The 57,671-nt window shown below is 40.4% G+C and carries 46 protein-coding genes and 2 pseudogenes; 26 read left to right on the top strand and 22 right to left on the bottom strand.

The annotated features are described in order from the left end of the window. Nucleotides 1-336: 336 nt before the first annotated feature. Complete coding sequence (locus V7L01_RS16170; RefSeq protein WP_335036374.1) at nt 337-1,245, top strand: S66 peptidase family protein; 909 nt, start codon at nt 337-339, stop codon at nt 1,243-1,245. A gap of 27 nt (nt 1,246-1,272) precedes the next feature. Here V7L01_RS16170 and V7L01_RS16165 read toward each other — a convergent pair whose 3' ends face one another. Further along, nucleotides 1,273-2,052 carry a class I SAM-dependent methyltransferase gene (locus tag V7L01_RS16165; RefSeq protein WP_335036372.1) on the bottom strand — a complete coding sequence of 260 codons (780 nt, stop codon included), beginning with the start codon at nt 2,050-2,052 and terminating at the stop codon, nt 1,273-1,275. A gap of 407 nt (nt 2,053-2,459) precedes the next feature. Here V7L01_RS16165 and V7L01_RS16160 point away from each other — a divergent pair, with 407 nt between their 5' ends. The 4 genes from V7L01_RS16160 (at nt 2,460) to V7L01_RS16145 (ending at nt 6,686) form a co-directional block, all read left to right on the top strand. Next, nucleotides 2,460-3,566, top strand: a complete 1,107-nt coding sequence (locus tag V7L01_RS16160) for a methyltransferase domain-containing protein (protein ID WP_335036370.1) — start codon at nt 2,460-2,462, stop codon at nt 3,564-3,566. A gap of 32 nt (nt 3,567-3,598) precedes the next feature. Next, complete coding sequence (locus V7L01_RS16155; protein WP_335036369.1) at nt 3,599-4,567, top strand: glycosyltransferase; 969 nt, start codon at nt 3,599-3,601, stop codon at nt 4,565-4,567. Between the two features lie 127 nt (nt 4,568-4,694). After that, nucleotides 4,695-5,348: a glycosyltransferase family 2 protein gene (locus V7L01_RS16150; protein WP_335036367.1), complete on the top strand. Its 654-nt coding sequence runs from the start codon at nt 4,695-4,697 to the stop codon at nt 5,346-5,348. An 18-nt stretch (nt 5,349-5,366) separates the two neighbouring features. Further along, entirely contained in the window at nt 5,367-6,686 is a 1,320-nt protein-coding gene (locus V7L01_RS16145) for an ABC transporter substrate-binding protein (protein WP_335036365.1), read from the top strand. A gap of 89 nt (nt 6,687-6,775) precedes the next feature. Here V7L01_RS16145 and V7L01_RS16140 read toward each other — a convergent pair whose 3' ends face one another. Then, nucleotides 6,776-7,513 carry a hypothetical protein gene (locus tag V7L01_RS16140; RefSeq protein WP_335036363.1) on the bottom strand — a complete coding sequence of 246 codons (738 nt, stop codon included), beginning with the start codon at nt 7,511-7,513 and terminating at the stop codon, nt 6,776-6,778. Nucleotides 7,514-8,151: 638 nt separating this feature from the next. Here V7L01_RS16140 and V7L01_RS16135 point away from each other — a divergent pair. The 5 genes from V7L01_RS16135 (at nt 8,152) to V7L01_RS16115 (ending at nt 14,961) form a co-directional block, all read left to right on the top strand. Continuing rightward, nucleotides 8,152-8,835, top strand: a complete 684-nt coding sequence (locus V7L01_RS16135) for an Npun_F0296 family exosortase-dependent surface protein (protein WP_335036361.1) — start codon at nt 8,152-8,154, stop codon at nt 8,833-8,835. 359 nt (nt 8,836-9,194) lie between these two features. Then, entirely contained in the window at nt 9,195-10,256 is a 1,062-nt protein-coding gene (gene hemE / locus V7L01_RS16130) for a uroporphyrinogen decarboxylase (RefSeq protein ID WP_335036359.1), read from the top strand. Nucleotides 10,257-10,430: 174 nt separating this feature from the next. Further along, a complete protein-coding gene (locus V7L01_RS16125) occupies nt 10,431-11,387 on the top strand; it encodes an NAD-dependent epimerase/dehydratase family protein (RefSeq protein ID WP_335036358.1) in 957 nt (318 codons plus the stop codon). A 234-nt stretch (nt 11,388-11,621) separates the two neighbouring features. Beyond that, nucleotides 11,622-13,220 (top strand): B12-binding domain-containing radical SAM protein, encoded by a 1,599-nt coding sequence (locus tag V7L01_RS16120; protein WP_335036356.1) that lies wholly within the window; start codon nt 11,622-11,624, stop codon nt 13,218-13,220. A 907-nt stretch (nt 13,221-14,127) separates the two neighbouring features. After that, complete coding sequence (locus tag V7L01_RS16115) at nt 14,128-14,961, top strand: DUF4114 domain-containing protein (protein WP_335036354.1); 834 nt, start codon at nt 14,128-14,130, stop codon at nt 14,959-14,961. Between the two features lie 120 nt (nt 14,962-15,081). On the opposite strand, the gene V7L01_RS16110 is transcribed toward V7L01_RS16115, so the two are convergent. Together V7L01_RS16110 and V7L01_RS16105 are read right to left on the bottom strand one after the other, a co-directional pair. Continuing rightward, a complete protein-coding gene (locus V7L01_RS16110) occupies nt 15,082-16,350 on the bottom strand; it encodes a tetratricopeptide repeat protein (protein ID WP_335036353.1) in 1,269 nt (422 codons plus the stop codon). Between the two features lie 455 nt (nt 16,351-16,805). Continuing rightward, entirely contained in the window at nt 16,806-17,474 is a 669-nt protein-coding gene (locus V7L01_RS16105) for a 2OG-Fe dioxygenase family protein (protein ID WP_335036352.1), read from the bottom strand. Nucleotides 17,475-17,841: 367 nt separating this feature from the next. Here V7L01_RS16105 and sfsA point away from each other — a divergent pair, with 367 nt between their 5' ends. Beyond that, the gene (sfsA, locus tag V7L01_RS16100) at nt 17,842-18,567 is read left to right on the top strand and encodes a DNA/RNA nuclease SfsA (RefSeq protein WP_335036351.1); all 726 of its coding nucleotides are present in this window, start codon (nt 17,842-17,844) and stop codon (nt 18,565-18,567) included. A gap of 267 nt (nt 18,568-18,834) precedes the next feature. Here sfsA and V7L01_RS16095 read toward each other — a convergent pair whose 3' ends face one another. From V7L01_RS16095 to V7L01_RS16085, 3 genes are all read right to left on the bottom strand, one after another. After that, nucleotides 18,835-19,236: a fasciclin domain-containing protein gene (locus tag V7L01_RS16095; RefSeq protein ID WP_335036350.1), complete on the bottom strand. Its 402-nt coding sequence runs from the start codon at nt 19,234-19,236 to the stop codon at nt 18,835-18,837. A 690-nt stretch (nt 19,237-19,926) separates the two neighbouring features. Continuing rightward, nucleotides 19,927-20,514 carry an MBL fold metallo-hydrolase gene (locus V7L01_RS16090; RefSeq protein WP_335036349.1) on the bottom strand — a complete coding sequence of 196 codons (588 nt, stop codon included), beginning with the start codon at nt 20,512-20,514 and terminating at the stop codon, nt 19,927-19,929. Continuing rightward, nucleotides 20,489-20,956: an FAD/NAD(P)-binding protein gene (locus V7L01_RS16085; protein ID WP_335036347.1), complete on the bottom strand. Its 468-nt coding sequence runs from the start codon at nt 20,954-20,956 to the stop codon at nt 20,489-20,491. Before V7L01_RS16085 ends, V7L01_RS16090 begins: the two co-directional genes overlap by 26 nt. Before the next feature lie 688 nt (nt 20,957-21,644). On the opposite strand from V7L01_RS16085, the gene V7L01_RS16080 reads away from it, so the two are divergent. From V7L01_RS16080 to V7L01_RS16070, 3 genes are all read left to right on the top strand, one after another. Then, a complete protein-coding gene (locus tag V7L01_RS16080; RefSeq protein ID WP_335036345.1) occupies nt 21,645-22,055 on the top strand; it encodes a 2TM domain-containing protein in 411 nt (136 codons plus the stop codon). Between the two features lie 437 nt (nt 22,056-22,492). Continuing rightward, complete coding sequence (locus V7L01_RS16075; protein ID WP_273769398.1) at nt 22,493-22,816, top strand: phasin family protein; 324 nt, start codon at nt 22,493-22,495, stop codon at nt 22,814-22,816. Nucleotides 22,817-22,894: 78 nt separating this feature from the next. Next, nucleotides 22,895-23,419, top strand: coding sequence for an FKBP-type peptidyl-prolyl cis-trans isomerase (locus tag V7L01_RS16070; protein WP_335036343.1), 525 nt, complete (start codon nt 22,895-22,897; stop codon nt 23,417-23,419). Between the two features lie 163 nt (nt 23,420-23,582). Here the strand turns inward: V7L01_RS16070 and V7L01_RS16065 are convergent, their stop codons facing one another. From V7L01_RS16065 to gloB, 4 genes are all read right to left on the bottom strand, one after another. Next, nucleotides 23,583-24,101 (bottom strand): alpha-ketoglutarate-dependent dioxygenase AlkB, encoded by a 519-nt coding sequence (locus V7L01_RS16065; protein ID WP_335036342.1) that lies wholly within the window; start codon nt 24,099-24,101, stop codon nt 23,583-23,585. A 25-nt stretch (nt 24,102-24,126) separates the two neighbouring features. Beyond that, on the bottom strand, nt 24,127-26,958 hold the full coding sequence (dnaB, locus tag V7L01_RS16060; protein ID WP_335036340.1) for a replicative DNA helicase: 2,832 nt from the start codon (nt 26,956-26,958) through the stop codon (nt 24,127-24,129). A 138-nt stretch (nt 26,959-27,096) separates the two neighbouring features. Further along, a complete protein-coding gene (gene rplI, locus V7L01_RS16055) occupies nt 27,097-27,555 on the bottom strand; it encodes a 50S ribosomal protein L9 (protein ID WP_322674026.1) in 459 nt (152 codons plus the stop codon). A 190-nt stretch (nt 27,556-27,745) separates the two neighbouring features. Then, nucleotides 27,746-28,519, bottom strand: a complete 774-nt coding sequence (gloB, locus tag V7L01_RS16050; RefSeq protein WP_335036338.1) for a hydroxyacylglutathione hydrolase — start codon at nt 28,517-28,519, stop codon at nt 27,746-27,748. A gap of 408 nt (nt 28,520-28,927) precedes the next feature. Here gloB and V7L01_RS16045 point away from each other — a divergent pair, with 408 nt between their 5' ends. The 8 genes from V7L01_RS16045 (at nt 28,928) to V7L01_RS16010 (ending at nt 38,599) form a co-directional block, all read left to right on the top strand. Beyond that, nucleotides 28,928-29,770 carry a hypothetical protein gene (locus V7L01_RS16045; protein ID WP_335036336.1) on the top strand — a complete coding sequence of 281 codons (843 nt, stop codon included), beginning with the start codon at nt 28,928-28,930 and terminating at the stop codon, nt 29,768-29,770. Between the two features lie 17 nt (nt 29,771-29,787). After that, on the top strand, nt 29,788-30,951 hold the full coding sequence (locus tag V7L01_RS16040; protein ID WP_335036334.1) for a glycosyltransferase family 4 protein: 1,164 nt from the start codon (nt 29,788-29,790) through the stop codon (nt 30,949-30,951). A gap of 231 nt (nt 30,952-31,182) precedes the next feature. Next, nucleotides 31,183-33,432, top strand: coding sequence for an ATP-binding cassette domain-containing protein (locus V7L01_RS16035; RefSeq protein ID WP_335036332.1), 2,250 nt, complete (start codon nt 31,183-31,185; stop codon nt 33,430-33,432). A 4-nt stretch (nt 33,433-33,436) separates the two neighbouring features. Further along, the gene (locus V7L01_RS16030; protein ID WP_335036330.1) at nt 33,437-34,648 is read left to right on the top strand and encodes a glycosyltransferase; all 1,212 of its coding nucleotides are present in this window, start codon (nt 33,437-33,439) and stop codon (nt 34,646-34,648) included. 62 nt (nt 34,649-34,710) lie between these two features. Next, the gene (locus tag V7L01_RS16025) at nt 34,711-35,667 is read left to right on the top strand and encodes a glycosyltransferase family 10 domain-containing protein (protein WP_335036328.1); all 957 of its coding nucleotides are present in this window, start codon (nt 34,711-34,713) and stop codon (nt 35,665-35,667) included. A 6-nt stretch (nt 35,668-35,673) separates the two neighbouring features. Further along, on the top strand, nt 35,674-36,654 hold the full coding sequence (locus tag V7L01_RS16020) for an Npun_R2821/Npun_R2822 family protein (RefSeq protein WP_335036326.1): 981 nt from the start codon (nt 35,674-35,676) through the stop codon (nt 36,652-36,654). A 3-nt stretch (nt 36,655-36,657) separates the two neighbouring features. Further along, a complete protein-coding gene (locus V7L01_RS16015) occupies nt 36,658-37,548 on the top strand; it encodes an Npun_R2821/Npun_R2822 family protein (RefSeq protein WP_335036324.1) in 891 nt (296 codons plus the stop codon). Nucleotides 37,549-37,564: 16 nt separating this feature from the next. Then, nucleotides 37,565-38,599: an Npun_R2821/Npun_R2822 family protein gene (locus V7L01_RS16010; protein ID WP_335036322.1), complete on the top strand. Its 1,035-nt coding sequence runs from the start codon at nt 37,565-37,567 to the stop codon at nt 38,597-38,599. 51 nt (nt 38,600-38,650) lie between these two features. Here the strand turns inward: V7L01_RS16010 and V7L01_RS16005 are convergent, their stop codons facing one another. From V7L01_RS16005 to V7L01_RS15990, 4 genes are all read right to left on the bottom strand, one after another. After that, the gene (locus V7L01_RS16005; protein ID WP_335036320.1) at nt 38,651-39,532 is read right to left on the bottom strand and encodes a hypothetical protein; all 882 of its coding nucleotides are present in this window, start codon (nt 39,530-39,532) and stop codon (nt 38,651-38,653) included. Between the two features lie 276 nt (nt 39,533-39,808). After that, nucleotides 39,809-40,183, bottom strand: a complete 375-nt coding sequence (locus V7L01_RS16000; protein ID WP_292822832.1) for a hypothetical protein — start codon at nt 40,181-40,183, stop codon at nt 39,809-39,811. Between the two features lie 29 nt (nt 40,184-40,212). Beyond that, a complete protein-coding gene (locus tag V7L01_RS15995; protein WP_335036318.1) occupies nt 40,213-41,937 on the bottom strand; it encodes an ABC1 kinase family protein in 1,725 nt (574 codons plus the stop codon). A gap of 771 nt (nt 41,938-42,708) precedes the next feature. Continuing rightward, the gene (locus V7L01_RS15990; RefSeq protein ID WP_335036316.1) at nt 42,709-45,321 is read right to left on the bottom strand and encodes a M1 family metallopeptidase; all 2,613 of its coding nucleotides are present in this window, start codon (nt 45,319-45,321) and stop codon (nt 42,709-42,711) included. A 555-nt stretch (nt 45,322-45,876) separates the two neighbouring features. On the opposite strand from V7L01_RS15990, the gene V7L01_RS15985 reads away from it, so the two are divergent. The 4 genes and pseudogenes from V7L01_RS15985 to V7L01_RS15970 all read left to right on the top strand — a co-directional run bounded on the left by V7L01_RS15985 (nt 45,877) and on the right by V7L01_RS15970 (nt 50,299). Next, nucleotides 45,877-47,559, top strand: coding sequence for a DUF3352 domain-containing protein (locus V7L01_RS15985; protein WP_335036314.1), 1,683 nt, complete (start codon nt 45,877-45,879; stop codon nt 47,557-47,559). A gap of 217 nt (nt 47,560-47,776) precedes the next feature. Continuing rightward, nucleotides 47,777-48,697 (top strand): class I SAM-dependent methyltransferase, encoded by a 921-nt coding sequence (locus tag V7L01_RS15980; RefSeq protein WP_335036311.1) that lies wholly within the window; start codon nt 47,777-47,779, stop codon nt 48,695-48,697. Beyond that, complete coding sequence (locus V7L01_RS15975; RefSeq protein WP_335036309.1) at nt 48,690-49,658, top strand: PrsW family intramembrane metalloprotease; 969 nt, start codon at nt 48,690-48,692, stop codon at nt 49,656-49,658. Before V7L01_RS15980 ends, V7L01_RS15975 begins: the two co-directional genes overlap by 8 nt. 32 nt (nt 49,659-49,690) lie before the next feature. Further along, nucleotides 49,691-50,299, top strand: a pseudogene (locus V7L01_RS15970) (Uma2 family endonuclease). Between the two features lie 107 nt (nt 50,300-50,406). On the opposite strand, the gene V7L01_RS15965 reads toward V7L01_RS15970, so the two are convergent. From V7L01_RS15965 to V7L01_RS15935, 7 genes and pseudogenes are all read right to left on the bottom strand, one after another. Further along, nucleotides 50,407-51,279, bottom strand: coding sequence for a 6-carboxytetrahydropterin synthase (locus V7L01_RS15965; RefSeq protein WP_335036307.1), 873 nt, complete (start codon nt 51,277-51,279; stop codon nt 50,407-50,409). A 163-nt stretch (nt 51,280-51,442) separates the two neighbouring features. Then, nucleotides 51,443-52,144: a J domain-containing protein gene (locus V7L01_RS15960; protein ID WP_335036305.1), complete on the bottom strand. Its 702-nt coding sequence runs from the start codon at nt 52,142-52,144 to the stop codon at nt 51,443-51,445. Nucleotides 52,145-52,159: 15 nt separating this feature from the next. Further along, nucleotides 52,160-53,122 (bottom strand): cysteine synthase A, encoded by a 963-nt coding sequence (gene cysK, locus V7L01_RS15955; protein WP_335036303.1) that lies wholly within the window; start codon nt 53,120-53,122, stop codon nt 52,160-52,162. Between the two features lie 232 nt (nt 53,123-53,354). Then, entirely contained in the window at nt 53,355-53,792 is a 438-nt protein-coding gene (locus V7L01_RS15950; RefSeq protein ID WP_335036301.1) for an RrF2 family transcriptional regulator, read from the bottom strand. 383 nt (nt 53,793-54,175) lie between these two features. Further along, nucleotides 54,176-55,906, bottom strand: a complete 1,731-nt coding sequence (locus V7L01_RS15945) for an iron uptake porin (protein WP_335036299.1) — start codon at nt 55,904-55,906, stop codon at nt 54,176-54,178. 580 nt (nt 55,907-56,486) lie between these two features. Continuing rightward, entirely contained in the window at nt 56,487-56,768 is a 282-nt protein-coding gene (locus V7L01_RS15940; protein WP_335036297.1) for a 4a-hydroxytetrahydrobiopterin dehydratase, read from the bottom strand. A gap of 780 nt (nt 56,769-57,548) precedes the next feature. Then, a pseudogene (locus V7L01_RS15935) lies at nt 57,549-57,671 on the bottom strand (photosystem II D2 protein (photosystem q(a) protein)); the annotation flags it as partial.

Here is a 57,671-nt window from a genome sequence, read left to right as displayed (position 1 = left end):
TGAAGATTACCAAGCACAAGGAAAAGCACTACCAGAGCCTTTGACTGCTAATGTTTCCTTTCAGTTTGTGCAATCCTCACCGTAATTATAGTAGTCTGTCAAATACATTTTGATGGATAAAGGAACGAACCGCAAAGGACGCAAAGAGCGCTAAGTAAGAAGAAAAATTGACAGATTTACTTACCCATCAATTAGTTCTTGACAGACTAATAAGAACACTCGGTAATTTCAAAATAATTCAATAAAATTTGATCCTAGTTCTAAGGTATAGTCTTTATTTTTAACCCCTTGTACAGACGCGATTCATCGCGTCTCCCCTCACCCCTAAATATTTTCATGCCATCCCCAATCTTACCACCGCCCCTAAAACCTGGAGACTTACTGAGAGTAATTGCCCCTAGTGGTGCTTTGCGAGAATTTGAGGCATTTGAACGGGGTTTAGAAATTTGGCGATCGCGTGGTTATCGGGTAGAAGTCAGCCCACAGATAGATGACAGATGGGGTTATTTAGCTGGTACAGACGAAACCCGCCGTCAGCAACTAGCAGCAGCATGGCAAGATCCTGATTGTCGTGGTATCCTTTGCGCCAGAGGCGGTTTTGGCGGCACCCGTATCTTAGAAGATTGGATTTGGCCAAACTCAGCGGTTCCCAAGTGGCTCATAGGCTTTTCTGATATCACAGCTTTATTATGGAGTCTTTATACAGCAGGGATTTCCGGCGTTCACGGCCCTGTGCTGACGACCTTAATGGATGAGTCAGATTGGTCAATTGAGCGATTATTCGATTGGGTAGAAGGTCGCCATCTCGCCCCTCTCAAAGGTTGCGGTTGGGGTGGTGGTGTAGTTAGTGGTACTTTGTTGCCAGGTAATCTCACTGTGGCTACTCACATTTTGGGTACGCCAATCTTGCCACATCTAGATGGTGTAATTCTGGCGTTGGAAGATGTTACAGAAGCACCTTATCGCATTGATAGAATGCTGACGCAGTGGCGTTTGAGCGGTGCTTTGTCACAAGTCTGCGGTATTGCCTTAGGGGGTTTTACTCGCTGTGAAGCGCCACCAACTGTGCCTAGCTTTAGTGTAGAAGAAGTATTGCGCGATCGCTTGGGCGATTTGGGGATTCCTGTTGTTTCTGACTTACCTTTTGGTCATGATAGCCCCAATGCGGCATTACCAGTGGGTGTAGAGGTAACTTTAGATGGGGATGCAGGGATATTAGCGATCGCGCATCCACGATTAAGTTAAAATTCAGATCCGCTTCTGGTTAAATAGTCATAATCCACTCACAGAATAACCTTCTAAATGCTTTGGTAAGTTCCAATTAACTTTCAGGTCTGGCTGATGTTTTACTGGCTCAACATTCCCGCGCCAAGCAGCACCCATAATTTGCATCGTTTGGTAAATGATTGTATTCCAACCTTTTTCCTTTAAGTAGTCTAAGCCTTGTGCTACATCAGGGGAAGTTAAATCATGGAATAAAATTAAAGCATCCGCCTCTGCCAATGGTTCGCAAATAATCGTATCATTGAGCGGAGCCGATCCTTCATGATCCCCATCAATAAAAATCAATGACCACTTGCGTTGTAATTGTTTAGCTAACTCCTCTACCTTTTGTGGGCTATAACCGGCTACTAAATTAACTGAGTCCAGAACGCCAGCAAGTCGTAAGGAACTACTCACACTTCCATAAACATCTTCTCTGGCTAAAACAGGATCGATTACATCTAATTCCACTCCACCTAATGCCAGGTGACAGGCAGACCAACCCCGCAAACAACCAATTTCTAAAGCTTTTTTTCCAGCAAATTTGAGTGCCGTATTATATAAAATATGTGTCTCATCTCGATTGAGGAACCCGATAAACGGCTCATCTTTATCTACATACCAGTTATGGGGAATCTCTCGACGTAAATAAGACCAATAACAATTATTGAGGTCTCCAATAATCATATTGGGGAAAGATGAATCAGGATGAACTATCTCAAATTTAGGTGAAATATAGTCCCAACTAGACAATGAGATATTTGGAACAACTTCATTAGTCTTTGTCATTATTTCTTTTTCTCCAAAGATCCATTATGTACTAGTTTTGTTAGCTTTACCAATTAAATTACTTAATTCAGGATTAACATTAACACACTATGGTTAAATAGTTAATACTGAGATTAGCCAAATCCCCAAGCTAAGTTAATCGCCCCTAGTGTTGCCCTACGAGAATTTGAGGCATCTAGGCGCGGGTGGAAAGAAAGGCGATCGCCAATTTACAGTGTATAAATTAGCTGTAGTATTTTTTTGGGTCTTTTACTAAATGTGAATCACCGCCAAGCCGTACTAGCTTGACTGTAGAAAAAGGGAAAATCTTTTTTGTATAAACTGCATCTGTCGTTAGAGATAAATTCCAAAATAGCTTATAATGCCTAAACCATCCTCTTCTTAAAATTTTTTGAGTGATTAATTGTATGCCAAAAAAGTATGTACCTAACGCATTTTTGAAAGTTGAAGACTCACAGGTATATGCAATTTTTGCTTGGAGCCAGCGAACAGCAGAAATTATTCCAGCAAAATCGTGGCTAACAATACTAGAAATATTTATTCACGAACATTCATTAGAGAATGCTTACCAAATCTTTCAAAAAGTTAAATCAGCTTCTATAGCAGATAAGGTCATTCAAGAACTAGATAAATATGAACAGCTTCTTCAAGATGCAATAGTTTTTTTAGCAGATGGCAGTCTGACAATTTTTGGTAAAGGCTTTCGGAGTTTCATCGAAAAGGAAATGCAATTTGAACTTGCTGCATTAAGTAGAGAAACTTACCAAGTCTTGCCACAATTATTTTCCCAATATAAATTAGAAGATGACCTAGAATCTATTGAGAATATAGAAGATTTTCGGAAATTAGTAGAATACCTAGAAAATCTTGGTTTCTTATCTCCTGCTACAGGTTCAATAGATTGGGGTGATTTGAAAAAAACAGTTCCAATTTGTCAAGCATTTGGATTGACAAGAGGTAAACCCGTAGATAGATACTATCTCAGCAAATTTATTGAGGAAGTTCAAACCCAAATCGGTGGCAATATCTTGGAAATAGGAGGAACACCAAAAGATAAGGATTTTTATCAAATTAATCCAGGCACATCATATCAGATTCTTAACTTAGAAGCAGGCCCAGGAGTAGATATTGTTGGGGATGTTCACGATGTATCTGTTATCAAACCAGAATCTTTTGATTCAGTAATAATTTTTAATGTTTTAGAACACTGTTATGCTCCCTGGATAGCAGTAGAAAACATCCACACTTGGCTAAAACCCGGTGGAAAATGTTTTGCGATGGTACCAAGTGCTATTAGAGTTCATGCTACTCCTGTTGATTATTGGCGACCTTTACCTGATGCTTTCGCCTGGATATTTAGAAATTTCTCGCAACAGAAGTTATATGTCTATGGCAATCCTACCACTGTAATAGCTAGCTATCATGGAATAGCCGTAGAAGAATTGACATCTGAAGAATTAGACGGTTATCATCCAGATTATCCCGTTGCAACTTGTATTCTGGCTGAGAAGTAAATCTAAATATGTGAGGAAAAATTAAATAATTTATGAAAATTGCTCTTGTCGCTTGGGGTTATATCCCTGAGCCTCCTTTATCGCATTCTGTTTTAACTGTGATAAATGAATACAAAAATTTTTTAGAGAAGATTGGGCATCAAGTTGATATCTTAAACGAGAAAGATGTTAACGAAATCATAAAATATATTAATAATAATAATTATGATTTTGTGCATTTACACGCCTACAGTTTTGTGAGCGAATTTAATCGAAATCTTAAACAGAAGTATTGTTTTACTTGTCATGATGGTTATTTGTTTAAAACAGAGAAATGGAATGAAGAATTTAGAGAAGCATATCAACATTATTTCAATGCACCGGGGATAATTGCCCTTTCTCATTTAACAAAAGATTTTCTTCTAAAATCAGGGTATTCTGGATATATCTCAGTGCAAGCGAACGGTATTGATACCCAGAAAGTAAATTTTCAAGCTCAAGGAAATAATAAAGCTATTTGTTTAGGTTGGATTCAACCAAGAAAGCAGCAGAAATTATTGGCAAAAATCATCGATGGAAACATTGCAATAGACTTTGTTGGCCCTTTGGACGATCCTGATTTTGTAGAAGGAACAACAACAAAACATTTAGGTGTATGGAGTTTAGAACAAGTTTATTCTCGTCTCACAGATTATAGCTGTTTAGTTTTAATTAGTGAAGGAGAAGTTGCACCACTAGTAGTATTAGAAGCAATGGCAGCAGGTTTATGTATCGTTGTTTCCGAATCTGCTAGCGCCAATTTACATCACAAAGATTTTATTAGAGTTTTGCCAGATAATATTTTAGTTAATGCCACACCAGAAGCTCATAAAATTGTGAATGATACAATTAGCGAAATGATTGACAAAAACCAATATTGTCGCCCAAATATTCTAGAATACGTTCGACAAAACTTTGATATTAGCCGTCTGGTTTATAATTACAATGACATTATGCATGAATTTATAAAGATATACACTTAATGAATAATTTATCAGAGTGTTAACAACTTTTTTATAAATATACTTTAGTGCCTTTCTACCAAGATAATCGAAAATTCATCTTTTATAAGTTGAATTTTGGTGTGAGCAATACAAGGATGATTTAACGATGGAAACTGTAAATTTTGATTTTAATTATGAAATATCAATTATTCTCTGTACCTACAATCGGGCAAAATATCTAAACAATTGCATTGATAGTGTTATTGCTCAAACTTTTAAAGATTGGGAACTGATTATAGTTGATGACGGGAGTCAAGATAATACTTTTGAAATTGTAAATCCTTATATTCAACAATTTCAAAATATCCGGTATTTAAAACATCAAAACAGAAAGCTATGGTATGCTAAGAATGCCGGCATCAGGGCATGTTTTGGCAAATACATAACATTTTTGGATAGTGATGATGCTTACAAAGTCAATCACCTGGATACGCGAATTGAATATATGAGAGCTAATCCAGAAATTGACTTAATTGAAGGTGGATTCGCAACAGAAGAAGAGATTTGGGTTGCAGATTATTTTCAACCAGGTCAAAAAATTAATCTTCGAGAATGTGTTTTAGGCCCAACGTTTTTTGGTAAGAGACAGGTATTTTTCGGGGTGAAAGGCTTTAATAATATCGCCTATGGAGAGGATACAGACTTTTGGTATCGCGCAGCAAAAATCTTCAAAACCGAAAAAGTAACTGAACCCCAAACATATATTTACACAAGAGCAGAAACCAGTATTACCAAAAGTGTTTTGGAGAATATTTCTTAATCTGATTAACTACTTGGTATGAAGATTATATTTTTTCTATCTCAAATAAGTCATTATTTTCGCCGGGTTATTGCTTCTATTTGGCAGATGTTACTTCTAGGAATCATCTTAAGCTCGTTCCTAATATTTTTATCTGGTTGTCAAGGATTAGCACAGAAGGATGACGGAGTAATTCATTTGACCCTATGGCAAGCAATCAATCCCCCTGCTAATCGGGATGTGTTTGAAAAATTGGTAGATAAATTTAATCAAACTCATACTGATGTCCAGGTAGAATCGGTCTTCTTAGCTCAACCCCACTTGCCAAAAATATTAACAGCGGTTGTGGGTAATGTGCCTCCAGATATCCTGGCATTCTACCCGCAAATTACAGGTCAGTTGGCAGATTTAAGAGCAATTATACCTTTAGAAGATTGGTTAGACAAATTGCCCCTAAAGTCAGAAATCAGCCCTAATTTACTTGAAGAATTGCAATTAGACGGTCACCTTTGGTCAGCCCCATTGTACACCAGCAATATAGGCATTTTTTACAGACCTAAGCTTTTCCAAGCTGCGGGAATTACGCAAATGCCTAAGACTTGGGAAGAATTGAGGGAAGTTGCCAAAAAATTGACCATAGACCGCAATGGCGACAACCGACCAGAACAGTACGGAATTGTATTGCCTTTAGGGAAGGGAGAATGGACTGTTTTTAGCTGGTTTCCTTTTTTATTGAGCGCCGGGGGAGAAGTACTGGCAAATAACCGACCAGATTTAACGAACGCTGGAGCGCTGAAAGCTTTACAATTCTGGCAAGAGCTATTAAAAGATGGTTCAGCAACGCTTTCTTCTCCAGAGCGGGGTTATGAAGAGGATGCTTTTATAGCAGGTCGCGTTGCTATGCAAATTACGGGGCCTTGGACGTATATTACTAAATCTAAAGTTGATTACGACGCATTTCCCATACCTGCAAATGTTGGTCAAGCTACGGTGACAGGTGGTGGAAATTTGTATGTGATGAAGACCACACCAGCCAGAGAGCAAGCCGCACTTAAGTTTTTAGAGTATGTTTTGAGTGAAGAATTCCAAAAAGAATGGAGTATCGGCACCGGTTTTTTACCAGTTAATCTTAAAGCTGCACAAAGTGAAGCTTATCAGCAATTCATTAACCAAAAACCTTGGTTAAAAGTGTTTATGGAACAAATTCCTCTAGCTGGCGCTCGACCGATTATTGCTGGATATAGCCGTCTTTCTGACAGTCTTGGTCGAGCTATCGAGGCTACATTGTTGGGTGAATCTCCCGAAAAAGCTCTTAAAATAGCACAAGAGCGTTTAGAAACTATTTGGGATAGCAATTAATAATTCGTAATTCGTAAAGTTATTTGTTTTCTAGAGCTAAATTTTGTTGCTCTGAAACTAGAATTAATTATAAATTACGAATTATTTGGTCATGTAGAAACTTCAGTTTTGCGTTGTAAATTTCTTTTTAATGTACACAAGCCAATTGCTGGTATGGCTCCTAGAATCACTGCTGTAAGTCCTTGCCCACTCCAATATAATATGGGAGTCCGGTAGGTTTCTGGAATAAAATTTTGCATAAGAAAAAGCAACCAAACCAAAATAGTAATCGAGAAGAAAGAGATTGAGGGTAAAAAATTCCACCACCAATTGCCTGCTGTATATCGCCTCAATACTAGCCATTGGCAAATACCTAGCCAAATTCCAGAAATTATATATGCGATCGCAGACAAAAATCCAAAAATCAAAGTATCTTCAGAAGATGATGAGGCAATGGTTGAAATGTAGTTAATCCAGGCTGTAGAAACACCATTGGCAATCAACCAACCTACACTAGTAGCAAATAGCCACTGCCAACCCGGTAAATATAGGTAAAGAACCAGGGACTGGTCAGCAGCAAAAATCACGGCAAATACAACGTTACTGAGACTTCTGACCAAAATGCTCCATGTTTGTGGTTGGATAGCAACGCTAGGTGAGAGACTTTGGAGGATAATTTTCTCTAAGCCAATACTGGCAACGCCACCTACAACCCATCCGATCAGGGTCATTAAGGTAAACTGAATAAAGAACCTCTGTCGCTGCGATCGCGGAATCAAATACTTTCCTGGATTAGGCTCATTATTAGCAGATGCAAGACGATCGGGACTGTTAGAGTCAGTTTGCATAAGAAGTCAGGGGAGTGAGAGAATAGGGAGATCGCGGAGATAGGGGAGCAGGGGGAAAATAACTAATGCCCAATGCTCAATTAAATATTGATTCTTGTTTTACTCTATTTCTCAATCACCAGTCCCTATTTTCCATTCCCCGCTCGCCACTTCCCCAAGGCGAGAATATTATGTCAATAATAACAGCCTATTCTCAATAGAATTTCATTACCTATTCTTCTTGCTAAAGATTCAGGGATAGCCCATCGTAGACATCTGTTTGAGTCTGGGAAACTAAACCAAACGATAAATGGTGATTTTTTGTTGCTTCTTGACCTTGGTTGCGATCGAGAGTAATTTAGATGGGTTTGTCCTGCCCACTACTTATTGCACAATATCCTTCACTTAATCTTTAAAGATATTTTAGTATATACACCGTATCTTTTCTGAGTTATAAAAATCAAAATAGGATTACAAAGCATGAAGATAAACTTACATCTTCGAGCTTGTCACACCCAACAAACGTCATATATAAAGGCCTAATAATCTTTGTAATTTTCTTTTAATTTGTTGGAGTCAGGAAACCGGTTTTTCATAGCTGGGTTTCAATAAAAGTTCAGTCTTAATTATCTTTGTGTTCTTCAAGGTTTATTACTAGAATGTTGCAAAAAATCTCCTTAGCTTTACTCGGAATAACTGCTGTAGTCATGAGTGCGAATCCAGCTAGTGCCGTAACTCTGCAAGTCAACAGTGGCCCGTTTTCTAGCTACGCTGATGCCAAAACTGTCACCTTTGATGATGGCACAGCACACGATCCTAATGGATTTGTTACTTACTCTAATGTTACTAGTAACATTGTTCAAGGTAGTGTATCTAGTCAATACGCCTCACCTTATGGAGATAACACCAAATTTCTAACAATTGCTCCAGTAGGTAGTAATGTTGCAGGCGACAGTGGTTTCGTCAATATTAACTTCAAAGAAGCTGTTAATTACTTCGGTTTTTATGCAGGTTCATTAGATGATTACAACTTTGTTGACATTTACAAAGGTAATCAGTTAATAAAGACTTTTAGTGGTGCAGATGTGCCAACTGCTATAGCTAATGGTAGTTGGACTAGTACTCAAGCTAATATGTTTGTCAACCTTGTAGCTGATACAGGAGAAACATTTGACCGAGTTGTGATGCGCTCAAATGGTGTTGCCTTTGAAACAGATAACCACGCCTATAGACTAGCCAGCGTTCCTGAACCTAGTGGGATGTTAGGTGTGTTAGCAATAGGTGCTTGTGGTATGATGTCACTCTTCAAACGCTCACAACATAAAGCGATATTGAAAGGATAAATTTATCCAAAACCTAGTTTAAAACCTTTAAGGATGTGTCTCTATGCTATGCGTAGAGACACATTTGTTATTTGTTATGCAGTTTTCCTCATACGTTGCCTTGATGCAGAAGTGACAGGTGTATTTCTACGTGGAACTCAAAGCAATAATTTTATGGGATAAGCCAAAAAAACAATAAATGGTAGGGCTTGCTGGCATTAATACTGTAGTCAAGCCAACTGATAACTCATATTTAAAATATTATAAATATTATTATGCCCTGCTGTTCACCTTTTCCTGAAAACCTGCTGAAAAAGCGTAATCCCAGAATGATAAGCTAAACAGTGGCATAAAAGTTGTGACTTAGGATGAAGTGATAAATGGGTGTTTATTCAACGACTCCTCATCTCTTACGGGCTGCTCGTGGTGAAGTAGTAGATCGTCCCCCTGTATGGATGATGCGACAAGCGGGACGATATATGAAGGCATATCGAGACTTAAGAGAAAAGTATCCTTCGTTTCGCGATCGCTCGGAAATCCCAGAAGTAGCAATTGAAGTTTCCTTGCAACCCTGGAGAGCTTTCCAACCAGACGGAGTAATTTTGTTTTCTGATATTGTCACCCCATTACCTGGTTTGGGCATTGACATGGATATTGCCGAAGGTAAAGGGCCAATCATTCACTCGCCCCTCCGCACTCAAGAACAAATCGATGCTCTGCATCCTTTAGAACCAGAAGCAGCTCTACCATTTATCAAAACAATTTTGCAAGCGCTGCGTTCGGAAGTAGGCGATAAGTCAACGGTGTTGGGCTTTGTGGGTGCGCCGTGGACATTAGCAGCTTATGCAGTGGAAGGAAAAGGTTCTAAAACCTACTCCATCATCAAAAACATGGCATTTTCAGACCCGGTGATACTGCATCAATTATTAGCTAAATTAGCTGATGCGATCGCCATCTATGCCCGCTACCAAATTGACTCTGGCGCTCAAGTTGTGCAAATGTTCGATTCTTGGGCGGGTCAATTGAGTCCTCAAGATTATGACACCTTTGCTCTCCCCTATCAGCAGCGAGTTTTCCAGCAAGTCAAGCAAACCCATCCCGATACACCTTTGATTTTGCTAGTTAGCGGTAGTGCGGGTGTGTTGGAAAGAATGGCACAATCTGGCGCTGATATTGTCAGTGTAGACTGGGCAGTAGATATGGCAGACGCAAGAGCCAGATTGGGCAAGCAAGTCAAAGTTCAAGGAAATCTTGACCCAGGTGTGTTATTTGGCTCTAAACAGTTTATCCGCGATCGCATTCTCGATACGGTTCGCAAAGCTGGTAATTGGGGCCACATTCTCAATCTCGGTCACGGTGTCTTACCAGAAACTCCCGAAGAAAATGTCGCTTTCTTCTTTGAAACAGCAAAGGAATTGAATCTTGCAGGAGTTAAGGGTTAGGAGTTATGAGTTATGAGTTAAGGATTAGGAGTTATCAGTTATCAGTTGTGAGGTACAGAGTTATTTTTAACTCCTTACTTCTAAGTGCTAACTTTATTTTTAACTCCTGATTCGGAACTTTTAACTTTATTCTTAACTCTTTAGTTGTAACTCCTAACGTTTGATAAATTCTCTATGAGCCAGAAACGGATTTTAGTGACTGGTGCAAGTGGTTGTATAGGTCATTATTTAACAGAAGCCTTAATTAAGGAAACAGATTACGAACTGTATCTACTAGTTAGGAACCCAAACAAACTGCAAGTTGATACCAAGGCACGTTCAGGCATCAACGTTTTACAAGGTGATATGCAAAATATTCGCCAGTTTGCCGATTTGCTATCCACAATTGATACGGCGGTACTCACAGCCACAGCTTGGGGTGGCGATGAGACATTTGATATTAATGTTGTCAAGACTATAGAGTTGCTCGAACTGCTAGATCCAGAACGTTGCCATCAGGTGATTTATTTTTCCACAGCTAGCGTTTTGGATCGGTACAATCAACCTTTAAAAGAAGCCGGGGAAATTGGGACAGATTACATTCGTTCCAAATATGACTGCTTACAGAAAAAAGAAACATTAGCGATCGCACCCAAAATTACCACAGTATTTCCGACTGTAGTCTTGGGCGGCGATGCGAATAAACCCTATTCTGCTGTCACATCTGGTATTCCAGAAGTAACGAAATATATCAATTTGATTCGCTTTTTGCAAGCAGATGGCAGTTTTCACTTTATCCACGGACGAGATATTGCCACTGTCGTGCGATATTTAATCGATCGTCCTCTAGAAAACGATCGATCGCGTCGGTTGGTTTTAGGCCAAGCACCATTAACTGCTAATCAAGCAGTGAAACAAGTTTGCGCTTATTTTGGCAAAAAGATTTACTTTCGCATTCCGATATCTATAGCGTTAGCTAATTTATTTATTATTTTGTTCCGCATTCGGATGGCTGCTTGGGATCGGTTTTGCATGAACTATCGGCATTTCACCTATGAAAAATTTATTAATCCTGATAGTTTCGGCTTGCCAAATTATTGTGCAACCATGACTGATGTTTTAAAAATTAGTGGCGTTAAAAGTGTGAAGTAAAGTGTTTGACACTCTTAAAATTGGGGCAAAACATCTCATATCAAATTAAGAATATTTAAGAAATTAGCAAAAGCTCGCGTAACCACAGCCTCTCAGTAGAAAAATGAGGCAATGTTGCCATAAGTATGTATAAATTAATCGAAATGTTAAAATAGAACAACTTTAATAAAAAGTCAATAACTCTTTATTTTCGTTAGAGTGGGATAACAATCAAAGTGTGAGGATTGATACTACATGCGAATCTTGTTAGTGTATCCGATATTTCCCAAAACCTTTTGGTCTTATGAAAAAATCTTGGAGTTAGTCGATCGCAAGGTTTTATTACCACCTCTGGGTTTAGTAACAGTAGCCGCGATTCTGCCCCAAGAATGGGAATTCAAACTGGTCGATCGCAACATCCGCCCAGCAACAGAAGCAGAATGGGCATGGGCAGATGTGGTAATCCTGTCCGCGATGATTGTCCAGAAACAAGATTTACTTGAGCAAATCCAGGAAGCAAAAAAACGTGGCAAGCTAGTCGCAGTTGGCGGCCCCTACCCCACCTCTGTACCTCACGAAGTTGAAAATGTTGGCGCAGATTTTCTAATTCTGGATGAAGGGGAAATCACTCTCCCTATGTTTATTGAGGCAATCAAAAGGGGAGACACATCTGGCACTTTCCGCGCCACAGAAAAACCCGATGTCACAAGCACACCAATACCCCGCTTTGATTTATTAGAATTGGATGCCTATGACATGATGTCGGTGCAGTTTTCGCGCGGGTGTCCTTTCCAGTGCGAATTTTGTGACATTATTGTTCTCTACGGGCGCAAACCACGTACCAAAACCCCAGCACAACTGTTAGCAGAGTTAGATTGCCTCTATGAATTGGGTTGGCGGCGGGGTGTATTCATGGTGGATGACAACTTTATTGGCAACAAGCGAAATGTGAAATTGTTGCTGAAAGAGTTAAAAGTCTGGATGGCAGAACACAAGTATCCTTTCCGATTTGACACCGAAGCTTCAATTGACTTGGCGCAAGACGCAGAAATGTTGGAGTTGATGGTTGAGTCTGGTTTCTCAGCGGTGTTTTTGGGAATTGAAACACCGGATGAGGATAGTTTGCAAATGACCAAAAAGTTTCAAAATACTCGCAGTTCTCTAACTGAGGCAGTGGAAACTATCATCAAAGCTGGATTGCGCCCAATGGCTGGGTTTATTATCGGCTTTGATGGCGAAAAAGCAGGTGCAGGCGATCGCATTGTCCGGTTTGCAGAACAAGCAGCAATTCCCTCTACAACCTTTGCCATGTTACAAGCGTTACCAAATACCGCGCTTTGGCATCGCTTGAAAAAAGAAGGACGATTGCGGGAAAACCAAGATGGCAACATCAACCAAACAACATTGATGAACTTCCTGCCCACCCGTCCTCTGGAAGAACTTGCACGAGAATATATTGAAGCATTTTGTACTTTATACGACCCAGTACAGTACTTGGATCGTACCTATCGCTGCTTCTTGATGATGGGTTTGCCGAGTTGGAAAGCGCCAGCGAAAATGCCAGAGTGGGTGATTGTGAAAGCGCTATTAATTGTAATTTGGCGACAAGGCATCAAACGGGAAACTCGCTGGAAATTCTGGCATCATTTGTTCAGCATTCTCAAGCGTAACCCTGGAGTTATTGAGCATTACATCGCTGCTTGCGCCCACAACGAGCATTTTCTAGAGTATCGCCAAATAGTGCGCGATCAAATTGAAAGTCAGCTAGCTGAATATCTCGCCCAAGGTGCAGAAAAGCCTTATGTGCTAGTGAAGGAAAAAGCGGAGGAAAAAGCTGAAGCGGTAGTCAGTTAAGGGTGGTAATGGGTAATAGGTAATAGTAAATAAATTACTTATTACCCTCACATATTTTTTCTAATTATTCTTCAAAATTAATACTTATGTTTACTTAATATTAGCTATTTGGCTTTTCCAATCCCAGTTATTTGAAAAATTAACTCCCCTACTTTACTCATTAACGAAGTATTAATCTCAAGTTGATAATTCCCCTGTTTTAAAACCTCCGTCACAACTTTTCTGAAATCTGCATTACCTTTTCTTGCACCCAAAGTGATTAATCTTTTTGAGGTTTTGCTTGGCTGGAATTCTTAAAACGTACCGACTCATTATTTAGCAGCTTCTATTTGTTGCATTTGACCTACAGACTGGTATGACCAAGAAGGACGAAGATGACCTACACCAGAAGAATTAGTGCAACAGAAACAACAACACGCCCAACGACTAGCGCAAAGGTTACGGAATTTGGGAATTAACGCAGAGGATAATTAGAAAATTTGGTAATGCCTAACATAAGGCAGTGCTTTGCTTTGCTTCCCATGTAGCAACTGCTGTGCATAGTGGTTTACCTTACCTAAAGTCAGTACGTATTTACGTTCCTCAATGCAAGCTATATGGGTTGAGGTTTTGACCTTTAACTACCAAAATTGCACATCTAGTTTTAATATAAAGTATAAAAATTTCATAAGAATTTCATCATATATAAGTTTAAATTCTAAATGTTAATAACAGTGCATCAAATTATCAGTTAAGGCAAATTTTCCGTATAAATACGTTAAATAAAGAGCTATTTAAATATACAAACAAAAGCCAAAACAAAGATTGACTTTGGCAAATCATAACTGTTAGAAGTTAAGAAGCAACACAGACAGACTGCTCAATACATTACTGTCTAAATTGTTTTCCCTACTTAATGAGTTTTGATATGAAACCTATTTTATTCACTGCCTTAATTGCTGCTACCGCTACCTTAACCGGATTATTCTCCAAAGTAGAAACTGCATCTGCTGCTGATTTTAATTGGGATAGTTCCTGGACTCAACCAACGGTATATAATAAGTCTCAAACTGGTTTTAACGATACTCCTTTTCAACAATTTGTTCAAGCGGAAAGCGTTGCCCTCCCAAACAGCGGACAATTTAAATTAGACCCCACTAAATTAAACCTAAAATACGACCATGATGTCTCTGTTTACTTTATCAATGAGGGCGCAGCTTATAGAAACCAGTTAGCCTTCGATGCCACAGGAACTACTAACAAGTCTGGACTGCTTTTCAATGATATTTCTTGTGAAGGAGATGGCTGTGTTGGTGGCTGGGGTGGTAATGCACTCAAACTGGGTGATGGTGCCAAACTTGGTAATATTACCGCAGGTACTCAACTCGACTTCTGGTTGAGAGCCGATGGTTTGAACCGTGGTAACTCTGCCAATATCTTTGGTACTGACACTGCCTCTAATGCTGACGGACTACAGCACACAGTTGCTTATGCTTACAATAACTACATCCTACTAGCATTCGAGGATTTATACGGTGATTTACACGCTTCAGGTATAGATTCCGCAACCAGTAAGTGGAACGAAAGTTCCGATCGTGACTTTAATGATGTTGTCGTCGTTCTTGATATCGGCGAGGCAAATGTTAGAGAGTTAATTGGTGCTACCGTTCCTGAACCGTCTGTTACTCTGTCAATGTTTGCTATAGGAGCAGTTAGTATGTTTGGATTGCGTCGTCGCCGTCAAACTCGCACTTCTAACTAAACTTTGAAATGTTGTTAATATAAGGTGCTTTTACTTTCATTAGAAAATAAAAAGCGATCGATCGCATTTTCACCCGTACATTTATACGGGTGAATTTCCGTATATAGTGGCATTTATATTTTATCTACCGCGATCGCGCTCTAAATCTTCAATTACTTTTTCCAAATACCACTCGTCTGACATCCCAGGATAGTAATCTCGTTTTTGCTGAATCAATCGTTCGGCAATTTCCCAATATCCCCCAACCATTCGCAAAACTCGCTGACGTAGGAGGTTATATTTTTGCTTTTTTGACTCTGGACTAAATTTTTGGATTTTTTCTAGGCTACTTAAAACTTGTTGATAATTTCCCCAGTCTTCTTGTTCGCAAAAGATTTTCGCCGCCTGTTGATAATCTTCTACGGCGTTTTGCATTTCTTCTAAACAAGTATGGGTAATGCCGCGATTGTAGTAAGCTTGAGGATCATTAGGATTGATTTGCAATGCTTGGGTGTAATCTTGAATTGCACCAAGATAATTGCCCATTGCCCGATAGGCATTACCTCTGGCAATATAAACTAAGGGATCTTCAGGTTGCATCTGGAGTGCTTGGTTAAGATCCGCGATCGCACCTTGACGATCGCCCAATATAGAACGCGCTTTACCTCGGTTGCGATAGACGATGGCATCTTGAAAATTTAATCGCAATGCTTGATTAAAATCTGCGATCGCTTCTCGATAATTCCCCATTTTACAACGCACAACCCCACGACAGCAGTAAGCTTGGGCATCTTGCGGATCGGCTTTTAATATCCAATTTAAATCGGCGAGTGCCTCTTGCGTATCTCCCTTTTCAGCCTTTTCTAATAATTGCGTGAAATAATCATTTGTGGATAAAATTGGCACATTTAGGGAACGCGATTCTCCAACCGCAGGTTTTTCTGGGGATTGTAGCTGTTTAATTCGTTCCAGACAAAGACGACAATTCTCTTTATCCTGTTGCTCTAGATATAACCCAGCAGCTTTTTTAAAGTTAGCGATCGCATCTTGAATAGAACCCTGTTTGCGCCGCACCATCCCCCGCAGATTATAAGCAGCAGCATAATTGAGATTGAGCCGAATAGCGCGTTCTACATCCTCGAGCGCCCCCGGCAAATTTTTCAGCGCCACCCTAGCCAATCCACGACAATAATATGCCTCTACACTCTCAGGATTAAGCTTCAGGGCTTCGGTATAATCAGAAACAGCATTAAGGATTGCACCTGAGTCATAATATGCCAAACCGCGTTGCAAGTAAGCTTCAGTAAAGTAAGGTGTCAGTTCTAAAGCATGGTTAAATTCCTCAATTGCTCCAGCGTAGTCTTTTCGCCTAGCCTTTTCCAATCCTCTATTGTAGAATTCGTCATTCATGGCATTTATTTGGTTGATTGAGTTAGCTGAATTCCAGCAGGTTTACTTTGTAGCCTAACCTATGCACTTACCCTTAATATTCTAAGTATTCAGCGTGGCCTTGTTTCATTTCGTATTTTCAGTGAATAAAAACGAACACACCATCCTAAGCTGTTATAAATGGAATTTACCCAATGGAATATTGTACGCGTCCAGATTTTGGAGTTAGATTTACTACAAATCTACGCTTAAACTTTGATTACTCTTAAATGAGAATAAATTATAACTATCAGAATAGATATATTAATTCAATCTCTACAATATCAGGAAAAAATAAGTAAACTGCTGAGTTTAATCAGCAGCGCTATTTTTTTAATAGTACGGTTACATCTAATTAAAAATAAAAAAACTGGGGAAATGACTACATTCAATTCCCCATATTTCGTAGATTGTAAAACATCTACAGTTAACTAGAATTATCCTGAAAGTAAGCTAGGAGAAGTCAGTACAAAAATATCCCAACTTCCTTGAGCGTCAGTTTGTGGTTTTATAGGATTGGCGAAATGGAAAAACTCATGGTCATTGACCAATAATAGTTCCCCCGGATTTAGAATTTTGCTAAATACAGGTTTTTCTCTTTTGGCAGTATAGAGATGTGTTTCTCCACCTTGAATATTATCTCTATCTACTGAAAAAACACCAATAAAATCAGTCCCATCTTGATGGATACCTTCAGGTGCTGGATTACCCCAATTATCTGGCGAACAATTAATTCTAATTTGATGAACTCCGATTTCAGCTTCGGGATGAAGTTTACAAGAATCGCTAAATGCTAAGACAAGTTTTCTAAAATTATCAAGTTTTATGAGTGCATCATCTAATTCTGCAAACTCTCTTTTTACGTCGCCCACTAATGGATTATACTCCTTACTTTGAAAGAAGTAGCCATGAGGTAATTTGATTAACTCATTTCCAGAAACTGTGAACCGAGATAATCTTCTCGAACGATAGTTGCCTTTGATATAAGGGTCAATAGGCATATTACTAAAAAATGGCTTTAAATCTTCTAGATTTATCGAATTTACCTTTCTTAGAGTAAACAGAAAAGCATATTCTAATTCCGTTGATGCCCACAGTTTTTGCATAGGATTTACCTCCTTGCACTTTGAAATTCTCCCAGATTTATCTTTATGGGAGGCTTATAACACTTAGTATATGCTAATTAATATTAACATGTTGTCAATTTGACTACAAAATTTGACACTTCATGATATAAAGGTGCAAAAAAAACCCAAGTATATAACGAAATGTAAACTTAGCAGATACCTTACAAATTCCTTATTTCACCGTTTTTAGAAAACTAAACATATATCGGTTTTATCGTGCCTACCTACTGATGTGAAGTTACTCAATTTCTGTCAGATGGCGGAGTAGCTGCTGAAAAGATTTGCTGACGGGGGTTTGCTAGAGAAGGAATCAACGTATATTTACTAGCAGCAACAAGGTTTTATAATGATAGATTGGCTTTACCGTTACCCACCTTTGTATCCCGGTATTTTACTCAAGCGTTACAAGCGGTTTTTTGCTGACGTTCAACTTACTTCCGGCGAAATAGTGACAGCACATTGTCCCAATACAGGGCCAATGACTGGAGTATCAACTCCCCAAAGTGCGGTACAGCTTTCCAAAAGTGATAATCTTAACCGCAAATTGGCTTACACTTTAGAACTAATTCAGGTACATGACAACGAACCGACTTGGGTAGGCATAAATACTTTTTTGCCCAATCGGGTGGTAAAGCTAGCTTTGGCGAAACATCTTTTCCCAGAATTGGGCGGCTATAGCCAAATCAAGGGCGAGGTGGTTTATGGACTAGATAAAAAAAGTCGAGTGGATTTTTTCTTGACGGGGAGTGATGAGGAACGCCCGATTTATTTAGAAGTGAAAAATACAACTTTGTCTGAAGGGAGATTAGCCCTATTTCCTGACACGGAGACTACAAGAGGACAAAAGCATTTGCGAGAATTAATGGCACTACTTCCTCTAACTCGTGCGGTGATGCTTTACTTTATCAATCGCGGTGATTGTATCGAGTTTTCCCCTGGCGATCGCACAGATCCTGTATATGGTAAATTATTGCGGGATGCGATCGCTCTCGGTTTAGAAGTCTTACCTTGCCGTTTTGACATTTCCCCCGAAGGTATTCGTTATTTGGGTTTGGCGAAACTAAAAATTTGATTACACCTAATCGTCATTCATTTTTCCAGAATGATTCGCTTGTAGTAAGGGCTTCAGCCCTGCCTTCATGCAACTTAAATGCCGATTAGCTTACACCTAATTAAACATTAAAGATGTTGCAATGCAACGTCTCTAAACGCATAAAACAATAAATCCATCTAGACATTATCTAGATGGATTTATTGGTAATTGGTGTTTATTAAAAAACATCCAACCAGGCTGTAATTAAGAAACGACTATAGATAGCTGGGCTATTCTAACGTTTGCTTATGCAGGAATCAAAACTGTGTCAATCACGTGGATGACACCGTTATCAGCAGCAACATCTGCGGCTGCAACGGTTGCATCATTGATTTTGACGCCATTAGAAGCATCAATCTTTACATCTGAACCTTCAACTGTTTTAGCTGTCTTCAGCTTAACAACGTCAGCAGCCAATACCTTGCCTGAGACAACATGATAGGTCAAGATTTTCTTGAGCTTAGGAATATCTTGAAGTAATGCGTCTACTGTACCTGCTGGAAGCTTATTAAACGCTTCATCAGTAGGTGCGAAGACGGTAAATGGACCTTCACCTTTCAGTGTATCTACTAGACCAGCTGCTTGGATTGCTGCAACTAGTGTCTTGAAAGAACCATTATTAGTAGCAGTGTCAATGATGTTGGCCATGTGCTTTACCTAGTTCTGTGTAACTTGTTACAAATCTAAACTATTTGTTTAATAAAATCTATCTATCGTTAGGCGTATGCCAAATAAAATTTATTATTGATACCATAAATGATTGTCTATAATTTTTATACAAGTGGGAAATTATATATACATTGTTTGCGCGGATGAGTTACAAGCAACCTCCTGGATGCGTAGTTTACCGCCGCAGGCATCGCTGTTAGCTAGTATCAACACAGCATTTTATACCAATAAAAATGGTATAAGAAGAGTTTTCGCTATTTAGGAGTTACCTGAAAAGTTTATTATTATCCTTGCTAAATAAGCAATTTAGAGCTTATTCTGTATTCTTATTCCTTTGCCCTAGCCTTTTGCCAGGAATTTTAACCAAAAATATTGGTATAAGGGTATTTACTTGATATTATCTCATTATCAGACACATTTCACTTATTGTTTGTGTAATCCTACTTGGAAATAATCAACGGCCGATCGCACAATACGGTTCAGTTAAGAAAATTTATCTTTTAAGGCAGCCAGAGGAGGCAGGAGGAGAAATCAGGGTAAGCGCATGTTGTCAATAACAAGACCTCAATCTCAATAAAGTCCAAAATAATCGCATTTAATGCTTACTTATTGAGAATATTTTAGGCTCGTCGTAGACATCGCCTTACCCTTTCCATAGCTCAATAAAGTTCAAATTTGATAGTCCCATGCAACTAAAACTCTGCCACAATTTTGATTTGCAGGCACAGCTTCCAGCATCTTTTTCGGTTGAGGTAAGTTGAGATTCTTCATTAGTTCGATGAACTGGTTGCGGCTGCGACCTGCAAACCGGGGATTCCAGTGCTTTTCTTCGCCAATGGTGGATACTGTCTGCCCTTGGTAGTCGTGACCGGGATATACCAAAGTATCATCCGGTAATGTGAATAGCTTCTGAGTAACGGCATCATACAGCGATCCAGCATCGCCGCTTTGGAAGTCGGTACGACCGCAACCTCCGATGAACAGGGCATCTCCAGTTAATAAGTGAGTGTCGTTGACTAAGTATGCCATGTGGCTGTCAGTGTGGCCAGGAGTAGCGATCGCATCAGCAGACCAAGCATCTTTCACATAACGGTTGTCTAAAACAGCTAGCGGTGCAGGCAGAATTGCTGGGAAATTGCCCAACGCTAACACCGCCTTTTGCACATGCAAACATTGACCGCTGCTCAGGTACACTATTGTGTTGTGAGGTTTAGTCTCGATGGCGATCGCTTCATCCACAATCTTTTCTAGCTGCACATTGGCTGCTGCATTTGCCTGCGCTGCTTGCTTTTAAAGTCGCCTGCACATAGTCCCCATACACCCGACGCGGAACGAAGGTAGATGGAGTTACCTGTTCGTGCCCATTTTCGTGCAGCCAGTTGAGGAAGTGATTTGGTTCATCAGCAAATGCGCTCATCTTACCCGCCGGCACATTCAGCAAGTGACAGTCCACTGGAGTCCCGTAAGCAACCCCTCTACCCACTTCCGAATTACGTTCAATCAACTTGATGGACAATGGCATGGTTGCGTTGCGTAAAAGATTGGCTGCAACCAGAGAACCGCTAAAGCCACCACCAATAATAGCGATCGCAACTGGAGAAACGGTTAGGTTAAAAATGCTGTTGTTCATAGGACTTGTCAGTTGCACTTGCTGCTTTCTACTCATCAATTTACGGCCGATAAACTGAAACTTATGCATGTTTGAAATTGTGAGATGCATGAATTGGCTCAAAAAACCACATAGGCACATGAATAAGTGGGAATTACACTTGAGTACCCAATTTCTCAAATTGAGAGAGTGGGGATCGTTAGATTACACAAACTAAAATCTAGATGAGGAAAGGTTTTGGAACTATTTATCTAAAATTTATGTATCTATTGCATCCAAATCCGATGCAAATACCGTGGTTTTTGATTAATATCAAAAAAGCCTTCAAAAGCGATAATTTTACTTCTAGGATTGTCAATATTTTCTGACAATATTAACAGTCAAATTCCAAATAATGTTTGACTTAATCTCAAAAGAGACTATTTATAAAGTAAATATGAAGTAGGGTGGGTTACGGCTTGGAACTAACGCAGCATGTTATCTGGCAGTGCATTAAGCGCTTCGATCGTGTTCTTCGTGACAAATTAGATCGAGATATCCGCATAACACACCCTACGGTAATTTTATTTTTACTTTATAAATAACCTCTCAAAGCAATATAGAGGTATTGACAAATACAGTAGCCATAAATCGATTGTGAGAAAATAATACGGTTGTGAATGTCACTAAGTATTGGGTGCAAAATGTGGAGACGTTCGCTAACTGAATTGAACGAAGCCGATCGAAAACTTCGTGAAATCAAAAGCGCATTTACACACAAACTTATAAGGTAATTAAAATGACTTACGATTCAGAAGATGTGCAAAAAATCCTTCAAATAGCACTAACTCGTAAACAGGAAGGTGAATTTTCACGAGAACAACTTCTAGAAATGGCATCTGAGTTAGGCATTTCTTCTAATATCTTGGAAACAACTGTACAAAACTGGTTAGCTCAACAAGAAGAGGAACGTTTGCGACACAAATTTAATAGTTTTCGACGCAAAGGCTTTTGGAAACATTTTGTTTCCTTCTTAGCCGTGAATTTATTCCTTATACTCTTAAATTTAATAACTAGTCCTAGTTATTTTTGGGCTATCTTCCCAGTATTAGGATGGGGGTTAGGATTATTTTTTCATTGGTGGAGCGTTTTTCAGACTAAATCAGAGGATTACGAGATAGCCTTTCAGAAATGGCGGGCACAAATTTAACTTCTCCCTAGTTGGAAAAATGGAAACACCAACGCACAGCTATGCAGCCCTACGAGTTGAGAGTAATCTTTCACCCACAAATGGCGAAATTTCCGTACTTAATACTTTGCTGACTCCACTATTGAATAGGATTCTCCCAGTACTTGGATGAATTTGTCTTTAATAGCCTGAAATCTGCTTGGGATAAGGATTACCACTGCTTATGCTCCAGATTTGTCCAACGGATAATGAGGATTTATCCTCTGAACTCACCCCACGGATAAATCCGAGGCAACCTTAAACTTGAGGAGTTTTATAACTAGTTCCTTTGAACCCTGTGTTTCTTAATTTGCCAAAATAGAGCTGTAGGCTAGAATAACTACGCTTTTAGCATAGTTTGATTGCCTACACTCAGGAGCAAGGGTCGGCTGGTTTGAAATAAGTAAGAGGAAGGGAGTATGGACAACAATAACTGGTTGCAACAGCTAATGATGGTGGGTCTTGGCACAACGTCTTTAGTAGCAGAAAAACTGCGGCAAGTCAGCGATGATTTAGTTAAAGACGGTAAGCTCAATCCTGAGCAAGCTAAGGCGGTAATAGATGATATTGCCCAGCAGTTAAAGTCGGAACAGGGAAACTTCGATGTCCAAATGCAACGGCAAATGCGAAACATGATGCAGGATTTGGGGGTGGCTCGCCAGTCGGAAGTGGACGAATTACGGGGTAGAATTGACCGTTTAGAGCGTCAACTGCGTGATTTGGAAAATAAGCTTTGGCGTTAAGATGTCCTTTCTGATTTAAACTAATTGTGTCCTGTTGGTAATGTTTTTGCCAGGATACCTAAGTAAGGAGAACTGATTTTGAAACCAATTTTCCTCAGCGTGGCGTTCATGCTGGTGTGTGTTGTGCTGTTGATTGTGGGGCAAGTAGGCAGTAAACAGAATACTGCCATTGCTGCCGAGTTAACCCAAACGCCGCTAGCGCCCACAGCTTTAACTGAAAATAATACTCTAATTGCGAGCAATACTATGTCTGATGATGCTAATGCCGTTACTACCCCGTCTGGATTAAAGTATGTCGAGTTAAAAGAGGGGACTGGGGCGACTCCTCAATCTGGACAAACGGTTGAAGTTCACTATATCGGCACTCTAGAAAATGGTACTAAGTTTGATAGTTCGCGCGATCGCGGCCAACCCTTCAGCTTTAAAATTGGCGTTGGGCAAGTAATCAAAGGTTGGGACGAAGGACTTAGCACAATGAAAGTAGGCGGTCGTCGTAAGTTAATCATCCCCCCAGAGTTAGGTTATGGCTCTCGTGGTGCTGGTGGTGTGATTCCGCCTAACGCCACTCTGCTGTTTGATGTGGAATTGCTGGGAGTTAAATAAGGGCTGGGGATTGGGGACTGGGGGAATTATTAAAAGAAGTTTCTATTCTCTCTGTTCCCAATGCCTTATCAAATAAATTAGGTATTTCAAAACACAGATGGGACAAAAGTACAGCTATAAAACATCAGATAAAATATCTGTAATTTAGAGCGGACTGCCGCGACTATACCAACAATCTAAATGTCAGACTAATACGCCCGGATGTTTCTGGTTGCTTGAGAATTCCATGCTTCCAATATTTCTGCGTCTTCTGAGGCATAAAAAGTAGAGAACCACTTTTGAGTAAGTAACTATGTTCAATGCTTTTGTCTTGTTTATTTTGAAATGTAATTATTCTTTCAGCCCCTAACGAAATAATAGAGATACCAGTATCATCCATGAGTTCATCAATTGAGTCGGAGTGAAATCCCATTGTTGAGTTACCATTTGTGTAATAATTTACTAAACAGTTGTTTGGTCGAAACCCAAAGTGTTTTTCAAGCCGATCGATAATAGGAATTAACTCATTCAGCATCGGGCATGAGTTGTAATAAATGTTTGAGTAGTTATATGGTGAACCAAAACTAGCGGTTTTTCGTGCCCGTATACGCTCATCCCAGTTAATTATGGATATAAGACTATCAAATAGAAAATGACTATTCGGCAAAAATAGATCGTTAATGAGTAAATCAGGCTCATTCATTGCTCAAATAAATTATTTGAACTCGCTAAATTTTTAAATTTTGAAACTTTGTAAACTGTGGATTAAACAAAAGTTTCGCAGTACCTGTAGGCCCGTTGCGATGTTTAGCTATAATCACTTCTGCAATGCCGCGATCGGGAGTATCGGGAGAGTAATATTCATCGCGGTACAACATTATTACTAAATCCGCGTCCTGTTCAATCGAACCCGATTCTCTCAAATCAGATAACATTGGACGCTTGTTAGTACGTGCTTCCACCCCTCGGCTTAACTGAGATAAGGCAATAACTGGTACAGATAATTCCCGCGCTAAACCTTTGAGTTGACGCGTGATTTTTGACAATTCTTGTACGCGATTATCACCTGCTCCTTCCATCAATTGCAAGTAATCTATTACAATTAATCCTAATTCAGTTCCAACTTCCGCTTGCAGTCTTCTTGCCTGACTACGCATTTGTGTAACTGTAATATTCGGCGTATCATCAATATAAATTGGCATCTCCGAGAGAATACCAATAGCACGGCTTAAAGGTTCCCACTGTGTTTGGCTGAGGCGTCCAGTCCGCAGATAACTACTTTCAATTTGCGCTTCACTAGCTAATAAACGTTGCGTCAGTTGCTCTTTTGACATTTCCAAGCTGAAAAAAGCAACTGGTAATTTATAAGAAGCGGCGATATTATGAGCAAGGTTTAAGCAAAATGCTGTATTGTGTACACAGATATCATTAGCAACAAAATTGTGTGTTTCTGGAATTGTTAAGTCATAAACTTGCTTATTACCCACAAACTCAATAGAAATAATTTCATCCCAATATACATCGCTGGTTGCTAACTGCTGAAGTGGCAAATTCTCTAAAGCTGTAGCTAGTATCCAAAGTCTTTCCCGCCTGAAAGCACGTTTACCAACATGCATATTTGTATAGCCTTGAATACCTGCGCGTCTGGCTAAACTACTCCAAGTTTCATTGCCTTTTGCTACTGCTATTTGTTCCCAAATCTCTACAGGTATCAAGTCACGATTAGTTTGATATCTTTTTTGAGATATTGCTGCTGCAACTTTTTCTATTGCTTCTTCTTTACTGAAGATACCTATTTCTGTGATAAAAGTTTTGATAGATAAGGCATCAGTAATATCTAATTGCCACGCTGGTCTGCGGGTGTTTTTATACTTGACAGACCGTTTTTTTAGTGATGCAATAATGCCAAATCTTAATAAAAGATGTTGAATTTGCCTTGCTAGTTTCTCGCTGACTGTTCCATAGCCTAACTGTGATTGACCGCTAGCAAGTAGTGCAGCCCATCCATCAGTAGCAAACAGACGATTAAGGAATAAGGCTATTTGCGATCGCTCTAATTTAAAAACGATGTTTGGGATAGTTTTATAATGAGCATCTTTGCCCCACAAACCTAATTCTTGTAACCAAAGTGTTAACGAATTTTTTCGATATTTGCTCATGCAAGCAAATCCATGAGTTCCAAATTCTTCTGACTCTAATTGTAAAATCTCGCATAATAGATCAAACGTTTCTAAATTTGGTACACACTCTCCTTGCTTCCAAGCGCAAAGTAAAGTAGGGCTGACTCCAACTAATTGACTTATTTTTTTTCCTGTCAATGACTGCGATTGAATCTTTAGTTTAAAACTTTCAGCAAAAAGCTGTCTTTGAATAGCAATAAATTCTAAATCTCCACGTACACAAAGTGATGGTGTGCGCCTACCTTGAGAATCTTGCCAGCGAATTTTTAAACCAACAAAATCAGCAATTGCTTGGGAAAATTCTGCTTGCAATAACGGATTACTATTTGTAAATCGTGGAGTGCTGTTAGTTAAGCCACCATCGCCAATTAAATATGCTAATAACTTTACTTCGCACTCACGAATAGTTTCTGTACCAAATACATTTATTGTTCGCGGAACAGCAATCCGATCGCCAACTGTCAGATTTTCTAATTTTTGCCAGCCTTTAATAGTCAAATATGGGTGAGTGATTGTAGTTTCAATAGACCTACCTAAGCGAGTTGTTACCCGAAAAACTGGTTTGATACCATCATCTACAAATGCACAGGGTTGAGTAAAGGTAAATTTCCAGTCGTTGTTTAGCGTCAATAATGAGCCATGACGTTGTTTATATAATTCTTCAATTGTGGTAATTGTTCCATCTGCCAAAACTATTTCTGAATCATGGCTGAGGCATTTTCCCATTGATGGGCGGCCTGCGACAATAATCAAATCAGAACGCTGAAAGCCGCTGGTCATCGCATCTAAATCGTAAAATCCACAGGGAATACCAGGTAAAGCGATGCCTTGATTTCTATCTTCAATATCCTGGAAATTATTAATTAGAGTATCAGAAATGTGAACTAAACCCGATTGGGGACGCTCTTGAGTAACTCCGAATACCTTCTGTTCTGCCCGATCTAAAACAATTGGTAACTCTGTTTCTGTCTCATAACCCAAATGGACAATTTCATTGCCAGCTTTAATTAACTGTCGCCGCAGGTATTTTTCCATCACTAACCCTGCTAAGGCGTCGATGTTCACAGCTGACACTGTGCGGTCTACCAGAGTTGCTAATTTATTTCTGCCACCAATGCGGGTAAGGATCTCATTGTCAGTCAGCCAACTTGTGACTGAGAGTAAATCTGTGGGTTTACCTTGGGCGTGGAGCCTCACAGCTGCTTGATAAATATCTTTGTGAGCGCTAATGTAAAAAGCTTCGGGAAGGAGGCGATCGCTAACTCGACTAATCGCTTCTGGATCTAGTAAAATACCACCCAAAATCGCTTCTTCCGCCTCGATATTTTGTGGTGGGAGGCGATCGCTACCATCGCCTTGAAAACTCAGTTCTTCAGCCATAAACGATTTTAGTTTTGATTTGCTAGAGACGCGATTAATCGCGTCTGTACAAGGGAGACGCGATTAATCGCGTCTGTACAAGAGCTAGGAGTTGTTTCCCCCTACTTCCCCTGCTTCCTCTGCTCCCCCTACTGTCTCCTAGCTAGCGACTACTTGAATATCGACTTGCGCCGCTACTTCAGAATGCAGCTTGATTTCGGCTTGATAAGTACCAAGGTGGTTAATATCGGGGATGGTAATACCACGCCGATCGATTTCTTGACCGGTGGCAGCCTTAATCGCATCTACAACATCCTGGGTGGTGATAGTACCGAAAATCGCTTCGTTTTCACCAACTTGCTTGGCAATTGTCAAGCTGCCAACTTTTTCTAAAGATTCTTTTTGCTCAAGAGCTTGTTGTCTGAGTTCTAATTGCCGTTGACGCTCTTGCTCGCGACGGCGTTCTACTTGCTTGAGAATACCAGGAGTGGCATTGGTTGCCAATTTCTGGGGAATCAGATAATTACGAGCGTAGCCAGGAGCTACTTCCACTAAGTCGCCAGATTTTCCCAGCTTGCTGATATCCTGATTTAAAACTAACTGCACGCGTTTCGCCATCGTTTTCCGTTTTTCCTGTAAAATCTGATTAATTTGGGTTTGGGTAAGATAGCTCACAATGTCAATGCTGTATTCCAAGCTTCTTTGCCTATACCCTAAAGCTTACAGATCGTAGCGAAAGGAAGGGTGCGATCGCAACTATTAGCGATAGAAAATTGATGGAGATTGGGGAATGCCCAATCCCCAATCCCTAAAAGTTATTTCTCATTTCCCGTATCCGCGCAAAGGTTTGCACTGCATCGCTACTCTTAACGGTTGATTGTAATGATGGCTGATCCCAACGTAAAAAGGGATTGGTTCGCTTCTCCACTCCCAACAGCGAGGGGATGGTAGCTTCTCCTCGACTACGGTAAGCCTTCACTTCATTGAAGCGCCTTTCTAAATCGGCGTTGTCGCCATCCACAGTTAGGGCAAATTGCAGATTTTTTAAGGTGTATTCGTGGGCACACCAGATGCGTGTATCATCGGGTAGAGAGCGCAGTTTGCTTAAAGAGTCCACCATTTGGGTCGGTGTTCCTTCAAACAAGCGACCGCAACCGCCAGAAAATAGAGTATCGCCGCAAAATAAATCGCCCGTCTCACCAGCTTTTTCGGGGGGAAAGTAGTAAACGATGTGAGCGCGGGTATGTCCGGGAACGAAGATAACTTCAGCTATGCGGTCTGCAAACTCGACGCGATCGCCTTGTTGCAAAAAGACCTGCTGTCCTGGGATTCTACCACGATCCTCGGCTCCTCCGTAAACTATCAGTTGGGGGAATTGTTCGATTAATTGCTTATTACCACCCACATGATCGTTATGGTGGTGCGTGTTGAAAATTGCTACCAACTCAGCTTTTAATTCTGCCAGTTTCTTTAATACTGGTTGAGACTCTGCTGGATCGACAACAGCGGCGATATTTTGTTTGCGATCGTGTAACAAGAATATGTAGTTGTCTGAGAGTGCTTCCAGACGGATTACCTGCATTACCTCTGCCTCCCTTACAACATAAATGTTTGCTATTGAGTAGCGCTCCTACATTCCAACGAATAATAGTGCTACCTCCACAAGTTATATCAAGTATTTATACTTTAGTTCATTATAACTATAGTGGAATATTAACTATGATATTATACAACCGTGTTAACACGGTAATTATACTTAAGATAAGTCAATTTTATATGAATTTATCAGTGTAATTTCTCTGGGAATAGCTACAAATAGAAAGTTAGATTTATTTTATTATTTTTTGTATTAAAAATAATCAATCGTTAAGTTCATATTTTGCTTATCTCTACTCTATCAGATTTGGCTATAACTAAAACTAGAGTAAGATTTACTTAAAATAAATACATATCTAATTTTCAAAGCAAACAACAATTGTTCATTTGATTTATGTCAACCGAAACTAGAGGATTTATTACAATTTTAACTGGACTTTACCCTTTTCAAGATTGTATTCATTTTTTGGCGGCAATTAGAAAGTTTCATCAAGAGCCAATAATTATTTTAATTGACCAAGTTCCAACAGTCCTTTATCCTTTTCTGAAGGCTTTCAAAAATGTAATTTTAAAGCAGGCTCCTGCAAATAAAAATACTGTTTTAGCATCACGCCAAGCAAAACTAGCTCTATATGCAGCCTCTGAATTTGATAAAACGATTTACTTAGATTCAGACATTTGCTTACTTTCCGACCTCAACGACGTATTTGAGTATTTGGATGAATACGATTTGCTATTAACTGAAGATGTGCAACCTTCTATTGTTAAAGCCACAAATTTATTGCGTGGAAAGCAAGAAGACCTTTTGCCAAATGTTTTGCCAATACTGCAATCTATCGGGTTCCCTTTACAAGCAGATAGTGTGCAATATAATAGCGGTTTGATTGCTTTTAAGAAAGCAGAAGTTAATAAGGTATTTTTTGACGAATTTCAACGTTATTTTGAGATTGTCAAAAACAACCAAGATAAATTACTTTTAAAAGACCAAGGGGCTTTTGCATCTGCGATCGCATCTGTACGCCCTCACATGAAAATTTTACCACCCACCTATAATTATCTCAGTAAGTGGCAGGATGCTTACAATATTCAGGATCAAATTAAAGTTCTTCATTGTACCTATCCTTATCGACCTCAATATGCTAAAAACATTAGTCGTTCTTTATATACAAGGATTTTTGACAGATTTGCTAAAGTATTTTTACCGAATCAAGTTACAAATCCTTGGCGTACTAAATAAAAATAAGTATAAAAATAGTGAAAAACTTTTCCAAAATATCGCTGTTGGTTTCAGATTTATCAAGTGCAGCTATTTTGCGTGCATACTTGATAGCAACAGCCCTCACTAATTTAGAATATGAAGTTGAAATTATGGGGTTTTTATTTGGAAATAACTTATATCGAAATTTACCATCAGAGTTAAACGTTTATAATTTACCAGGTAAAAACTTCCCAGAGTTTTTTGGAGAAATGCACAAAATTTTACCAAAAATTAATGGAGATATAATTTATGCTATAAAACCACAAATAGCGAGTTTTGGAGTTGGCCTACTAAAGAAAATATTTAGCCAAAAACCCTTAATTTTAGACATAGATGATTGGGAACTGAGTTGGTACGGTGGCGATGACTGGCATTATCATCCCACACCTAAACAATTAGCTAGAGAATTGTTGAAACCAGACGGCGCACTCAGGAATCCTTATCATCCTTTGTACGTCAAATGGATGGAAGGTTTGGTTAGTCAGGCTGATGCTGTGACAGTGCATACTAAATTTTTGCAGCAGCGTTTTGGCGGTACATTTGTTCCCAATGGTAAAGATACTTCTTTATTCGATCCCGCTTTATATGATGCTGAGTCCAGCAGAAATCGTTATGGTTTATCTGAATATCGGATTTTAATGTTTCCTGGTGCGCCAAGACCGTATAAAGGTCTAGAAGATGTTCTTATAGCGCTCGATAAAATTAATCAGCCGGACTTAAGACTAGTGATTGTAGGTGGCAGTCCTTATGATGATTACGATCGCCAACTTCAACAAAAATGGGGACGCTGGATTATCAAATTACCAAAGTATCCAGCTGATGTTATGCCTGATTTGGTAGCAGCGGCTCACATTGTAGTCGTTCCCCAGCGAGATACCCCAGAAACTCGCGCTCAATTTCCCCTGAAGTTGACAGATGGAATGGCAATGGCTAAACCTGTATTATCAACGCGCGTTGGAGATATTCCTAAAATTTTAGGTGATACTGGTTATTTAGTCGAGCCTGCTTGTCCCGAACAGATTGCTGAAAAAATTCAATTTATTTTTCAAAATTTAGAGTCAGCAAACCAGCAAGGGATGAAGGCAAGAGAAAGATGTGTGGAACACTATAGTATAGGGGCTATGGCTTCTGTGCTCAAGTCGGTAATTGCTCGATTATGAATCTTGATTGGGTATGGGGCATTGAAAAAGAAATTTTCATTTCCTCATTCTGCCAAATCGGTTCTTCTATTTTATCTAGCAAAATATTTAAAAACTGGTGTTGTAAAGGTAACTGTGTTTTAACGGAGTTGATATCTGAAGATTACTAAGTTTGAATTATTTTGCGATCGGCTAATTTAACAAGTAATTTGTGAATTATATTAATAAGTGAACGTGGTCTAAAAATACCCAATGTCTACCAGAAAACTACTACTAAGATTCGCTAAACCCTATCCAGGTTTGATTATCCTAACAATATTGTTAGGATTTTCTGGAGCTTTATTTAATGGGATTAGCACAGCTTTAATTGTGCCAGTAGTTTTAAAAATTGTGGGACAAGAAGTAGACTTAACTACTGCTCCTCCCATCTTAAAAAGATTGATAACTCCCTTTGACAATACCCCTGAACCTTACCGGATAGGGGTAATGGCTGGGGCGATTATATTCACAATTCTTTTAAAAAACTTAGCTACTTATGCCAGCTCCTTAACATCGAGTTCTTTAACCCGAAAGCTGACATCAGATATGCGCGAAACCGGGTTAAAACTATTACTAGAAATTGATATAGATTATTATGCCAAGACGAAGGTTGGTGATTTAATCAACCGTCTTGGTGGAGAAATTGGTCGGGCTGCAAGTGCTATAGGTAGTACAGTCAAGATAGTTATTGTGGGAATCACAATTTTAGTTTTTGTTGGTTTATTGCTGTCAATTTCTTGGCAGTTGACAATTGCTGCTACGCTTTTGCTGTCGTTGGTGACGTTAGTCAATCAGTATGCCATTTCCCGGTCTAAAAATTTTGGTAAGCAGCTTAGTGAGATGTCTAAAGCATACTCAATCTCTGTACTGGAAACCCTGAACGGAATTAGGCTGGTAAAGGCAACGGGAAATGAAGAAAAAGAATATCAACGGATTAAAAAATTAATTCGCGATCGCGAGTTAGCAGATTTCCAATCTCAGGTTAATTCGGAAGCGATTACACCTCTGAGTGAGGTGATGGGTATTACAGCTTTACTGCTAATTGTTATTTTGAGCAAAACCTTCTTTGCTAACCAGGTTTCTTCTCTTTCTACCGTACTTTTGACATATTTATTAGTGCTGCTGCGAGTGCTGCCATTAATTTCTCAGCTAAATACTATTCGCAGCAACTTTGCCAGTACTGCCGCCAGTGTGGATGTAACCAATGAGTTTTTAAGCTTGCACGATAAGCCATTCATGGGCAAAGGTAAGCTTCCCTACACAAAATTAGATGAGGGAGTATCTTTTAATTCTCTTTGCTTTGCCTACCCTGGTCATGAAAAGTTGGTACTCAAAGATGTGAGTTTATATTTACCGCGTGGCACAACCTTAGCATTGGTAGGCGGTTCTGGTGCTGGTAAATCCACATTGGCAGACCTTTTACCTAGATTCTACGACCCGATCGCTGGCAGTATTACCATTGATGGCACTGATTTGCGGGATTTCGATCTTGTATCCCTGCGAAAGCGGATGGGAATCGTTAGTCAAGATACCTTTCTTTTTAATGACTCGGTGGGGAATAACATTGCCTATGGGCGAACAGAGGCTACTAAGGATGAAATTTTCATCGCAGCCAAGCGGGCAAATGCCTATGAGTTTATTAGCAAATTGCCTCAGGGATTTGACACCTTGATTGGCGATCGCGGCGTGATGTTATCTGGTGGACAAAGGCAAAGATTAGCGATCGCCCGCGCCCTTCTCCAAAATCCCGAAATTTTGATTTTAGATGAAGCCACCAGCGCTTTAGATACCGTTTCCGAACGTTTAGTCCAAGCTGCACTCGATGATTTGAGTCGCGATCGTACCACCCTAGTAATTGCTCACCGCCTTTCCACAGTCCAAAAAGCCAATCAAATAGCTGTGTTAGAGCAAGGACAAGTGGTAGAAGTGGGAACCCATGAAGAACTTTTACAAAAGGGTGGTTACTACTCACGTTTGTACTCAATGCAATTTGCAGAACGTCCTGAAACTGCTGCCAAACACAATCAAAGTTTGCTCCGCATCTCTCACGAAATTCGGACGCAGATGAACTCGATGATTGGATTCCTACGCTTATTACTTGATGATTTAGTGGACGATTCTGAAGAACGGCATGAATTAATTGAAGACTCTTATAAATCAGCCTTGAGAATTCTCAACACCATTGATGTTTTTGGGGATGTGATTAACTTGCAAATCAGCGGGCAAATGCTCTCAATTTCTGACCAAAATCAAAATGTTATCAGTAATCATTATCAAATTTTTAATCAAATCTCCGTTGAGTTTCGGAGTTCTCTGAATCTCATCCTTAGCTCTCTCCGCTCTCTAGCTGATAATTTGACATACACCACAGAAGAACAAAATGGATTAATTACTGAAAGTTATGAATCTGCTATATATTTGCTCGATGATTTAGGCAAGTTTGAGAATAGTATTAATGTTTAAAATTATGAAAAATCCTACTTTAAAAAAACACTACATTTTTTTCATTGGTGAAAAGTTGCCGCAGCCAGAAGCTCACCTAGTACAGTCTACAAATGCAGCTAATGCCGCCGCTAACTTGGGATACTCAACAGTTTTGGTATACCCTGACAAAGGAGCAAAAGCGATTAATCCAGTTAATCTAGCTCGTCCTTTTCAACCGAGACAAACACCAACGGAACTAGTTAAATATTACAACCTCCATGACAAATTAAAAGTTGCTCCCTTACCGATGCCTTGGCCAATTGACCATTTTCGGAGCAAATTTACTGACTCTAACACCATTGCTAGCAAATATTATTTCCCATTTCACATCCTTCCAACGACTAAACTTGTCCACAGCCGCAATTGGAATTTTGTCAAAGCTGCGATCAAAAATGGCGTTCCGGCAATTTACGAACACCATCACCACGAAGACAAGCCATTTGAGCCAGAAATTGTCACAAATCCGCTGTTGCAAATTGCTGTCACCGTTGTAGACACGATCCGCGAAAGTATGATTAAAAATGGGATGCCACCGGAAAAAGTAATTAGTCTGCACAATGGTTTTAATCGCTTATTTATGCAGAGACAACCAGAAAAAGCGGCAGAATGGCGTCAAAAACTATTGCGAGACGAAAGCCAAAAATTGGTAGTTTATGCGGGAGCGTTACAGCAATTTAAAGGTATTGATGTACTAATTGATGTGGCTAATGAAATGCCTAATGTGCAATTTGCCTGTGCAGGCGGTAAGCCAACAGAAGTCGAATATTATCAACAATTGGTAAAAGAAAAACAGATTCATAATATTAAATTTTTGGGCTATGTCTTGCATAATGAGTTAGCATCTTTGCTACAAGCAGCCGATGTTTTAGCTCACCCTCATTGTTCGGGAAAAGCGGCAACTTTCACATCTCCCTTAAAGCTGTTTGACTACTTCGCCTCTGGAACTCCCATTGTCTCGACGGTAATTCCTTCATTAGTTGAGTTTCAAGGTACTAAGTCCATTACTGCTTGGTGTGAGCCAGATAACCCCAGCCAATTTGCCGAAAGTCTGAAGCGAGTTTTAGAAACTCATCCCAGAAAGATAGAAGGTTACCCAGATAGTATCGAATTTGTTAAACAGTTTTCTTGGGAAAATCGAGCGGCAAAAATCCTTAGTTATGTTGATGAATCTCTGCTTCCCCAACTGATTGTGTAAGGAAAAATGAGCGAAATTAGGGAAAATAACTCATGGCAAATAATAACTGACTAATAAATAAAATGACTATTAAAACTGTAGGAATGATTAGCAGCTATCGAGGTTTAGAAACCAGAGCCGATTGGCTATGGCAACAAAGCCCGAATCAATTTGGAGTTTGGGGCAATATGCAAATGCAGGCACTAGAAGCCAAACCAGATTTTCTACTGATGTATCAATTTGATTTTCCCCAAGCATCGCCACAAAAATCTTGGTTAGATAATTTTCGCAACCGGCAGCAAAAATCAGCAGTAAATGTTGATTCTTTACTGCGTGGCGTGAGTAAAGAGCGGATTATTTATTTGCTAAGAGAACCGCCTTTAGATGAAATTGTCGAAATAACTAATCATAATTACCAACAAGCCCAGCAGTATTGCGGCTATATTTCTGGCCCCGATGATTTTGCTCCCACTCCCGACTACATGCCTGCTATTTGGTATCACTCAAATTCATTTCAAGATTTAAATGAAATGCCACCTTCCCAAAAGGTTGCTCCATGTAGTTGGATTACTTCAGGAATTAGCCGTACTGCTAAACATCGCCAGCGGTTAGATTTTTTGCAGTCTCTACAATCTAGTGGGATGAAATTTGATTTGTATGGGCGTAACTTACCAGAATGGGCGAAAAAGTCGGGAGAACTAGGTAACAAATGGTATGGCATGGCACCATACTATTACAATCTAGCAATTGAAAATTATGCTGATAATAATTGGTATGTGAGTGAGAAACTTTGGGATAGTTTACTTGCCTGGTGTCTGCCAATTTATTATGGTGGCCCGGCTGCTGATAAATTATTGCCACCGGGTAGTTTTTTGCGATTACCTAGTTTAGATGAAAAAGGCATTGCCTACATCCAAGAAGTGACAGCTACACCTGATGCTTGGTATGCTGCCAAAGATGCGATCGCAGAAGCACGTCAAATCATCTTACACAAATTAAACCTGCTTAACTGGTTATCAAACTTTGTCGATCGACACTGATAAATTATGAATGGTATTTGTACCCTTGGCAATGATTATGTTTTCGATCAACTGGTGGCTTTGCTCAACAGTATTGATGTTATCTTGGGGCCGGAAACTCCTGTTTGTATCTATCCTTTCGACGATCGGACACAGCGGATTGCTGAGGAAATAGCGAAACGCCCGAATGTATTTCTTTACGACGATCGAGAATCAATCAACCGCTGGGATCAATTTATGCTCTCAGCAGCACCAGAACGATTGGATCGTAGTAAATTCCGATTATATGGCGCTCACCGTCGTTTTTGTGCCTTTGATGGGCCCTTCGATAAGTTTATCTATTTAGATGCAGACACCTTGGTGATGAACTCCTTAGCGACAGTGTTTGAAAAGCTAGATAGTTATGATTTTGTTGTCTACGATTTCCAATTTAAAGATGTTAGTAAAATATACAATGTTAGTTCGCCCAAATTACTAGAAATTTTCGACCAAAAACGTATTGATTCAGAAATATTTTGCTCGGGCTTTTATGGCGCAAAGCGGGGAATATTTAACTCAGAACAAAGAGATTGGCTGATATCGAATTTACAAAACGGTGAAGCAGAAATTCTGTATGACGGTGCTGGCGAACAACCACTGATCAACTATATGGTAATGAGGTCTAATCTTTCTATTTATAACTTTGCTCGCCAATTGCCAGATAATCAAAAAACCGGATGCTCTGCCACATCTAAGCATTTTGAAGAGCGAGAAAATCTTCTTTATGACAAAGGTAATCGACTAACTTACCTTCATTATATTGGGATTCCTCCTAATATCAATCAAGCAGTCTGTGCTGGAGAGAATATTGAGTTTCCTTATCGAGATTTATTTCTCTACTATCGTTACCTGCACGAACCAGAAAAGCGTCCAGTCTTTAAAAATCCTCCTAAAAATTATAATGACGCTCCAACGCCAAATTTATTTACAAGAGCTTTGCGAAAATTTAAGTTAATTAATCAAGGATAATTTATGAGTCGGGGAATTTATATTGTTGCCAATGACCGGGTTATCGATAATGCGATCGCTTTATTAAATAGCATTCGTTACTATGACGCAGAAGTAACCATTTATCTCATACCTTTTAACGAAAATTATCACAAGGTAGCAGAGCAACTTGCTATCTTACACAATGTGCAAATTTTCCCAGATTTAGAACTTATTGAGAAATTTACCAAACGCATCGGAGAAATTTTTGATAGAGATTTCCTCGCCTTACCCAACAAAATGCGTAAACTAGTAGCGTGGTTTGGCCCTTTAGATGAGTTTATTTATATTGATACAGATATTGTCGTTTTTGAAAAAATCGCCGACAATTTAGACAAACTTTCAGAAGTCGATTTCTTCTGTTGTGATTACCATCACGCCAATGACAAGCTGCGAAATATATTTTCCCCATTTGTGAAAGAGCAGCAAATTTTTTCCGAAGCCCAACTCCAAGACGTTTTCAACAGTGGCTTTTGGGCTTCGAGAAAAGGAATTATTACCGAACATCAAATGGATGAAGCTTTGCAGGAATGTGCTGCACATCGCGAATATTTTGATTTTTCTGAAGGAGTTACAGATCAACCAATTTTAAATTATCTTGTGCTCAAGCTAATTGCAAAACGTGGAAATCTCGTCAAAATTCCTGGGGGAGGGCCTGGTAGTTGGGCGGGTTCGCAAAATTTCCAACAGCAAGACTACGCCCTTTATGATCGAGGACAACGACTAAAATATCTCCACTGGGCTGGTACGCGGATGAAAACTGGTAGTCCCTATTGGCAATTGTGGGAACACTATCGCTATCTCCATGAGGGTAAATTCGCCTTCATCCCCAAACTGACTCGCCGTTTCTTTCCCTTTGTTACTGCCCGTACTTAATATTAGGAGTATCCCAATGATTGATGGCATTTACATCTTAGCGAATGATGTTGTCTATGACCAATTAGTTGCGTTGCTCAACAGTATAGAAGCTAATGCTGGTAGGAAAATTCCTGTCTGTATACTTCCATATAATCAGCGCTTAGACAAGGTAAAAGCAGAGATTGCATCTAGAGATAATGTTAATTTGTTTGAAGATTCTGATTCCATAGCTTACTGGGATAACTTTGCCACCCAAATATGGAAAAATTACCCTAGAGCACAAAAAACTTGGCGAGAGTGGGGCTTTCCAGAACTCTATGAGCTACCTATGCACCGCAAATTTTGTGCTGTAGATGGCCCTTTTGATAGATTTATTTATTTTGATGCAGATACTTTGTTAATGGGGCCTATAGATTATGTATATGAAAAATTAGATACCTATGATTGGGTAGTCAATGATTTTCAATATAAGTCAGAATTAAAATTTATTTTTGATGGCTCCCCAGCGCAGATGCAGCAAATTTTCAACTCAGAAAACTTGCAAGATAAAGTATTTTGTGCTGGTTGGTTTGCCACTAAGAAAAATATTTTTTCTCCAGCTATCAGAGCAGACTTACTCAACAAATTAATCGCGGGTGAAGCAGATGCTATGGCTTTTTTAGCACCCGATCAATCTTTATTTAACTACATGGTGTTGAGAAGTGGAATTTCCTATTATAACTTTGCTTTCTATGAGTGCGAACAGGCAACTGGTAACCACTGGAGTTCTCAATTTGATGTGGTAGATAATATTTTATACGACCAAGGACGGCGGCTGACATATCTGCACTATATGAGTATAAGTTCATCAAATTTTACTCAAATTTGCGCTGGTGAAGATGTTAATATTCCCTATCGAGATGTGTTTTTGCATTATAGGTATTTAAAGTCACCAGAACAAAGACCCAAAAGCTTTAGGCGTCAGAGTCCGCTAATGCGTCTGCAAAAGACTACTACAGGTTTTTTCAATCAAAGAATCAGCAATATCAAGCTTAACTATCGTAATTTAAAGGATAGAATTACTAAATGATTAAGCACAATTAGGCTTAAAAGTTGTTTGAGTAGCTTATCTATTGCCCAATTATCGGTAATAAAAATCAAAGTCTTTCAAAGTTAAAATTCTTAAACGCAGTAGATTATATAAATACTTAATAATTTTATCAATTTTAAGTATAGTTCTCTGCCAAATGAAGCGTTTGGGGTATTCTAACTTTGCTTGTTGCTCAAAATATATTGCCATATCTTCCATTTTCGACTCTCCCTTTTTGATTCTGACGAATTCGATTCTATTCTTAAAGAAAGAGATACCCTTCATTTCACTCCATCTAACAGGTAAACCTGCTTTAGCAGCTGCTAAACCTATTGCATTTCCTTCGGAATCATACAGCCCATTTAACTCACAATAAGATGCGATAATTTCCCACTGTTTGAGAAATTCTATTTCTTTTCCAGAGTCTTTTGTAACTGCAAATAAATATTCATAAACAAAGTTAATATTTTCATTTTCTAGTTCTAAATTTAACTTTGAAGCAGCCTTTTTAGCTACTTTAAACTCTTTCAAAAGTTTGGCATTAGAATTGCCAGCTAGAACCTTAGCATACTTTTTCGGCATATTTTCACAGCCCCTTGCCGTTATTCCTGGCATGGAAATCCATTCCGGGTTTTGCGGAACTGGCGCTAATATTCGCATATCTGCATCAATGAATATGCATGAATTAAACAGAGATAAACCCTTGGCTATTGCAAATCTTTTGTCATGGTAAAACTTAACACTTTGTTGTTTATGCTTAAATGCTAAAACGTTAGGTTGTTCGCTAAAGTCGCTAGGACAATCAGTTAAAATAACAAAATAACTATTAGGCGAATATTTTTCGATATCTTTTGCTAATAACAATGCAAGATTACGATAGTTTTCACCACAGGCTAAAGTACAAAAACAAAATACTTTTTTGTCTTGAGTCATAGCTTTTTACACTCCTTCTAAGTAAATAAAAATCTGCATAACAATACAAACAAAGTTGAGTATACTTTGAGTCATAGTTACTATCCCTTTAGCAGAGATAGTGAGGATGCAACTTTCAGTATTTGTACGTAATTTTAACGCAATTAAACCTTAGATTTATGAAGTTTATGTAATAGATAAGTATTCACCACTAGCTAACGATCTCATTTTTAGTAGAAGGTCGTTGCTGGCGGTGACTATTTACGGTAATTTATATGTTGGTGAGGCGTCCTATATCTAAGAAAAGGAATCTAAATCTAAAGATTGCATACCTTCGCGTTCTATAAAGGTCATCATACTTCCGAGCTGCAACCAAACTAGCAAACAAGTAAACAGACTAATTGGTAAACCGACTCCTAAAGCTAAAGAGGAGGGAAAACCAAATATTTCTAAGCCTGAAGACAGAAATAGACAAGTACCGCCAGTTATGCCGATAAATGGCACAAGTAATTGTTTCAGTGAGGAACGCGGTTTCGTATTTTCTGTACGTTCGCTTGGCCATTTCTGCACAATTACTTTCAAAGTGCCAGATAATGCCAAACCAGATGTTAATGCTGTCAGAAAGCCAACAAGTAACAGAAAATAAGGCGGTTGCAGAGGAAAATAGTACATGAAAACTCCTGATTTATATTAAAGATTTTTTACTTTTTGTTTGTTGACTGGTTCCCAGCAAAAGGCGCAAGGAATGTAGCTTTTGGCAGGATAGCAGCTGCGCCTTCCCTGGATAACTCTGTCAAAATGCCGATCGCTACATTTAATAAACGATCCGGTTTTAAGTCATCTTTAACCAGGTTCCACAGGCGTTGGACATCTTCGGTGTGGAGGCGGTCATCTTCGGTGAGAGCAAGCACCAGTTGTCGCCGGAGAAACTTGCCTTCTTCTGACACCAGATATTGGAACCCCATCTGGGCTGTGGGCAATACATCAAAGTTGCTATCGGTACGAGCGATCGCAATCAAATTCTCTAACCGCTGCCACTGAAATTTACCATCTTTGAACAACACATTCAATAATCGTCGCCGTAATGCGGGCGATTCTCCTGTCAGCAACCGCCGTGCTATGTAGGGATAACCCACTTCAACAATTTTGAAATTCGGGTTAAGGCTCAGGGCAATACCTTCTTGGGTAACCAGAGAACGAATAATCAAAGCAAACTTTGCCGGGACTCGGAAAGGATATTCATACATCAGTTCCGAGAATTCATCGGTAATAGTTTTGAAGTTAAAATCCTTGACATTTTTGCCAATAGCATTTCCCAGCACCGCTTCTAATGCTGGCACAATCGGGCAAATATTCGTGTCTGGAGTCAGAAATCCCAATTTTACAAAATCTTCGGCTAAGTCGGTATAGTCTTTATTCACCAAATGCACTAGCGCATCGACTAGCGTTTCTTTGGTGCTTTCTTCCAACTGATCCATCATGCCGAAGTCAATGTAAGCCATACGACCATCGGGCACAGCAAACAAATTGCCGGGATGAGGGTCAGCATGGAAGAAACCATATTCTAAAAGCTGTTGCAATCCTGATGTCACGCCAATTTGGACGATCGCTTCTGGGTCTAAACCTGCTTCGCGGATGCGTTGAGTATCCGTCAGCTTAAAGCCGTCAATCCATTCCAGGGTTAAAACGTGGGTATTGGTATAACGCCAATAAATGCCTGGAACTTTTACTTGCGGGTCGTTGTGGAAGTTGCTAGCAAATTTCTCAGCGTTGCGGCCTTCATTAATATAGTCAATTTCTTCAAATAGCTTCATGCCAAACTCGTCCACAATTAAAGTTAAATCGTGACCGAGATTTAAAGGCAACCAAGGAGCTACCCAACCTGCTGCCCAACGCATTAAATATAGGTCGCGTGTGATTACCGGGTGTAAGTTGGGGCGTTGCACCTTCACTGCGACTTCTTCGCCGCTGATTAGGCGACCACGGTATACTTGACCTAAGCTAGCAGCAGCTACTGGGCTAGGTGATAGCTCGCTAAAGCTTTCATGAATTGGACGGTCTAGTTCCGTTTCGATAATCTGGTAAGCGATCGCATTATCGAAAGGTGGTAACTGGTCTTGTAACTTTATTAGTTCTTCTAAAAAATCTTTGCGTATCAGGTCAGGTCTGGTGGAGAGGGCTTGACCAACTTTAATAAAAGTCGGGCCGAGGCGGGTGAGCAGTTCTCGCAACTGGATAGCTCGTTTACCCTTGTTCTGCTCAACTTTATCTTGCCATTCGTCCCACTTGAGACTGAGTATAAATCCTGCAAAAGACCAGATAATTCTCAGCAGTCGCCCCCACGCTAGCCAGGGACGGTAACTATAGTAGCGAGCGATCGCCTCTGGGTTATAGAGTTTTAGCTGAGTAGGTTGATACTGACCCACGCCTTTATTTGCCTCTTCAACTGAAAAATTTACAATGATTGTTTGTCTCCTGATCCACAAGTTAGTTGCAGTTACAGGATAGCGGTAGTCTTTTATCTAAAACAACTAGAACTTTACCCTTTGAGGATACTGTTCGAGGCGATTTTAGCCTATGTTCCCGCCTGGTATTTATTTATCTTTTTCTTAATTATACTTTATAAAACTACAACTACTTCTCCAACTTTCAGATGGTTTTATCTTTTCTTAACCATTGTTTATAAAAATCTAAATATTTACCTATGTAGGCAAATTTCAATAAAATGCGATAGTTAAGTAACTTTATTTACTAACAATTACATTAAGCAATAGTACTATTACTGTCTTAGCCACCTATTTACCTTTGTCTGAATACTTTTACGATGATTGTCTTCTAAAAGACTCATCCATAATGGAGTTGACAAAACAGCAGCAAAGGTGGCTTAGAACTCAATACGGTTCAGTTAAGGGTAAAACTTTTTGTCAAAGTTATTTTTTAACAAACCGCATACTCCTACGGAGAAGCAAGCTACGCATAGCGTCTCGCAGAGAAGGAAGGACGCGTTCGCGAAGTGTCTCGAAGAGAAGGAAGAAATGCTTAACTGAACTGTATTGGCTTAGAACTCAGAACCTTTGATTAGTTAGGCATACCCTCAAAGTACCGGGCTTTCAGCTACTGCTATAAATTTGGTAAGTGGTAGTGGTTTTGCCACAATTACCAATTACCAATTAGCTACTTTTAATTATCATGTAGTGCTATTTAGATTTAGCCTCCAAGTTTTCTAAACGGCTTCTCAATTCCTGGTTTTGTTGTTTAAGTTGATCGAAATCTTCACGCAATTGACGCAAGGTTTTTTCTGAACCAATATTCTTTTGCACCTTGGAAATTTCTTCTTCAGCATAGCGACGTACACGCCCATCGGCTGTTTGTTCAGCTAGCGATCGCAAAATCCCCACTGCTTTAGGTGTTTCCATTTGTCCTAATGCTGCTGCTACCGACACTTGCGTTAAAAAGAAGGTTTCTTTGGCTAGTTCTGTTAATTTTTCTAAAATCCGTTCCAAATTAACTGGACTTTGACCTACAGAAATCTTTCCTAAAGCGCGAATTGTGGCTAAACGTAGGGGTTGTGGTACACCAAGTTTGGTGTATTCAAGCAGCAGATTTAAAGCTGCTTCCGAGGTTTTGAATTCAGCTAAACCGGCAACTGCACCACTCCGCACGACTTCATTCCAACCCGCCTTTTCTTCTAAAACGGATTTCAACAGCTTTAATACCTTGTCTTCCTTGGGTTTTTCTTCCAAGTTTGCAGATGCGATCGCCCCGATTGCACGAGAAGCTGCTGCTTCCACGTTGTAGCTGGGATCGCCTTTTTGCAACAGCCCTTTCACAACTTTATAGCTTTCAGCCGTTTTGATTTGAGCAAGTGCTTCCACTACAGATCGTCGCACTTGAGCATTTTTATCTTTTAACCCAATAACTAAGCCATCAAAGGCTTGGTCTAAATTAATTTGGGCTAGTTGTTTTGCCACTTCCACACGCACACCCCATAATGGGTCATTTTTAAGTGCCGCAGACAGTGCAATGGTAGCTTCTAACCCACCTTTTTTTGCCAAAGCTTCCGCTGCATAGATGCGCGAAATCGGGTTGGGGTCAAATTCTAACTGTGCTTTTAACTCTGGTAGTGGATACTCCAAAGCTACTGTTTTTAGGTAATTATCCCCGACATCAAAGCTGATAAATTGGGGTTTATTTTCTAGTGGAAAGTAGAAGCTTTGTTCGCGTTCATTCACTCGTACAGTGAAAGTAGTCAGTGTGGAGAATGAAGTGCTGAGTTTGGCAGATGAATCTTGCTGTACATAGCCAAAACCTATGGGTATTTTCAGTTCAAACAAATCCTTACTGCCATTTTTACCTTCAGCAGCTTGGGTTTGAGTTACCGTAATTTTTGCCAAATTAGCATCTCCATCCCAAGAGTAAGCTACTTTAAAATCGGGATGACCACCACGATAAACGTATTGGTCAAAGAGGAACAAAAGATTACGTCCGGTTGCTTTTTCAATCGCCCTGAGTAAGTCAACTGTTTCTACAGTTTTGTGGGCATTATCTTGGACAAATGTTTGAATCGCCTGCCAAAATAATTCATCTCCTAATTGAGTCCGAATCATGTGATAAACACAAGACCCTTTTTCGTAGATGTGGCGATCGTAAAGTTCGATAGCTTCTCGGTAAACATGCGTTACCATCGGTCGGCGGTAGCGGCTGCTATCTTCACTAATGTAACGACGAGCTTCCAATAAACGATAGTAAGCTGCTTCTTGGAGACTATATTCCTGTTCTGTCCACATCACCTCAGAATAGGAAGCCATCCCTTCCTTAATCCAAGCATGAGACCAATGTTTAATCACCACCAAATCACCAAACCACTGGTGCGCGAGTTCGTGGACGACTAAACTTTCGGTATTGCGGTTATCTAAGGCGGCGCGTTCATCCAGCAAGCATCTATCTGTTAACAGAGTTGTGGAAGTGTTTTCCATCCCACCAAAAATGAAGTCATCGACGCAAACCTGGGCATATTTCGGGAAAGCATAGGGATAGCCATACTTTTGGCTCAAAAATTCGATCATCCGAGGAGTTTTGCCCATGCTGCGTTTAGCATCTTCCTCCCGTCCCTTTTCTACGTAGTAGGTAACTGGTTTCCCCTTCCACTCGTCCCGAATTTCAGCGAAATCACCTACTGCCAAAGTCATCAAGTAGGTAGGATGAACTTGTTGCTGTGACCAATGGTAGATTTTGTAATTACCATCTTCTGTGGTGTCGATCAATTCGCCGTTGGAAATCGCCACCAGAGGGTTAGGAACACGAACGCGAATTTCTGAAGTAGACAATTGTCCTGGATAGTCAAAGCAGGGGAACCAAAAGCGAGAGTCTTCGTCTTCTCCCTGAGTCCAAACTTGAGTGGGCTTGTTTGGGTAGTGCTTGTCTGGTTGAATAAAGTAAATACCGCGTTGCGGTTTTGTTACCGAGTAGGTGATCGCAATCAGCAAGCGTTTACCAATCTGAGTCGCCTCAGAAAGTTGGATAGAAAGCTGTTCCCCGTCGTAGTCAAAATTTTGTGGTACTTCGTCCACCTGCACAGACTCGATATTCAGGTTGACAGCATCCAAAGTCAAATGGTCAATGCCATTACAAATTGGCGAGAGGCGAATGCTACAACTGCCCTGATAGCTTTGCTTGGGGATATCCAAGCTAAGATCGAGAAAAATATGTTCTACCTGTCCGGGGCGATCGGGGTTGTAGTGTGGTCTTGCTCCCGGTAACTCAAAAGGTTTGTGCCCGTTATTATCTGTATCAAAATAAGACTTCGACATTGATCCTTACTGACCTTGTAATCCTGAAAAGTCTGGCTTGGCTGGACGTAGTTAAGTAAAATAGCGGTGTCTAAATGTATTTCCCAAATCAATAGGGCATTATGGGGGTGAGGATTCCCCTTTGGGATTGGGGGATTGAAATTAATCTCACCCGAATTTTCAAAGGTCGGTTACCGATCCTTGGACTTTTTTCCATATCCCTCCCGCATCTACTTTTCCTGATGCTTTGCACTTTTTTGTCATTGAGTCAAGAGTCTCTTGCACCTCTATAGATTCTCATTAAGTACAAATACTCCTAATTATTCTTATAACTTTAGGATAGCTTGCTACTGTTGAGCAGGCTATTTTGTTTGAGATGAACAGCATATCATTTGCGGATTTGCTCATTATCCCTTTGAAGTATTTTTGAGAGTAATTTTAGATCGCTAACTTATAGGACTACTAATTTTATCAGTAAATACCGATCGATGAGCGGAAATTATTAATAAATCCGAAAACTCTACAATGACACTTGTAGAAATCTCGGTGACAATTTGAGCAAAAGAGGATAATAAAATGCCTGAAAGTAAATCCAAGTTTCTCATTCCTGCTGTTGGTGCTGCTGTAGTTGTAGCAGGAAGTATAGCCGCTTATACGTATTTTAAAGGTTCATCAGCAGGTAGTTTAGACGCTTTAGGCAGTGCTAAAGTAGTACCTTCAACAGCATTGATGGCAACTTATATTACTACTGACTCTCAAGCCTGGGCAAAGTTACAGCAGTTTGGCACTCCAGAAGCACAAAAGTTAGTGGCAAAAGGTCTGGAAGATTTCAAGAAGCAAATGTTCAGTGACAGTAACGTTTCTTATGAAAAAGACATAAAGCCTTGGGCTGGTAGTGTAATGATTGCTGTATTGCCACCAAATCCTGTTAAACCGGCGCAGTTAAAAGTGCCCTCTGGAGCACCTAATTTACCAACTAATTTACAGCAAGAACCGAATATCCTGATAGTAGTGGGAATTAAGGACAAACTCAGTGCCTTGAATTTTGCTAATAAATTGAAGTCGCAAAAAGGGGTGAAATTCCAAGAATCTGACTATCAAGGTGAAAAAATTATCAAAACTACAGAAAACGGTAAGCCAACATATAGCGCAGTTTTAAATAATAGTCACTTGATATTAGCCCCCGAAAAGCAAGCTGTAGAAAAAGCAATTGACACCTTTAAAGGACAGTCTTCTTTTGCCAGTAAAGAGGGTGCCAGCAGCATTCTCAACAAAGGAGTGGATGTCAAAAACAGCCTCGCCCAAATTTATGTACCAGACTATGCAGGGATGGTACAGCAATTAGCAGCCGGAAGTCCGCAGGCAAAGCAGTTACCCCCACAAACCCTGACGCAACTGAAGCAGATAAAATCTGTGGTAGCGGGTATTGGTGTTGACGATTCGGGAGTGCGGGTAAAAGCGATCGCTAATTTAGATCCGCAATTAAATAAATTTCAGTATCAATCAAGCCCTGGAAATATAGTTGGGCAATTTCCCACTGATACCTTTGCTCTGGTTAGCGGAAATGGTATTAGCCGTAGTTGGGAAGCGCTAGTAGAACAGTCAAAAGATTATCCAGAAATGAAGCAGGCTCTCGAACAAGCGCGAGGACAACTGAAAATTGCCAATTTAGACCTGGATAAGGATATTTTTGGCTGGATGAATGGAGAATTCGCCTTTGGTGCGATTCCATCAAATCAAGGGGTGTTAGCGAGTGTTGGTTTTGGAGGTGCTTTAGTATTTGATACTAGCGATCGCAAAACTGCCGAAGCTACCTTGACAAAATTGGATACCCTTGCCAAAACCCAACAAATCAACGTCGCCAACAGAAATATTGGTGGTAAAGACGTAACTGAATGGCAAATCCCCAAACAAGGAGCTTTATTGGCACATGGTTGGCTAGACCAAGATACTGTATTTATAGCTCTTGGTGGCCCAATTGCTGACGCAGTTAGCGATCGCAAAAATCCATCTCTCGACACTAGCGACGCTTTCAAAGCCGTGACTGGTTCTTTGCAAAAGCCCAACGGTGGTTATTTCTACTTAGATATGGACAAAACTAAAACTGTGCCGCCGATCAATAGTTTTATCTCATCTAACGCCGATATCATCACCATCCTCGGTTCCATTCGTGGTTTTGGTATTACTAGCACTAGCCCTGACAAATCTACTAGTGAATTGGAGATGTTATTAGCTCTCAAGCCGAATACTGCAAAATAGGGTATTCAATGAGAAAATTTTATTGCGTATTCAATTTTTGTTTCCTAAGTATCGAAATCTTACCAATCTTGAATGGATGGCTCTAATGAAGTATAAATTAGAGATCGGTGTGATTCTTTGGGGAGGCGGAATGCGGTTATGCAATTTAATTTGCATCTAGACTGGCCTCCAGCAAGTGTGTCATAAGTAAAAAAGGCTGTTAAATGCAAACTAATTTATGACTGCTGCTGTAAACACTAATCCTGGTTTAGCTTCCCGCCTGGTGAATGGCATACTGGCAATCCAGCCTTTAGCTAACCTAGCCAAGCATCAAGCTAGACAAATGATGATTAAACGTGCTGAGAGAATTGGTGTGCCTTGGATGCAAGAAGTCGAAACACTACAGGCGCGTGATTGGAAGACCGATCTAGCTCAAGTAGAAAATCCTCAGCTTTCCTACCCAGAATACTATTTACGGCCATTCCATGCCTATGAAGGTGGAGACCTCAGTTGGAAAGCGGCTTGGGAGCTAGAAGTTGCTGCTCGTACTGTTCATGCGGGAATTTGGCCAGATGCTGGAGCCGAAGGAGATGCTAAACTGCGCCAAAGTTACCACGATATCCTCAAAGTTCAAATCCCCAATCAACCCCAAGACATTCTAGATTTGGCATGTGGTGTCGGTTTGAGTACTTTTGCAATGCAAGAGATTTATCCCCAAGCCAAAATCACAGGCTTGGACTTATCTCCCTACTTCTTAGCCGTTGCCAATTACCGCGCTGGGCAACGCCAAGCTAAAATTAATTGGCTTCATGCCCAAGCTGAATCTACTGGCCTACCTGATGCCTCGTTTGATTTAGTTTCCATTTTCCTGATGTGCCATGAATTACCCCAATCGGCAACCCGACAGATTTTAGCTGAAATGCGGCGCGTGCTGCGTCCAGGTGGCTACTTGGCAATCATGGATATGAATCCCAAATCTGAAGTTTACAAGAAAATGCCAGCTTACATTTTGACGTTGCTCAAAAGTACTGAACCGTATTTAGATGAATATTTCGCTTTGGATATTGAGCGAACTATTGTTGAAGCGGGTTTCCAAACTCCCACTATTACTAACAATACCCACCGTCACCGCACAGCGATCGCTCAGGTGAGTGGTTGATTTTTCTCTACTGCTTTGGGCAGCGATACCACCGTTGCTGCTGCTAGGCTACTACTATTGTCGAGTGCCATTTGCCCCACCTTTGTTAAAGTTGCTGATGTTCTTTATCATCGGGGCAATATCTGGTCTTTTAGCCCTTAGACTCGAATGGAATTTTGAAACTTTAGCCAACTATTTTGTAGACTGGGATCGGATCGAGCATTGGCTTCCTGGTATAGCCTTGCGGCAGCTTGTGGAAGTAGGCCCAATTGAAGAAGGCTGCAAGTTGGCTGCGGTTATTGTCCCAACCTACTATCTGCAACGCACGTATCGATTACTTCCCTCTACCGTTTTTCTGTTCACCATAGCCGTTGTCCTTGGATTCACTGCCGAAGAGAACTGGATTTACTTTGTTAACGATACAGCATCAATTCTTGACCGTACTATCGGTACCCCAGTCCATGCTATGTTCTCTGCACCTTGGGGATATGCTTTGGGAATTTATATTTCCTCCCACACTCGATTAAATCGAGACAAGAAGTTCATTTTTAGGGCTTGGCTAAATTCTGTAATCTGTCATGCCCTTGTTAATGTCCTATCTAGTGCTGGACGTTACTCAATACCCCTAAGTTTTCTTACTTATGGTTTATTTCCGTTTCTGTTGTGGATGTTTTGGCGACTGGAACAATTATTGCGAAAAGTGCAAGGTGAACCCGCCATTACTCTAATTTCAGGTTACACACGCCATCACCGTTACTGGCAGAGGAGTTTGGTATTATTTGCCCTCGTGCTGGGTGGAAATACTATTTTTGGACTTTTACTCTTAGCTAGGATTCTTAGTCCTTTGAGTCCGTCAAAGCTTTTTGACACTTATATTTTGTGGTTTATATTTAGTCGCTTTTTACTAAATCTTTTTTTTGGAGTTTTAGCCTGGGGCATTTATCGCTATTTGCGACATTCCGCCCGTCGTCGGTATTTTTAAAATATGATTTAAGAAAAGGCTAGGGGGTTTCTATGCAAACAACTCCAGTGCGTTGGACAACTGCTGACCTAGAGCTATTTGCTAGCGATTCTCGTTCCGAGACACTTCGTGAACGCAGAAATCGCTATGAGATTATTGATGGAGAACTATTTGTGACTAAATCACCTAGTTGGGATCATCAATCAAGTTGTGGCAATATTGTTACAGTTCTTAACAATTGGTCAGATGAAACTGGTTTAGGTAAAGCTGCGTAGATGCGGAGCAGCTTGTCGTCAGACATCGCACCTGGAATCATTTTCTCAGATTCTGACAATGTGATCCGTGATGTGGTAAGGGCAAGTCATGAACGGTTAAAACACTTGCTAGATGAGGCTGGACATCTCACGGGCGCACCAGAGTTAGTAGTAGAAGTTTTATCACTCGGCGAAAAAAACGAGAAACGTGACAGGGAAACAAAGCTAAAGCTGTACTCGGTGCAAGGTGTTCAAGAATATTGGATTTGCGATTCTATACAAAAGAAAGTTGAGGTTTATCGACGCGAACAGGCTGCATTAAAGTTAGCAGCTACTTTATTTAGTGAAGATGAGTTAACAAGTCCTTTGCTACCTGGTTTCAACTGCTTAGTTAGTAAACTTTTTTAGCTGGGCATTGGGGAGCCAGTGCGTTGGGCGGCTCTGCCGACTTGAAGCAACTGGCGTCATGGAGATTGTATAAATTCCCTATGTCCTATGCCTAAATTTTCAATTATCTAAACGTTTGCCAATACTGGCTGATTCACGGCAGCGCTGACTGAATCTGATTCTGACTCAGTACAGTAGATTTCGCAGGAGTTATTAGGACTTTCAATCAGTTTTACTTTGTAAAGTTTAGCTCCCAATTCCTCAATAGGCGATCGCAGTAAATTACTAATGTAAAGTGCGATATTCTCCGCAGTGGGCACAACTTCAGCAAAGTAGGGAATGTCTTTGTTTAAAAAGGTGTGATCGAATGGCTCTACCACATAATCTTCTACCACTTGATTCAGAGCACCTAAATCAATAATCATCCCAGTGCGTGGGTCAATTTTCCCTTTGACACTGACTTCTAAATGATAGTTGTGTCCGTGACCGTTGGGACGAGCACATTTACCATAAACAAGCGTGTTTTCTTCGTTACTGAGGTTAGGGTGAGCTAGCCGATGGGCGGCGCTAAAGTGAGTACTGATGGTGAGGTAGGCTTCCATTGCGTTTCCCATATAATCTGCCCAGAGTTCAGGATGTTCAAATAACTGCACGCGGACTAGAGGCAAATGGGGTGCTAACCGCTGCCAGATAATCCGTGCAATATTCTCAGTAGTGGGCAAAGTTTCTTGAAATTCTGTCCACACATCGTTGAGATAAGAGAAGTCCAATTGACTGGTAACTTCCCGTTTAATTACGTATTTCACATCAGACAAGTTCAGTACCATGCCATATTCATCCAATTCCCCAGCTAGAGAGATGAATAAGACATAGTTATGTCCGTGTCCCGGAAATCTAGTACCCGCACCAAATTTCTCAATATTCTCGGCTTCACTCAGTTCTGGCAACCAATAACGATGACTTGCTGAAAACTGGGCGCGGCGATTAACAATGCATTGCATGAGTACACTATGAACAGAATTTAAAATTTCTTAACTTTTCTCTGCTTCCAGCATAAACTAATTCCTAAGTTATGTGTCATTAGTCATTAGTAATTAGTCGTTTGACATCCACCGAATTTGCTCCATACCCAATGCCCAATGCCCCATGCCCCATACCCAAGGATTATGTAACAGACGCTTGCGCCTCACAGTGTAATCTCGTAGCTATGCGGAATAGTTCGTGACCTGTGTGTAAATAACGCTCATCATAATTCAAAGGAAAATAACCTAGTTCATCAAGTCCATCTGCTACTTGATCGAGGCTGTAGTAGAGGTGAGCCGCTGTTCTTGCTAAACTAGGGGGATTCGGTAGGGAACGAAAAGTAATTTGTGCCTGCTTGAGGTCATCTCGACAGGTTTTTAAGTATTCCTGAAATTCATCTAATAACTCATCATCAAAGGGATCGGCAGCTAATTGCTCCATTTGTTCTTCTAAGGAATAAAGAATAGTACAAAGCAAGCGATTTACTGGTTGATAAACTTGGCGTAGCCATTCCTCGACTTGCTCGTCAACATCCCGTCCAGTTTTTCGTGTTGTCTGATAATGCTTTTGCGCTGATGCTGTGCGCTGTTGGCGATCGCTATTTAATTTTTGGGAGTCATCTTGCAGTTGTTGGTCATAATTGCGGCGATTTTGGTTGTCGCCTAAGACCTCATAGGCTGCATTGATGCGGATTATCTGCTCGCGATCGGCAGTTTCCTGATTACTGTCAGGATGAAACAACTTAACCAAGCGGCGATAAGCTTGCTTAATCTCCGCAAGGCTTGCACTTGGACTAACTTTGAGAGTTTCGTAATGGTTAGAAACGTGCTTAGAATTTACCATTAATTCAATTTATTGTTAACTGACGCTAGCGGCTAATCTTGCCTCCAGGTCTTGGAACAACGGCGTACTCAAATACCTCTCACCAAAACTGGGCTGAATCATTACAATTAAACGTCCCTTATTTTCTTGACGTTGGGCAACGCGAATTGCTGCACATAAAGCTGCTCCACTGGAAATGCCAGATAGTAGCCCTTCTTCTTTTGCCAAACGCCGACTATAAGCGATCGCTTCTTCATCACTGACCGTAATCACTTCATCAATCAATTTTATCTTTAATACTTGGGGAATAAACCCAGCACCAATTCCCTGAATTTTGTGTGGCCCTGGTCGTCCCCCAGATAAAACTGGGCTATTGGCTGGTTCAACAGCGATCGCCTTAGAACTGGGCTTGCGTGCTTTAATCACTTCAGCTACACCAGTAATCGTACCACCTGTGCCCACCCCTGCGACGATCGTATCTACTTGTCCATCCGTATCTTCCCAGATTTCAAGGGCAGTGGTTTCCCGATGCACTTTTGCATTGGCGGGATTGCGGAACTGCTGCAACATATAGGTATTTGGTGTAGTATTAACTATTTGTTGCGCTCGCCCAATTGCCCCACTCATACCTTCCATACCTGGTGTTAGTTCCAGTTCTGCTCCATAGGCCCGCAACATTGCTCGTCGCTCCCCGCTCATAGTCTCTGGCATTGTCAAAATTAACCGATAACCCTTAGCTGCTGCTGCCATTGCTAGGGCAATTCCTGTGTTTCCAGAGGTGGGTTCTACCAATACTGTTTTTCCAGGAGTAATCAGCCCCTCTTCTTCGGCGGCGTTAATCATACTCACCCCAATCCGATCTTTGACTGATGCCGATGGGTTCATACTTTCCAGTTTCACCACAATTTCAGCAACACATCCTTCTGTTTGGGGAATGCGGTTCAACTGCACTAGGGGTGTACGACCAACCAGTTCTGTAATGTTACGAGCAATTCGCATAATTTAGTCCTTAGTTATTAGTCAAGAGTCATTTGTCAATAGTCAATAGTCATTGGTGAGTCCAGAATTTCAGAAGGGTTTCCACGCTACTTTCTTCAATTCGGGCATTGCCTTTCGGCAGTTACCCAAAACAGTAGTGGTTCCCTATGAGCGACTGGCTGTCTTCATAGCGTTAGCGACGTTAGGAGCTTCACTCATAAAGATCGAATAACAAATGACAAATGACTCTTGACTAAATGTAGTACATGATATTGAATTGCCGCCGCGAATCTCGTTTTTCACAAAGATCCTGGAGCGTATATTTTTGCAACACTGAATTTGCGGCGCGACTTGCTTCTTGCCAAATTTCTTCTATGACCGAACTGTCTGCCGTTTTGAGATTAACGTTTTCTTCACAAGTCCGCACCTCTAACCCTTCTAGACATTCCAAAATCTCAAAAAGGATTATTTTTCGGGGTTCTCGCGTTAAGAGATAGCCACCTTTTGATCCGCGCTGGCTCTTGACTATACCCCCACGCCTCAAGGTTGCGAGTAGTTGTTCGAGATAGCGATCGGGTATGTTTTGTTGTGCTGCAATTTGTCGAATTTGCAGAGGTTCGCCGCTTTCGTAATGAGCGGCCATCTCTAATAAGGCGAGAATAGCGTATTCCGATTTACACGATAGTTCCACAAGCAGCAATAAGTTAGGGGTTAGGAGTTAGGAGTTAGGATATTACGTGATATGTAACTTTCTACCGCCAACTTCTATTAGAAAAGCTCGCTCATAAAAAGTTGCTCACAGCATAAGTTAGAAGTTCGTCGCTGCTAGGGTAGGCATTGTAATCATTGGTGTCAAGCTCTAAGTTGACAGTAATGCATTGTAATGCCCACCTTACTGTGGTCTATTCATATAAAACCCGCCATAACTCATAACTTCTAATTCACAACTCCTAACTTTTCTAGTATACTCCGGTTACCTACTGGAGTTTATTTGCTACTACTATCAACAACAAAAAACCCCGCCTGATGGCGGGGAGAAATAGAGTTCAAAGTTGTCAGTGGATAATCAACACTCTAGAAGGTGAAAGTTGTTCTGAGCGTACCGATAATCGCATCGTCGTTATCGCTGTTTTGACCAGGAGAAGTCAACCAGATTACGCCAGGGGTAACAGAGATGTTATCCGACACACGATACTTGTAGAAACCTTCAAAGTGATAGGGTATATCATTACCAGCAGCTACACCAACTCGGTTAAAGGCATAGGGTTCTGCACCAGCAAAAACACCTAAAACGTTACCTTTTTTACCAAAATCAGGTAAGGCCACGCCAACACCATAGCTCCAAGCTTCATAATCATCACCTGCGCCGAAGCCGGTGACATCATGGTAAGAGACGAAGCCACTAACTGACAGCTTATCGCTGGGTCTAAACGCAGCCGACACACCATAGGAATTAGTTGAAGATGCACTTGTAGTACTCAGAGCGTTAGCTTGTCCAGTACCTACTAAAGTCTCTCCAAAAGTTGCATCTGAGGTGGAACCTGAGTTGAACAACAAACCACCTGCGGCATTATAACCGTGAACATAGGTAGCAGCTAAAGCCAAGCGATCGCCAACACTAAAGTTCAACTGTCCAAGAGCTGCATAGTTCCCGTTGGTCAGACCTGAACTAAGACTAGTAATACCAGGATCGTTAGCTTGTGATGCCAAGTAACCCGCAGTGATTGAGCTATTTCCCAGGATACCGCCACTTTTACCAAGAGGCAGGTTGAGCGCTATACCGGCACCGCCACCAATCCGATAGATGGGACTTTCAGAAGCAAAGGTAGATAAAGCGCCGTTACCGCCATCAGTATTGTCGAAAAAGTAAGGGTTATTGACGGCTGCATAATGGCTGTGTCGTCCACCACTAGCTGCGAGGTAAACTTGGGCTGGGCCTATAGGAGCTTCATAGGTCAAACGATCTATTTTCACACTGTTGTTACCAGTGCTACCGACTTCAAACGTTTGTGTACCTTCAGCAGTATTGATAGCACCAGCGTCACCCACTAGTGAAAAGGCATTTGCATTACCTGCTGCTAGACGTGTGTGCAAAACGTCTCTACCAGTGAAGCTGGTTTGCAAGTCTAAACGTACTCTATCTTGGAAGACGGTATTGTTAGCGTCCCCAGTGTTACCACCAAATGCATCACTAACGGCAAAAATGGCTTCACCAACCAGTTTTGTGGTTGTGGAGAACTGATTAGCTTCCAATTCAGCAGTCCGCGCTTCTAAGGAATCTACGCGACCGCGTAGAGTTGCCAATTCTGCGGAAAATTCTTCTTGCAACCGCTGCAAAGTAGCTAAATCTTGTTTGGTCACCAAGTCAGCTGTTGCTGTGGCAATCAATTCGTTAACCCGATCCAAACAGGCATTCAAACCCGCAGCAAATTCATAACGGGTCAAAGCACGGTTACCGCGATAAGTAGCATTTGGGTAACCTGCAATACAACCATAGCGCTCAACTAAGGACTGCAATGCTTGGAATGCCCAGTCAGTGGGTTGTACATCGGAAAATTGAGAAACCGATGTAACTTGAGACTGAGAGTTATTTTGGTTGCCTTCGTTGCTGTAGCGGTTAACTTGATCTATCGTTGTTTGAGCCAATATTTCTGGCTGTTGGGAAACTTCCGCTACACCCGGTTGTTTTGCTGCTGATACTTCAGTGGTTGTGCTTGGAGCCGCAATTGCTGTTGTTGAAACTAACAATGTTGCTCCCAAAACTGCTGGGCTAACTACCAAGGATTTCCACAATAAATTAGACATCTTCACTTTACTCCTCACACCTTGTTTAGATAATTGTGTTCGTGCACCTAAATATCAAAAATGCGACATCTCATTGAAACCTGTGGATGAGGCATAGTTGCCACTACTACAATTCTAGTTTTTGCAAAGCTAATAAACGATTAACTTAGGGTTAAAAACTTATGTGATTAACTTATGCAAAAACATATCTTTATATCATAACATTATAAAACATCCGATCTAGATGGCAATATCCCAGCGATCGCCTTAATAACTGTCACACATCGTTATCTAAATATCTAGGCAAAGAGTAGCGTTTAGCTCATTCGCTCCATACTTGGCTAAATTGCTCAAACCTTTAGACACTTAGCAGCTTGTCATCAAAAATAACTTCTTGCACTTAGCCTTAATATAACCCCACGCCACTTAGAACACACTGACTCGGCTATGCGAACATAGGCAAAGCCTTGCCTCATATCTGAGTAAGCAAAAATAAATCAAACTATGTTACGCAATGTAAATTTAATTATTCACATTTACCAACTTAGTCCGTGTCGCAGTGACTTACAGTCGCCTGGTGCAAGATGTCAGAAGAAATCACTTAGTTAATTTGGGAAATCGCCTGCGCTACATCAAAGTCAGCCTGTGTCAGCCCGCCTGCATCATGTGTTGTAAGTGTAATTTTTACTTTGTTGTAGGAAATTTCTATATCTGGATGATGTCCTGCTGACTCAGCAGGCTCCACTAGCTTATTGACAAACTCAATTGCTTGGATAAAATCCTTGAATGTGCGGGTAATCTTTAAGTTGGAACCTTCAACAGTCCAACCTGAGAGAAACTTTGCACTTTCTTCAATTTCAGCCTGAGTGAGTAGTTGCGCCATATCAAAAAATTCCTATTTGTATTATTTGAGTCAGGTTATGTATTTCATCAAATAAAATCCCTTTTTTCTCCAGAGAGAAAGGATGGGAGGATAATCTAGAGCACAATGAGTGTGTATATATTTAAATTCAGAGTGATTAAATAGCGGCTATTGCTCATATCTGGCCACACGCCAAGCTTTGATGCAAGATATTTTTATTTTTAATAAAAATTAAATCCCTTGGCTTTGCCGCCGCAGGCATCGCCATCTAAGTTTTCAAAAGCAACCATTGATAAAACAAAAGTTACCCATAAAAAACTATCCGCTCTGAATTAGATCGGACGATCTAACTCAGAGCGGTCTAGCGGGTCTTCAGGTTGCAACCAGACTGCCGGAAGGAACTCCGAGCTTGCCTAGCTAATTGAGCTAACTTAGTATCTCAAGGATAACTAAGGCTAACTTTTAGAGAACAGCCCCGGCACGCAGCCGGCTAACTGCAACCTGATGACCCATGCATTTACTACTTTCTATCATGGGCATCACCTCCTTATTGCCTAAGCGGTCTTAGTTTTAAAAGGGCAGAGTATTTACTCTGGGTTTATAACCTTCATCTAACATAACACAAATTTAAAGATATTAACCATATACAGAAAAAAATCTCCCACTAAAAGGTAGGAGATCGCTGGAGAATGAAGAAGATTGACACTTTCTTGCCTTTTACAAGCAAATTATTTCATCTGGCGGGTGTCAATTACCGCCAAGCACAACCTAATTCAGGCTATGCATAGTCGGCTTTTAATATTAGAGAGCGTTACCGCGAGGTAGAACTTCCTCAGGGAATACAAATTGTTCGTGGGGTTGATCTTGAGGAGCCATCCAAGCGCGGATACCCTCGTTCAGCAAAATGTTTTTGGTATAGAAGGT

The sequence above is a fragment of the Nostoc sp. genome, from assembly GCF_036917095.1.
GTDB lineage: Bacteria > Cyanobacteriota > Cyanobacteriia > Cyanobacteriales > Nostocaceae > Nostoc.
Note: the sequence above shows the minus strand (reverse complement) of the source record. Positions and strands in the feature narration are given on the sequence as shown.

Excerpts from the sequence above, each read along its gene's own strand:
- V7L01_RS16150 (WP_335036367.1), top strand. The coding sequence starts at position 4,695 with ATGGAAACTGTAAATTTTGATTTTAATTATGAAATATCAATTATTCTC.
- V7L01_RS15940 (WP_335036297.1), bottom strand. The coding sequence starts at position 56,768 with ATGGCGCAACTACTCACTCAGGCTGAAATTGAAGAAAGTGCAAAGTTT.
- V7L01_RS16120 (WP_335036356.1), top strand. The coding sequence starts at position 11,622 with ATGCGAATCTTGTTAGTGTATCCGATATTTCCCAAAACCTTTTGGTCT.
- V7L01_RS15990 (WP_335036316.1), bottom strand. The coding sequence starts at position 45,321 with ATGTCGAAGTCTTATTTTGATACAGATAATAACGGGCACAAACCTTTT.
- V7L01_RS16005 (WP_335036320.1), bottom strand. The coding sequence starts at position 39,532 with ATGACTCAAGACAAAAAAGTATTTTGTTTTTGTACTTTAGCCTGTGGT.
- V7L01_RS16035 (WP_335036332.1), top strand. The coding sequence starts at position 31,183 with ATGTCTACCAGAAAACTACTACTAAGATTCGCTAAACCCTATCCAGGT.
- V7L01_RS16165 (WP_335036372.1), bottom strand. The coding sequence starts at position 2,052 with ATGACAAAGACTAATGAAGTTGTTCCAAATATCTCATTGTCTAGTTGG.
- V7L01_RS16155 (WP_335036369.1), top strand. The coding sequence starts at position 3,599 with ATGAAAATTGCTCTTGTCGCTTGGGGTTATATCCCTGAGCCTCCTTTA.
- V7L01_RS16140 (WP_335036363.1), bottom strand. The coding sequence starts at position 7,513 with ATGCAAACTGACTCTAACAGTCCCGATCGTCTTGCATCTGCTAATAAT.
- V7L01_RS16105 (WP_335036352.1), bottom strand. The coding sequence starts at position 17,474 with ATGCAAAAACTGTGGGCATCAACGGAATTAGAATATGCTTTTCTGTTT.
- V7L01_RS16015 (WP_335036324.1), top strand. The coding sequence starts at position 36,658 with ATGAGTCGGGGAATTTATATTGTTGCCAATGACCGGGTTATCGATAAT.
- V7L01_RS16095 (WP_335036350.1), bottom strand. The coding sequence starts at position 19,236 with ATGGCCAACATCATTGACACTGCTACTAATAATGGTTCTTTCAAGACA.
- V7L01_RS16170 (WP_335036374.1), top strand. The coding sequence starts at position 337 with ATGCCATCCCCAATCTTACCACCGCCCCTAAAACCTGGAGACTTACTG.
- hemE (WP_335036359.1), top strand. The coding sequence starts at position 9,195 with ATGGGTGTTTATTCAACGACTCCTCATCTCTTACGGGCTGCTCGTGGT.
- V7L01_RS16125 (WP_335036358.1), top strand. The coding sequence starts at position 10,431 with ATGAGCCAGAAACGGATTTTAGTGACTGGTGCAAGTGGTTGTATAGGT.
- V7L01_RS16000 (WP_292822832.1), bottom strand. The coding sequence starts at position 40,183 with ATGTACTATTTTCCTCTGCAACCGCCTTATTTTCTGTTACTTGTTGGC.
- V7L01_RS15965 (WP_335036307.1), bottom strand. The coding sequence starts at position 51,279 with ATGCAATGCATTGTTAATCGCCGCGCCCAGTTTTCAGCAAGTCATCGT.
- V7L01_RS16110 (WP_335036353.1), bottom strand. The coding sequence starts at position 16,350 with ATGAATGACGAATTCTACAATAGAGGATTGGAAAAGGCTAGGCGAAAA.
- V7L01_RS16065 (WP_335036342.1), bottom strand. The coding sequence starts at position 24,101 with ATGAATGAGCCTGATTTACTCATTAACGATCTATTTTTGCCGAATAGT.
- V7L01_RS16010 (WP_335036322.1), top strand. The coding sequence starts at position 37,565 with ATGATTGATGGCATTTACATCTTAGCGAATGATGTTGTCTATGACCAA.
- V7L01_RS16145 (WP_335036365.1), top strand. The coding sequence starts at position 5,367 with ATGAAGATTATATTTTTTCTATCTCAAATAAGTCATTATTTTCGCCGG.
- V7L01_RS15960 (WP_335036305.1), bottom strand. The coding sequence starts at position 52,144 with ATGGTAAATTCTAAGCACGTTTCTAACCATTACGAAACTCTCAAAGTT.
- cysK (WP_335036303.1), bottom strand. The coding sequence starts at position 53,122 with ATGCGAATTGCTCGTAACATTACAGAACTGGTTGGTCGTACACCCCTA.
- V7L01_RS16115 (WP_335036354.1), top strand. The coding sequence starts at position 14,128 with ATGAAACCTATTTTATTCACTGCCTTAATTGCTGCTACCGCTACCTTA.
- V7L01_RS16080 (WP_335036345.1), top strand. The coding sequence starts at position 21,645 with ATGACTTACGATTCAGAAGATGTGCAAAAAATCCTTCAAATAGCACTA.
- sfsA (WP_335036351.1), top strand. The coding sequence starts at position 17,842 with ATGATAGATTGGCTTTACCGTTACCCACCTTTGTATCCCGGTATTTTA.
- dnaB (WP_335036340.1), bottom strand. The coding sequence starts at position 26,958 with ATGGCTGAAGAACTGAGTTTTCAAGGCGATGGTAGCGATCGCCTCCCA.
- V7L01_RS15985 (WP_335036314.1), top strand. The coding sequence starts at position 45,877 with ATGCCTGAAAGTAAATCCAAGTTTCTCATTCCTGCTGTTGGTGCTGCT.
- V7L01_RS16160 (WP_335036370.1), top strand. The coding sequence starts at position 2,460 with ATGCCAAAAAAGTATGTACCTAACGCATTTTTGAAAGTTGAAGACTCA.
- gloB (WP_335036338.1), bottom strand. The coding sequence starts at position 28,519 with ATGCAGGTAATCCGTCTGGAAGCACTCTCAGACAACTACATATTCTTG.
- V7L01_RS16020 (WP_335036326.1), top strand. The coding sequence starts at position 35,674 with ATGAATGGTATTTGTACCCTTGGCAATGATTATGTTTTCGATCAACTG.
- V7L01_RS16030 (WP_335036330.1), top strand. The coding sequence starts at position 33,437 with ATGAAAAATCCTACTTTAAAAAAACACTACATTTTTTTCATTGGTGAA.
- V7L01_RS16045 (WP_335036336.1), top strand. The coding sequence starts at position 28,928 with ATGTCAACCGAAACTAGAGGATTTATTACAATTTTAACTGGACTTTAC.
- V7L01_RS15945 (WP_335036299.1), bottom strand. The coding sequence starts at position 55,906 with ATGTCTAATTTATTGTGGAAATCCTTGGTAGTTAGCCCAGCAGTTTTG.
- V7L01_RS16085 (WP_335036347.1), bottom strand. The coding sequence starts at position 20,956 with ATGCATAAGTTTCAGTTTATCGGCCGTAAATTGATGAGTAGAAAGCAG.
- V7L01_RS15980 (WP_335036311.1), top strand. The coding sequence starts at position 47,777 with ATGACTGCTGCTGTAAACACTAATCCTGGTTTAGCTTCCCGCCTGGTG.
- V7L01_RS16135 (WP_335036361.1), top strand. The coding sequence starts at position 8,152 with ATGTTGCAAAAAATCTCCTTAGCTTTACTCGGAATAACTGCTGTAGTC.
- rplI (WP_322674026.1), bottom strand. The coding sequence starts at position 27,555 with ATGGCGAAACGCGTGCAGTTAGTTTTAAATCAGGATATCAGCAAGCTG.
- V7L01_RS16075 (WP_273769398.1), top strand. The coding sequence starts at position 22,493 with ATGGACAACAATAACTGGTTGCAACAGCTAATGATGGTGGGTCTTGGC.
- V7L01_RS16025 (WP_335036328.1), top strand. The coding sequence starts at position 34,711 with ATGACTATTAAAACTGTAGGAATGATTAGCAGCTATCGAGGTTTAGAA.